Origin of the sequence: Clavibacter sp., assembly GCF_014802555.1 — a bacterium.
Lineage (GTDB): Bacteria > Actinomycetota > Actinomycetes > Actinomycetales > Microbacteriaceae > Clavibacter > Clavibacter sepedonicus.
Map to the genome: position 1 here is coordinate 1 of NZ_JAAVCB010000116.1, position 57,671 is coordinate 57,671.

Below are 57,671 nucleotides of genomic sequence, written 5' to 3' on the forward strand. Positions count from 1 at the left end.
CGGGCCGACGCGCTTGACCCCTTCATCGAGCACTACAACACTGAACGAATCCACTCAAGCCACGGGCTCACGCCCGCGGCCCGAGTGTCACCAACGTCATGACCCAGTACAGCTAGCGCACGCGAGTGGATCCGGCACTTCGGCTACTGTGTCGCGGATGGACTGGCGCGAGGACCGGATCGGGTCGGCCCGGAGGGGCGAGAACCCCACGGTCCTCGCGGAGCTGGGCGCGGGATGGGCCGTCATCGGCGACGTGCAGTTCCTCCCCGGCTACTGCGTGCTGCTCGGGACGGACCCCACCGCGACCGCCTTCGCGGAGATGCCGAGGGCCGAGCGGGTCCGGTTCCTCGCCGACGCCGATCTCCTCGCCACAGCCGTCGAGCGGGCCTGCCGCGACCTGGTGCCGGGCTTCCGGCGCGTCAACATCGAGGTGCTGGGCAACGCCGACGCCTTCGTCCACGCGCACGTCTGGCCTCGGTACGCGTGGGAGCCGCCCGAGCTCGTCGCGCGACCCGTCTGGCTGCACGCTGCCGAGCGGTGGCGGGATCCCGCGACAGCGCTCGGCGACGGGCACGCCGAACTCCGCGCGAGGATCCGCGCCGAGCTGCATGTCCTCGCCCGGGACGAGGCGGTCGAGGTCAGGGCGCGGTGACGAACCCGTGGTCGACCATGAACTGGAAGGCCACGTCCGCGGGCTCCTCGCCCTGGTCGTCGACCCGGAGGTTCATCTCGCGGAGGGCGTCGTCGGTGATGACGGGGGAGATCCGGTCGAAGACGTCCTGGAGCCCCGGGTACTCGGCGAGGGTCGCCGAGTCGAGCACGGGCGCGAGGTTGTAGGCCGGGAAGAAGCCGAGGTCGTCCTGGAGGATCGTGAGGCCGAGCTTGTCGATGCGGCCGTCGGTCGTGAAGACCTCGCCGAACTCGCACGTGCCGCGGTCCGTGGCCGTGTAGACCGCGCCCGTGTCGAAGATCGAGACGTTGCCGTCGGGCACGCCGTCGGCGGATCCGCGCGGGATGCCGTACGTCTCCAGCAGCGGAGACAGCCCGTCGGAGCGCGAGTTGAACTCCGCCTCCACGCAGAACGTGCGCTCGTCGACGGGGAGATCCTTGATCTGCGACAGCTTCGTGATGCCGAGCCGGTCGGCCTCCTCGCTCCGGATGGCGAGCGCGTAGGTGTTGTTGAGCGGCGCCGGGGTCAGCCAGGTGAGCCCGTTGGCCGCGTCGGCGTCGCGGACCGCCTCGTACTGGGCGCGCTGGTCCGGGATGCCCTTCGGCTCGCCGAGGTAGCTGAGCCACGCGGTGCCCGTGTATTCCCACGTCATGTCGGCGCCGTGGCTCGTCATGAGCTCGCGGGCCGGCACGCTGCCCGGCACGTTCGTCTGGTCGGTGACGTCGAAGCCGGCCGCCTTCGCCGCGATCACGGCGATCTTGCCCAGGATCAGCTGCTCGGTGAAGTTCTTCGACGTGACGGTGAGGTGCGCGCCGGCCGGCAGGTCGAGCGGCTGGATGGAGCCGGGCGCGGTGTCGGGGACGTAGGCCGTCGCGGGCTGCAGGCCGCAGCCGGTGAGCGTGGCGAGGGCCGCGGCCACGAGCGCGGGCACGCCGAGCGCGCGACGCAGGCGGGCGGAGCGGGGGAGGGGCGACACGGTCAGAGTCCCTTCGGGCGGGCGACGTGCTCGACGACGCGGCCGAGCCAGTCGATGGCGAGCGCGAGGAGCGCGATGAGCAGGGCACCCGAGACGAGCACGGGGTAGAGGTAGAGGTTGACGCCCGTGGTGATGAGGATCCCGAGCCCGCCGCCGTTGACGAACGCGGCGAGCGCCGCGGTTCCCACCAGCAGCACGAGGGCGGTGCGGATCCCGGCGAGCATGACGGGGACGGCGAGCGGCAGCTCGATGCGGAACAGCACCGCGGCCCGGCTCATGCCCATGCCCCGGCCGGCCTCGACGAGGCGCTCGTCGACGCCGCGGATGCCGAGGATCGTGTTCCCGAGCACGGGCAACGCCGCGTAGACGACGAGCGCGACCAGGCTCGCGACGAAGCCGTTCGGCACGAGCATCGCCAGCAGCACCACGAGGCCGATCGCCGGGGCGGCCGTGCCGAAGTTCGCCACGGCGAGCACGGGCGGGGAGAAGCGCCGCAGGCGACCACGGGTCATCAGGACGCCGAGCGGGATCGCGATCACGAGCACGATCGCCGCGGCCGAGAACGTGAGCGCGAGGTGCTCGAGCGTCGACTTCCCGAGCGCGGCGGGCGCGAGCGTGGTGCGCTCGACGGCGGTGAGCGGCGCCACGGCGAGCCAGACGAGGTACGCCCCGAGCACCGCGGCGATCGCGACGGGCTGCGCGATGAGCCCGCGCCAGCCCTGCGCGCCGCCGACGGCGTCGGTGCGGGCGTCGGTCACGGCGCTCATCCGGCCTGCCCGTCACGCGCGGCGGGCGACTCGGGGGCGACGGATCCTGCCGACTGCTCGGCCCGGGCCGCGTCGGCGCCCACCGTGCCGATCGTGCCCGTGTTCGTGCCGACGGGTGCACCGTCGACGCCGCCGGCCGCGGACGCCCGGGCGCTCGTGATGGCGTCCATGACGGTCTCGACGTCGATCACGCCGAGGAAGGCCCCGCCGCGGCCGGTGACGAGCGCGGCGCCCGCGCTCGAGACGAGCATCGTGTCGAGCGCGTCGTTGAGGGTCGCGCGGGCGCCGATCACCGGCAGCCGCGGCTCCGGGACGGCGCCGATCACGTCGATCCGGCCGAGCTGGCGGCGCGACGGCCACTGGATCGGCCGTTCGCGGGCGTCGACGACCACCGCGTGCTGGTGCCCGACCTCGTCCATGCGGGCGAGCACGTCGCGCGCCTGGTCGCCCGGGTACGCGATGACCGCGTCGGCGAGCGGCACCTCGTCCACGCGGCGGAGCGTGAGCTGCTTGAGGCCGGCGCCCGAGCCGATGAACTCCTCGACGAACGCGTCGGCTGGCTCGGCGAGGATCCGCTCGGGGGTGTCGTACTGCACGATGCGCGCGCCCTCGGCGAAGACGACGATCCAGTCGCCGAGCTTCACGGCCTCGTCGAAGTCGTGCGTGACGATGACGATGGTCTTCTGCAGCTCGGCCTGGATTCGGATGAGCTCGTCCTGCAGGCGCTGCCGCGTGATGGGGTCCACGGCGCCGAACGGCTCGTCCATGAGGAGCACGGGAGGGTCGGCCGCGAGCGCCCGGGCGACGCCGACGCGCTGCTGCTGTCCGCCGGAGAGCTCCTTCGGGTACCGGTCGCGGTACTGCTCGGGGTCGAGCGACACCAGCTCGAGCAGCTCGTCCACGCGGGCGCGAATGCGGGCGGCCTCCCAGCCGAGCATCTTCGGCACCACCGCGATGTTCGCGGCCACGGTCATGTGCGGGAAGAGCCCGCCGGCCTGGATCACGTAGCCGATGCGCCGCCGCAGCTCGTCGCCGTCGATGCCCGTCACGTCCTCGTCGCCGAGGACGACGCGGCCCTCCGTGGGCTCGATGAGGCGGTTGATCATCTTGAGCGTCGTCGTCTTGCCGCAGCCGGACGGGCCAACGAGCATGACGATCTTGCCGGCGGGGATCTCCAGCGTGATGCCGTCGACGGCGGGCTTCGCCTGTCCCGGGTACCGCTTGGTGACGCCGTCGAGCAGGATCGAGCGGCCGCTGATCTCGGGGGTGGTGGTGGTCTCAGACACGGATGCCTCTCGGAGTGGTGAGCCGACCGATGCCGACGAGGACGAGGTCGAGCAGGAGGGCGAGCAGGACGACGCCGATGACGCCGGTGAGGACGGACTCGGTCGAGTTCGCGCCGCCGAGGCGGGAGAGCCCGGAGAAGATGAAGCCGCCGAGACCGGGGCCGAGCACGTAGGCGGCCACGGCGGCGATGCCCATGACCATCTGGGCGGACACGCGGATCCCGCCGAGGATGACGGGCCACGCGAGCGGGAGCTCGACGCGCAGCAGCGTGCGGACGCGGCCCATGCCGATGCCGCGCGCGGACTCCACGATCGAGGGGTCGATCCCCGTGAGCCCGACCACCGCGTTCCGCAGGATGGGCAGGACGGCGAAGAACGTGACGACCGCGATGGCCGGCGCGACGCCGAAGCCGAGCGGCGCGATGAGCAGCCCCACGAGGGCGAAGGCGGGCAGCGTCAGCCCGATCGCCGAGACGCTGTTGGCCAGCGAGCTGAGCGGGCGGCTGCGGTAGACGAGCGCCGCGATCCCCACGGCGATCACCGTCGCGAGCACCAGGCACTGCACGACGAGGCTGAGGTGCTGCCACGCGGAGAACGCGATCTGGTCGGCGCGGGAGGACAGGAAGTCCCACATGTCGGTCTCCTCAGGATGGGTCGGTCACCGGGAGGGGCATCGGCAGTGGCCCACCCTACGCAGGCGACCCGGATGCGCGAAGTTCGCCATCGCCCGCACGTCGGTGGTATCACGCGCGCGCCGCGGGCGGGCGCGCGCGCTGTCGTCGCGGTGCCGGTCGTCTCGGAGGCGCGCTCGGGCGTCGCCCAGGCGCGCTCGCCTACGCTCGTGACCCTGGGAGCCGCCCGACCGGTTCCCGCGAGGAGCCACCGATGCCCGTCCCGTCGCGCGATGCCGACGCGTACGCCGTGCTCGGCGTCGAGCCGTCCGCATCGCAGGACGAGATCCGCCGGGCGTACCGCCGCCGCGTGCGCGACGCCCACCCCGACATGGGCGGCAGCGCCGACGAGTTCCAGGCCGTGCGCGACGCGTTCGAGGCGGTGGGGGATCCCGAGAGCCGCGCCCGCTACGAGCGCACGCTCCGCGAGGCCCCGGCCCCCGAGGATCCCGTCGGCCGCGCCCACCCCGCATCGCCCGGCTCGAGCTCGACGGGCGACGCCTGGGATCCGGCGTCCCGACGCGGTCGTCCCGGTGCCCCGCGCGAGCGTCCCGCCGCGCGCACCCGCAGCTTCGGACACCCCGGCGGGTTCGCTCGCCTCCGCTACCTGTCCCTCGTGCGCGAGTGGCTGGCGGATCCCGAGGAGCCGTCGGTGCCCGCTGCGCCCGTCCCGCCTCGCGGCGGCCGCGCGCTGTCCGACCGGCCTGAGCCCTACGTCCGGCGCGCCCGCGCCATCGCGCCGCCCGTGGTCGCCGTCCTGCTGGCTCTCGTCATCCTCGTCTCCGGGCTCGGCGCGCTGGCCGCCGCGGTCGGCCTCGTCGGGGGCGCGGCCGCGGGCCTCGTCGCCGCGGGCCCGCTCGGACGCGCCTGGTTCCGCGCGGAGGAGCCGCGTCGGCACGCGGCGGAGCAGCTGCAGACGGACGTGCTCGCGCACGAGCGGGCCGTCCGCGCCTACCCCGACCTCATGGCCGCCTACAGCGCGCGCCTCGCCCGCCTCGAGGGGCTGCGCCGGCGCTTTGAGGCCGACGCCTACGCGCCGGACCTCGTCGCCGAGGTGCCGCCGGCGGCCTCCGAGGCGCTGCGGGCGGCCGTCGCGCAGGAGGAGACGGCGCGCGAGCTGATGGAGCTCGGGCCGTCGTACGCGTTCTGGAACGGCGTCGCCGTGCCGCGCTCGGGCGACGCCATAGACCACCTCGTGCTCGGGCCGCAGGGGCTCGTCGCGGTCGAGTCGGTGCCGGGTGGGTCCGCCGCCGCCACCGACCCGTCGGCCCGCGACGCCGTGCTCCGGGGACTCGACGGCCGGGCCCGGGCTCTCGCCCGGGAGATGGACGTGCCCGTGGTCGGCCTCGTGCTGTCGCTGCCGTCCGGGGTCCTCGGTGCCGCGCCCGTCGTCCTGCACGCGGCCGACGACCCGCACGCGCTCCCGGCCTACGCGGTCGCCCGCACGCTGCTCGCCGACCACGTCGCCGCCGGACTGCCCGGACTCCGCGCCATGGACGCCGAGCGCCTGCTCGCCGTGCGCACGCGGCTGGTGCTCGACGCGCGCTTCGTCTGAGGCCGCGTGCCGGATGCCGCCGGTCGGCGGCGGCGGGGCTCAGCGGGGGAGCGGCACGTCCAGCTCGCCCGCGCGCACCATCCACTCGACCGCCTCGCGCGCGGCCTCCTCGCTCGTGTACCGCGGCACGTAGCCGAGCACGTCGCGGGCCTTGTCGATGCTCGCGACGTGGCTGCGGCTGAGGTGCTGCCAGCTGGCGTCGGCGTGATCCGGCTCGGTCCGGGCGCGGAAGCCGTCCCAGTCGAGGTGCTCCAGCTCGGGCTCGCGGCCGAACCACGCGGCCGCCGCCCGGGCGAATCCGCGCACCGAGAGCGCGCGATCCGAGACGGCGTGGAAGCTCTCGCCGACGCTCGTCTCGCGGTTCGCGATGGCGAGCTGCACGACCTGCGCGACGTCGTCGGCGTGCACGTGGTGCATGGTCTCGCTGCCCGATCCCGGCACGGCGAGCGGGTCCCCGGCGGCGAGCGCGGTCCAGACGGCGGGGTCGAGGTTGCCCACGGGGGTAATTACGGGCCAGCCGCCGCCGCTGATGTGGCCGGGGTGGACGACCGTGCACTGCAGGCCGCCTCCCCTGGACTCCGCGATCAGGTAGCGCTCGATCTCCGCCTTCTGCACGCCGTACTCGCCGAACGGCTCCTTCGGGTCGTCCTCGCGCAGGGGGAGGGCGGTGCTGAGGCCGTGGGTCCAGATGCTGCCGATGTGCACGAGGTGGCGCACGCGGCCGCGCAGCCCCTCGACGAGGTGGCGTGCTGACGCCGGGGTGAAGCAGACGAGGTCGACGACGACCTCGGGGGCCAACGCGGCTATCCTGTCGGCGAACGTGCCCGCCGCGTCCTCTGCGTCGCGGTCGACGCGCACGCGCTCGACGCGGTCCCAGAGCGGCGACTGCCGGTACGGCTCGCGCGTGCCCCGGCTGACGGCCACGACGTCGTGCCCGGAGTCGACGAGTCGGGGGACGAGGAAGGTCCCGATGTGGCCGGTGGCTCCGATGACGACGACGCGCATCCCGTCACCCTAGCGCCGCGTCGGACGCCCGACCGGCCCGGGGATCAGATCCAGCCGCGCTTCCGGAACGCCGCGTAGAGGATGACGCCCATCAGCACCATGAGGCCGAGCGCGAGCGGATATCCGTAGGTCCACTTCAGCTCCGGCATGTTCACGAAGTTCATGCCGTAGATCGTGCCGACGAGCGTGGGCGCGAAGAGGATCGCGGCCCAGGAGGAGATCCGCTTCACCTGGTCGTTCTGGGCGAGGCTCGTCTCGGTGAGCTTCTTCATCTCGTCGTTCTGGCGCTGGCCGACGAGCGTCGTGTGCACGGTGAGCGCGTTCTGCAGCAGGGTCCGGAACGCGTCCGCGCGCTCGGCGACCCGGATGACGTGGTCGTGCACGTCGCGGTAGCCGCGGCGGAGCTCGAGGTCGACGTCGTGCTCCTCGGCGCGCTGGCGGAGGTCGTCGAGGATGGAGCCGAGCGGCGCGGTCGCCCGCTGGAACGCGGTGACCTCGCGCATCAGCGCGTAGATGCGGCGGGAGACGTCGGGGTCGGCGCCGAAGATCTGGTCCTCGACCTCGTCGACGTCGTCCTCGAGGCCCGACGCGACGGGGCCGTACTCGTCGACGACCTGGTCGAGGATCGCGTACATGACGGCGCGCGGTCCGAGCGCGAGGAGCTCGCGGTCCTCCTGTAGCCGATGGCGGACCGCGGAGAGGTCGGGCGACTCCGCGTGCCGGATGGTGACCACGAAGTCGGGCCCGACGAACACGTGCAGCTCCCCGAACTCGACGCGCTCGTCGGCGTCGAGGTAGCGCGCGGGGCGCAGCACCACGAACCAGGTGTCGCCGTAGCGCTCCATCTTCGAGCGCTGGTGCCCGCTGAGCGCGTCCTCGACGGCGAGCGGGTGCAGGCCGAACTCGTCGGCGACGCGGTGCAGCTCCTCGGGGTCCGGCCGGTACAGGCCGATCCACGCGAGGCCCTGGCGCGCGCGCATGACCTCGAACGTCTCGTCGAGACTCTCGGGATCCGCGGTGCGGACACCGTCCACGTACACGGCACTGTCGACGACGGTCATCGGATCTCGCTCTCGGGTCGGGGGACCCGCATGGGCCGAGTGCGACTGTAGCCGGGTGCCGACCGAAGGAGCAGGGAACGAGGAAGAGCCGGCCGGATCCTCGTGGATCCGACCGGCTCTCGTGTGTGTCCGAAGGGGGACTTGAACCCCCACGCCCTAATACGGGCACTAGCACCTCAAGCTAGCGCGTCTACCAATTCCGCCATCCGGACAGGATGTGCGGCCCGCCGTCTCCGGCTGCCGAGAGACGACATTAGCACGGCCCGGGAGGCTCCCCGACCACCCGGCGGCAGGACGCCGCGTCCGGCCTCGATAGCGTGGACCCATGACCGACACGCTCCCCGACGACCTCGACGCCACCGCCCGCGTCGCCCGCGACCTCATCCGGTTCGACACGACCAACCACGGCGAGGGCCGGTCGGAGGGGGAGACGGAGGCCGCCGAGTACGTCGAGCAGCACCTCAAGGATCTGGGGCTCACGCCCGAGCTCATCGACGCCGCGCCCGGCCGCACGAGCGTCCTCGCCCGCATCCCGGGGCGCAACCGCGACAAGCCCGCGCTCGTCGTCCACGGCCACCTCGACGTCGTGCCCGCCGACCCGGCCAACTGGACGGTCGACCCGTTCGCCGGCGTGATCAAGGACGGCATGCTCTGGGGCCGCGGCGCCGTCGACATGAAGAACATGGACGCGATGATGATCACCGCGCTGCAGGAGATCATCACCTCGGGCCGCGCCCCCGAGCGCGACCTGATCATGGGCTTCTTCTCCGACGAGGAGGCGGGTGGCGTGCTCGGCTCCGCGTACGTCGTCGAGAACCGGCCCGAGTGGTTCGCCGGCGCGACCGAGGCCATCAGCGAGGTCGGCGGCTACTCCATCGACCTGGCCGGGAAGCGCGCGTACCTGCTGCAGACGGGCGAGAAGGCCCTCGTCTGGATCCGCCTGGTCGCCACCGGCACCGCGGGCCACGGCTCGCAGGTCAACCGCGACAACGCCGTCACGCGCCTGGCCGGTGCGGTCGCCCGGATCGGCATGGAGGAGTGGCCCGTCCACCTCACCGACACGACGCGCCAGCTGCTCGACGAGATCGCCCGCATCGTGGGCGCCGACCCGAAGCAGGTCACGCCGGACGACCTCGCGATCGCCACCGGCACGGCCTCGAAGTTCATCGCCGCGACGCTCCGCACCACCACGAACCCGACGCTCCTGCGCGCCGGCTACAAGCACAACGTGATCCCCGACACGGCCGAGGCGCTCATCGACATCCGCGTCCTGCCGGGCGAGGAGGACGCGGTGCTCGCGCGGGTCCGCGAACTCGCTGGCGAGGGCGTCGAGGTGCGCATCGTGCACCAGGACGTCGGCCTCGAGAACCCCTTCGAGGGGCCGCTCGTGGAGGCCATGGTCGCCACCCTGGGCGCGCACGACCCCGAGGCCGAGGTGCTGCCCTACATGCTCTCCGGCGGCACCGACAACAAGGCGCTGAGCCTGCTCGGGATCACCGGCTACGGCTTCGCGCCGCTCAAGCTCCCGGCGTCCATGGACTTCCCGTCCATGTTCCACGGCGTCGACGAGCGGGTCCCGCTCGACGCACTAGTCTTCGGGAGGCAGGTCCTCCGGGACCTGCTCCTGAACTACTAGATCCGAGCCCCAGGTGGGCCACCCGACACGTGGAGCGCACGCTTGAGCTATCTCGAGGCGATCATCCTGGGCCTCGTCCAGGGCCTGACCGAATTCCTGCCCATCTCCTCGAGCGCGCATCTCCGCATCGCCGGGCTGTTCATGGGCGGCGACCCGGGCGCGACGTTCACCGCCATCACGCAGCTCGGCACCGAGCTCGCGGTCATCGTGTTCTTCCGGAAGCGCATCGGCAAGGTGCTCTCGGCCTGGTTCCGCTCGCTCCGCGGCGGCATGCCGAAGGGCGACCCGGACGTGCGCATGGGCTGGCTCGTCATCATCGGCACGATCCCCATCGGGATCGCCGGATACCTATTCCAGGACACCATCCGCACGACCTTCCGCTCCCTCTGGATCGTCGCGATCGTGCTCATCGTCTTCGGCATTCTGCTCGGCCTCGCCGACCGCTTCAGCCGCAGCGACCGCCTCGAGAAGGACATGACGTACGGGCACGGCGTGAGCATCGGCATCGCGCAGGCCCTGGCGCTCGTCCCCGGCGTCTCCCGCTCGGGCGCCACCACCACGGCCGCCCGCGCGTTCGGCTACTCCCGGCCGGTCGCGGCGGAGTACTCGTTCCTGCTCGCCGTGCCCGCCGTGTTCGGCAGCGGCCTCTACGAGCTGGTGAAGAGCTTCGACGAGACCGGCCAGGCGGGCGCGGGGCAGACCGCGGTCGCGACGCTCATCGCGTTCGTCGTCGGCCTCGCCGTCATCGCCGGCCTCATGCGCTACATCTCCACGCGCACGTTCATGCCCTTCGTGGTCTACCGCGTCGCCCTCGGCGTCGTGCTCCTGGTGCTCCTCGGCACCGGCGCGATCGCGGCCTGATCCCGTGCGCGCCTGGCCACGCCCCGTCGTCCCCGCCGTCGCGGGGGAGCCGCCCGTCCCGTCGGTGTTCGACACGAGCGCCGGATCCGTCCGCCCCGCCGAGTGCACGGGCGACGGCCGCGTGGGCCTGTACGTCTGCGGCATCACGCCATACGACGCCACCCACATCGGCCACGCGTCCACCTACCTCGCGTTCGACACGCTCCAGCGCGTCTGGCTCGACCGCGGCTACGACGTCGCGTACGTGCAGAACGTCACCGACGTCGACGACCCGCTGCTCGAGCGCGCGACGGCCACGGGCGTCGACTGGCGCGACCTCGCCGCCGAGCAGGTCGAGCTGTTCCGCACCGACATGGAGGCGCTGCGGATCCTGCCGCCCGACTCCTACGTGGGCGTCACCGAGGTCGTGGACGAGGTCGCGTCCGCCGTCGCCGAGCTCGTGCGACGCGGCACGGCCTATCCGGTCGCCACGCCCGACGCGGTCGTGGCCGGAGCCCAGGACCTCTACTTCGACGTCGCCCGCGCCGGTGAGGACGGACCCTGGGCACTCGGCGACGAGAGCGGCTACGACCTCGACACCATGGCCGCGCTGTCCGCCGAGCGCGGCGGCGACCCGGAGCGGCCCGGCAAGCGCGACCCGCTGGATCCGCTGCTCTGGCGGGCCGAGCGCGCGGGCGAGCCCGCATGGGACAGCGTGGTCGGCCGAGGCCGGCCCGGCTGGCACATCGAGTGCGCCGTCATCGCGCTGCGGAAGCTCGACCGTCCGGTCACCGTGCAGGGCGGCGGATCCGACCTGATCTTCCCGCACCACGAGATGTCGGCCGGCCACGCGGCAGCCCTCACGGGCGAGGACTTCGCGTGCGTCTACGCGCACAGCGGCATGGTCGCCTACCAGGGCGAGAAGATGAGCAAGTCGCTCGGCAACCTCGTGCTCGTGTCGCGCTTGCGGGCCGCGGGCGTGGATCCTCGGGCCATCCGCCTCGCGCTCCTCGCGCAGCACTACCGCGCGGACTGGGAATGGACCGACGAGCTCCTCGCGGAGTCCGTGGCGCGCCTCGCCGCGTGGGACGCGTGGGCAGCTGCCGCGGACGCGTCGGCGACGGCGGGCGCCGACGCGGGGGAGCCCGGCGAGCTCGTGCAGCTCGTCCGCGAGCGCCTCTCCGAGGACCTCGACACGCCGGGCGCGATCCTGCTGCTCGACCTCCGCGTCGCCACGGGCGTCCCCGCGACGCCCGTCGAGCTGGCCGCGGTGGACGCGCTCCTCGGTGTGCGGCTCGGGAGCCCGGCGGCCTGACCCGCGGCACCGCAGGTCATCCGGCCCCTCGGCGCCTCGGCCCTTGGGCCCCTCGGCCCCACCGGTCCTTCGGCGCCTACTGGTCCTTCGGCGCCTACTGGTCCTTCGGGTCCTTGGGGTCCTTCGGCCGCCACGGCTCCTCGGGCCGCTCGTCGCCGCGTCCGCGCGGCCCGTCGCCCCGGCGGAGGTACTTCTCGAACTCCTGCGCGATCGCCTCGCCGCTCGCCTCGGGGGAGTCGACCGTGTCGCGCGCCTGCTCGAGCTGCTGGATGTAGGAGGCCATGTCCTCGTCCTCGCCGGCGAGCTGGTCGATGCCCGCCTCCCACGTCGCGGCCTCCTGGATGAGCTCGCCACGCGGGATCACCACGTCGACCATCTCCTCGAGCTTGTCGATGAGCGCGAGCGTGGCCTTCGGCGACGGCGCGCTGTGCACGTAGTGCGGAACGGAGGCCCAGAGCGAGACGGTGGGCATGCCCATCTCCTCGGCGCGCTGGGCGATGATGCTGAGGATCCCGACGGGCCCCTCGTACGTGCTCCGCTCGATGCCGAGCTCGGCCCGCACGGCCGCGTTCTCGCTCGTGGAGTAGACGGAGATGGGGCGCGTGTGCGGCACGTCCGCGAGCAGCGCGCCGAGCAGCACGACGCCCTCGACGCCGGCGGCGCGCGCGGCGTCCAGCACCTCGGTCGTGAACGCCGTCCAGTGCCGGGAGGGCTCGACGCCCAGGAGGAGGTGGATGCTGCCGCCGTTGTCGCCGCTCACGCCCAGCTGCGCGTCGGCGGCCAGGTCCTGGGCGGGCCGACGCGGGTCCTTCGGGCCGTAGAGCGTGGCGCCCGGCCACTCGAGCTCGCGGGTGCCGTCCTCCGCGAAGCCGATGGTGGGGCGGTTGAACTGGAAGTCGAAGTAGTCCTCGGGGTCCACCGACGACACAGCCTCGAGGTCGAGCAGCTCCTTCAGCGCCCGGACCGCTCCGCTGGCGGCCTCGCCCGCGTCGTTCCAGCCCTCGAAGGCGACGACCAGCAGCCGTCCGCTCACGAACCTCTCGGCATCCGCCACGTGACTCCCGTTCCGTCTCGCCCTCCGGCCGCCCGGCCGGCGGTCATCGTACGATCCTAGGACGCAGCGCCTCGCCGGTAGACTCGCTCCCCGTGATCAGCAACAGACCCGCGGCCGTCCTCTGGGACATGGACGGCACCATCGTGGACACGGAGCCCTACTGGATGGTGGCGGAGGAGGCCCTGGTCGGCTCCTTCGGCGGCACGTGGACCCACGAGGACGGGCTCCGACTCGTCGGCAACGGGCTGGACGACTCGGCGCGGATCCTCCAGAAGGCGGGCGTCGACCTGCCCGCCGCGGAGATCATCGACCGGCTGAGCGACCGCGTGATGGAGCAGATCCTCGTCGAGGTGCCGTGGCGCCCGGGCGCGCGGGAGCTCCTCCGGGAGATCCGCGAGGCCGGCATCCCCACCGCGCTCGTCACCATGAGCATCGGCCGGATGGCGCGCCAGGTCGCCGACGCCGTGCCCTTCGACGCGTTCGACCACGTGGTCGCCGGCGACGACGTGGCCCGCAGCAAGCCGCACCCCGAGGCCTACCTCACCGCCGCCGGGCTCCTCGGCGTCGACATCCGCGACTGCGTCGCCATCGAGGACTCGGTGCCGGGCGTCGCCTCCGCCACCGCGTCGGGCGCGACCGTCGTCGCCGTCCCGCACCACGTGCCGCTGCCCGCGGACGACGCCTACGTGCTCTGGGACACGCTCGCCGGCCGCACGCTCGCCGACGTCGAAGCCGCCCACGCCGACCGCCGCGGCACCGCGGCCCCGATCCGCGACGAGGTGCGCGCATGACCGTCGACACCGCTGCCGCGCGCTTCAGCGGGCCCTTCCGCGCGGGCGACCGCGTGCAGCTCACGGGCCCCAAGGGCCGCCTCAACACGATCCTGCTCGAGCCCGGCAAGGTGTTCCACACGCACCGCGGAATGATCGACCACGACGACCTCATCGGCCTGCCCGACGGCAGCGTCGTGAAGAACAGCGCGGGCATCGAGTGCCTCGCGCTCCGGCCGCTGCTGTCCGACGTCGTCATGTCGATGCCCCGCGGGGCCGCCATCATCTACCCGAAGGACGCCGCCCAGATCCTCGGCCTCGCCGACGTGTTCCCCGGAGCGACCGTCGTGGAGGCGGGTGTCGGATCCGGCGCCCTGTCGATGTGGCTGCTGCGCGCCCTGGGTCCCACCGGCACGCTGCTCTCCTTCGAGCGCCGCGAGGAGTTCGCGGACGTGGCCCGCGGCAACGTCTCGAGCTACTTCGGCCACAGCCCGGAGAACTGGTCCATCACCCTCGGCGACCTGGCGGAGGCCCTGCCGACCGTCACCGAGCCGCACTCGGTCGACCGGGTGATCCTCGACATGCTCGCACCGTGGGAGTGCGTCGACGCGGTGGCCGAGGCGCTCACGCCCGGCGGCGTCCTGCTCTGCTACGTCGCCACCGTCACGCAGCTGTCGCGCGTCGCGGAGGCGCTCCGCGACTCGGGGCTCTTCACGAACCCCGACGCGAGCGAGACCATGATCCGCGGCTGGCACGTGGAGGGGCTCGCCGTCCGTCCCGAGCACCGCATGATCGGGCACACGGGCTTCCTCATCACCGCCCGCCGCCTGGCCCCGGGATCCGTCCTGCCGCAGCTCAAGCGCCGCGCGTCGAAGTCCGACTTCAGCGACGAGGACATGGAGGCCTGGACCCCCGGATCGCTCGGCGAGCGCCGGGTGAGCGACAAGGTCCTGCGCAAGCGCGTTCGCATCGCGGAGCACGGCGCCGAGCTCGCGGGCGCCCGTGACGCGGCGGAGTCGGGCGACGGTGCCGTCCCCGACGACGCGACCGCTGCGCCGGAGCCGGGCGACCCCACCGCCTAGGATGACAAGGCCGATCACGCGGGTGCGTGCCGGCCGCCCCCACCACCGAAAGAGGAGTCACGTGCGCCGTTCCGCCGCGCTCACCGTCTGCGCAGGACTCGTCCTGACGCTCGCCGCTTGCAGCCCCTCCGGGTCCGGATCCGACGCGGCGGAGGGCTGCACGCCCCTCGCCCAGGCCGGGACGTCGTCGAGCACGGTCACCGCGACGGGAGACGTCGGCAGCGCGCCGGCCTCCGTCACGTTCCCCACGCCGCTCAAGCCCTCGGGCGTCGAGGTCTCCACGATCGTGGAGGGCGACGGGGCTCGCGTGCAGCCGCACCAGGGCATCACGGCGGCCGCCTCCATCGTCGACGGCAAGACCGGGAAGGACCTCGCGGACTACGCGCGCATCGCGCCCAACGCCCGCACCACCGGTTCGCCGCTGTTCACCCCGGCCTCCCTGCACGAGTCGCTGCCGTACCTCGAGGACGCGATGACGTGCATGCCCGTCGGCTCGCGTCTCGCGGTCACGGTCCCCGTGTCCACGGTCTTCCCCGGCCAGGACCTCTCGGCCCAGGGCCTCGCCGCCACCGATGGCCTCGTCCTCATCGTCGACATCACGTCGTCGTTCCCGGAGAAGGCCACCGGTGAGCCGCGGCCCGCCCAGGCCGGCTTCCCGTCCGTCGTCACGACGGACGACGGCGTCCCCGGGATCACCATCCCGCCGAGCACGCCGCCCACCGAGTACCGCGACGCGCTGCTCCGCGCGGGCGACGGCGCCGAGGTCGGCGACGGCGACACGGTGACGCTGCAGTACACCGGCGTCGTCTGGGGCACGAGCACGTCGGCCGAGAAGCAGGCCGTGTTCGGATCCAGCTGGACGGGCGGCGGACCCCTGCAGGTGCCCGCGACCGCCACCACGTCCGCGCCCTCGACGGGAGCCGCCTCCTCGCTCGTCGTCACGCCTGGCCTCGCCAAGGCGCTCGTCGGCAAGCACGTCGGCGACCAGGTCATCGCGGTCGTCCCCCCAGGTGACGGCTTCGGCGACCAGGCTTCGGCCAAGGTGCCCGCCGGGTCCACGCTCGTTTACGTGGTGGATATCCTCGGAACGAGCACCACCAAGTAACGACGCATCGCCACCGGCCGGGGGATGCACCGACGTGAGGAACACCGCGTGCCCGAGACATCCCGCCGTCCGACCGTGCCGGTCGAGGAGCGCCTCTTCAGCCTCGTCCTGGCGCTGCTCGCCACCGAGCAGGGCCTGACGAAGAACGAGGTCCTCTCGAGCGTCCAGGGGTACCGGCAGCGCTACCGCGCCGGCGGCGACAACGCGAACCTGGAGCGCCAGTTCGAGCGCGACAAGGACGACATCCGCGACCTCGGCGTGCCGCTGGAGACGGTGGAGCCCCCGGGCCAGGAGGGCAACAACCAGCTCCTGCGGTACCGGATCCCGCGCGGCGCCTACGAGCTCCCGGCCGACCTGTCGTTCACGCCGGAGGAGACGACGCTCCTCAACCTCGCCGCCATGGTGTGGCGCGAGGGGTCGCTCTCGGGGGAGTCGCGGCGCGCGCTCATCAAGCTGTGGTCGCTCGGCGTGGAGTCCGACGACCCGGTCATCGGCTATGCGCCCCGCGTGCGCACGCGGGAGGCGGCCTTCGCGCCGCTCAGCGTCGCGCTGGAGCGGCACGTCCTCGTCTCCTTCGGATACCTCAAGCCGGGGGAGCGGGCCGCCCGGATCCGCACCGTGGCACCCCTCGCGCTCGTGCAGCACCAGGGCAGGTGGCACCTGCACGGCATCGACCAGGACGCCGACGGACCCCGGACGTTCCTGCTGTCGCGCATCGTCGACCGCGTCCGCGTGACCAGCCGCGCCTTCGTCCCCGAGGGGGAGGACCACGCCGAGCGCGCCCTCGCCGACCTCGACCGCGTGTGGGCGAACGGCGTGGGGGAGGTGGCCGTGGCTCCCGGGTCCGACGCGGATATCCGCCTCCGCCGGCGACGCGGGACGGAGGATCTCGGCGACGGGCGGCTCCGCGTGCACTACTCGGACACCAACCTCTTCGCCGACGAGGTCGCGGGCCTCGGCCCGGAGGCCCGGGTGATCGCGCCGCCGAAGCTGCGGGACGCCGTTCGCGCGCGCCTCGCCGAGACCATCGCCGCCCACCGGGAGGACGCCTCATGACCGACCGCGCCGCGCCGCTCCAGGCGCAGGACAAGCTGGCGTTCCTGCTGGCCCTCGTGCCCTACCTCACCGACCACGGACGCGTGAGCGTCAGCCAGGCGGCCGCGCACTTCCGGGTGCCGCCCGAGCAGATCCGCCAGGCCGTGCGCCTCATCGCCGTGTCCGGCGTGCCGGGCTCCACCTCGTCGTACCAGCACGGCGACCTCTTCGACATCGCCTGGGACGACTTCGAGGACAACGACCAGATCGTCATCACGCACATGGTCGCCATCGACGACTCGCCGCGCTTCTCGGCCCGCGAGGCGGCCGCGCTCATCGCCGGGCTGCAGTACGTCTCGTCGCAGGCGGACGCGAGCGACCTCGACCTGGTCGGCCAGCTCATGGCGAAGCTGGCGCGCGGATCCTCGGCGCAGCCCAGCCAGGTCGCCGTGGCGGCCGGAGCAGGCGACGGCACCCGCGAGGACCTCCGCCGCGCCATCGCGGACGAGCGCCGCGTCGAGTTCGACTACCGGAGCCCGCGGGGCGGCACGGAGCGCCGCGTCGTGGATCCGCTTCGCCTGGAGTCCATGGACGAGGACTGGTACCTCCGCGGCTGGGACCTGGCGCGCGGCGCCGTCCGCACGTTCCGCCTCGACCGCCTCGACGAGCTGGTGGTCACCGACCTCCCGCCCGAGCACCGGCCGCAGGACGTGGTGCTCGGCGACACCCTCTTCGAGCCCAGCCCCGACGACCTCCGCGTCACGCTGGAGGTCGCGGAGTCGGCGCTCCCGCTCCTCGGCGACTTCGTGGGCGACGAGCGGCCCGAGCCCGTCGCCGGTCGCCCCGGCCGCGTCGCCGTCACGGTGCGCGTCGCCCACTACCAGGGCCTCGTGCGCCTGGTCGCGGGGATGGCGGGCGTCGTGGTCGTCACGTCGCCGCCCGAGGCGCGCGCCGCGGTGGCGGAGTGGGCCGAGCGCGCCGCGGCGGCGTACGAGGACGCCGACTGAGCTGCGGGACCGAGCGCCGCGGGGCCGGGCTCCGAAGACCCCGCATCGGGAGGACCTCATCGCGGACCAGTGGCCGCCTAGGGGAAATCCGGGTGAACCGCAATGCCACGCAGGGTGTCCTCGGGGGTCGCGACGGTAGACTCGCCGCGGATCCCGACAACGACTGTCCGGCCCCCCGACCTGAAGGAACGTGAACCACATGCTCGGAAACCTGACCGGCTGGCACCTCGTCATCATCCTCGTCGTCATCGTGCTGCTCTTCGGCTCCACGAAGCTGCCCGCGCTCGCGAAGAGCGTGGGGCAGTCCATGCGCATCTTCAAGGGCGAGGTGAAGACGATGAAGGAGGAGAGCGGCTCCGACCGTCGCGACGACCTCCGCGACGAGGACCGCCGCCGCGACGATGACCGCTACCGCGCGGACGACCGCGACCGTCCCCGCGACTCCGCCCCGCGCGACTACGTGCGCCCCGGCGAGTCCCGCGTCGACGAGCCCCGCTACGACGCTCCGCGCTACGACTCCCCGCGCGACGGCGGGGACTCCCGCCCCAGCGCCTGATCCGTGAGCACCACCGAGCGTCCCCGCCAGAAGAAGCGCGACGCGGAGGGACGCATGTCCCTCGTCCAGCACCTGCTGGAGCTGAAGAAGCGCCTGTTCATCGCGGGCGTTGCGATCATCCTGGCGATGGTGGCCGGCTGGTTCCTCTCCTCGTTCGTGCTGGAGGCGCTGCGCCAGCCGATCGAGACCATCAACCAGGAGCAGGGGCGGAACGCGAGCCTCAACTTCCCGACCATCACGTCGGCGTTCGACCTGCGCCTGCAGATCGCGCTCTACGTCGGCCTCATCATCTCCAGCCCCGTGTGGCTCTACCAGGTGTTTGCGTTCCTGGTGCCCGGCCTCACGAAGACGGAGCGCCGCTACACGTTCGGCTTCTTCTTCTCCGCCGTGCCGCTCTTCCTCGCGGGATGCGCGGCAGGATGGTTCGTGCTGCCGCACATCGTCGCGCTGCTCACGCAGTTCGCGGGCGCGGGCGACTCGTCGTTCATCACGGCGCGCGAGTACTTCGACTTCGTGCTGAAGCTCGTCTTCGCGGTCGGCATCGCGTTCGTGCTGCCGGTGTTCCTCGTGCTGTTCAACTTCATGGGTATCCTCACCGGCGCGACGATCATCAAGTCGTGGCGAATCGCGATCCTGCTGATCATCCTGTTCTGCGCCATCGCGACGCCGGCCGCCGACGTCATGTCGATGTTCCTGCTGGCCGTCCCGATGACGCTGCTGTACCTGGTCGCCGCCGGCATCTCGCTGCTCAACGACCGGCGCCGCGCGCGCAAGGCCGCCGCGATGACGGACGACCTGCTGTCCTGACCCGCTCGGCCTCGACGCCCGTCCCGCGAGGGGCGGGCGTCGTCGCGTCCGCGCCCGGCTGGCGCGCGGATCCGGAGCCTAGGATGGCGGCATCGTGACAGACCAGCTCTCGCCCGCCGAACGCTACGCGGCCTCCCGCTCCCGCCGCAGCCTCCCGCTCCTCGAGTCGTTCGCGAGCGGCCTGCGCTTCGACCTCGATCCCTTCCAGCGCGCCGCCGCCGAGTCGCTGGAGAACGGCCGCAGCGTGCTCGTCGCGGCGCCGACGGGGGCCGGCAAGACGATCGTGGCCGAGTTCGCGGTCTACCTCGCGATGCAGCGGCCGAGCGCGAAGATCTTCTACACGGCGCCGATGAAGGCCCTCAGCAACCAGAAGTACGCCGAGCTCGTGGCCGAGTACGGCCCCGACGAGGTGGGGCTGCTCACGGGCGACACCAACGTCAACAGCCGCGCGCGCATCGTCGTCATGACGACCGAGGTGCTGCGCAACATGCTGTACGCGGACTCCGACCTGCTCCGCGACCTCGCCTTCGTGATCATGGACGAGGTGCACTACCTGGCGGACCGCTTCCGCGGGGCCGTGTGGGAGGAGGTCATCATCCACCTCCCGCAGAGCGTGCGGATGATCTCGCTGAGCGCGACCGTGTCGAACGCCGAGGAGTTCGGGGACTGGCTGCAGGCCGTGCGCGGCGAGACGGACGTGATCGTCTCCGAGGAGCGGCCCGTGCCCCTCGAGCAGCACGTCATCGTGCGGCACCGCATGCTCGACCTCTTCGACTCGTCCGGCCTCGCCGCGACGCACCGCGTGAACCCCGAGCTCGTCCGCATGACGCACGGCGGCGGCCGGGAGGCCGTCCGGGTGCGCGGCGGTCAGGGGCACTCGCGGGGCCGGGCGGGAGCGGGCGGCGGATCCGGTAGACGGGCACCCGGCCCGTGGGACCGCGGCCGCATGGACCGGCCCGAGGTCGTCGCCCTCCTCGAGGAGCGGAACCTGCTGCCCGCCATCTTCTTCATCTTCAGCCGGGCGGGCTGCGACGCGGCCGTCACGCAGGTGCTCCGCGCCGGGGTCCGTCTCACCCACGCGCACGAGCGCGACGAGATCCGTGCCGTCGTGGAGGAGCGCTGCCGCACGCTCCGCGACGAGGACCTCGCCGTCCTCGGCTACTGGGAATGGCTCGAGGGTCTGGAGCGCGGCGTCGCGGCGCACCACGCGGGCATGCTGCCCGCCTTCAAGGAGGTCGTCGAGGAGCTGTTCCAGCGGAAGCTCGTGAAGGCCGTCTTCGCGACGGAGACGCTCGCGCTCGGCATCAACATGCCGGCGCGCACGGTCGTGCTCGAGCAGCTCGAGAAGTTCAACGGCGAGGCGCGCGTGCCGCTCACGCCGGGGGAGTACACGCAGCTGACCGGTCGCGCCGGCCGCCGCGGCATCGACGTCGAGGGCCACGCGGTCATCCAGTGGAAGGACGGGCTGGATCCGCAGGCCGTCGCCTCGCTCGCCTCGCGCCGCACCTACCCCCTCAACTCGAGCTTCCGGCCCACGTACAACATGGCCGTCAACCTCATCGACCAGTTCGGCCGCGAGCGCACGCGCGAGGTGCTGGAGTCGTCGTTCGCGCAGTTCCAGGCCGACCGCGCCGTCGTGGACCTCGCGCGCAAGGTCCGCACGCAGGAGGAGTCGCTCGCCGGCTACGAGAAGGCCATGGTCTGCCACCTCGGGGACTTCCGCGAGTACTCCGGCCTCCGCCGCGAGCTCAGCGACCTCGAGCGCGCGACCGCCGCCCGCGCCGACATGCAGCAGCCGGGCCAGCACGGCGAGCGCGACAAGCGCCAGCGCCAGCTGACCGACCTGCGTCGCCGGATGAAGGCGCACCCGTGCCACGCGTGCAAGGACCGCGAGTCGCACGCCCGCTGGGCGGAGCGCTGGTGGCGCCTCAAGCGGCAGACGGACGCGCTCGGGCAGCAGATCCGCACCCGCACCAACGCGGTGGCCAAGGTCTTCGACCGCGTCACCGAGCTGCTGCTCTCGCTCGGGTACCTCAAGCGCGCCGCCGACGGACAGGTCGCGCCGACCCCCAACGGCCGGATGCTCAAGCGCATCTACGGCGACCGCGACCTCCTCATCGCCGAGTGCCTGCGCACCCAGGTCTGGGTGGACCTCGATCCCGCCGCCCTCGCCGCGATGGCCGCCTCGCTCGTCTACCAGCCGCTCCGCGACGAGGGCGACCGCAACGACCGCAACCTCCCGCGCGGTGCCTTCCGCGCGGCGCTCGAGCGCACCGAGGAGATCTGGTCGCGCCTCGACGACGTCGAGCGCGAGCGTCGCCTCCCCACCACCGACCCGCTGTCCACCGGCCTGTGCGCACCGATGCACCGCTGGGCGCGCGGCGGCAGCCTCGACGCCGTGCTCGACGAGGCCGACCTCGCGGCGGGCGACTTCGTCCGCTGGACGAAGCAGACCATCGACCTGCTCGACCAGCTCTCGATCGTGGCCGACGGCCCCGTCTCCCGGAACGCCCGCACGGCGCTCGACAGCATCCGGCGCGGCATCGTCGCGTACTCGTCGGTGTGACCGCGCTCGCCCGGGCTCCCCGTCGGGAGCGTGCCGTCCCGGCGTCCGCCGGCATCGCGTCCCCGGAGCCCGTCCGTCCTCCGCTGCCGCTGTGGGGCGCGCTCCTCGCCGCCGCCGCGTCGGGCCCCGTGATGGACGCCGCGTTCCCCGACCGCGGGCTGTGGCCGCTCGTGTTCCCTGGCATCGCGCTCGTGCTCCTCGCTCTGCGGGGACGGCGCGCGGGGCCGGCCTTCCTCATCGGGCTGGTCGCGGGGCTGGCCTTCTACCTCACCCACATCGAGTGGGCGTCGCTGTACCTGGGGCCCGTGCCGTGGATCGCGCTGTCGGCGCTGGAGTCGCTGTTCGTCGCGACCGGGGCGGTCGCCATCGCGACGGCGACGCGCTGGATCCCGCGGGCGTTCCCCACGGTCGCCGGCCGCGTGGTGCTGCTGCCGGTCGCGGTCGCGGGGCTCTGGACCGCGCGGGAGGCGATCTCCGCGGTCTGGCCCTACGGCGGCTTCGCGTGGGGCCGGGTGTCCCTGTCCCAGTCCGAGAGCCCGTTCGCGCACCTCGTGACCTGGCTCGGTCTGTCCGGGCTCTCCTTCGTGCTCGTCCTCCTCGTCGCGCTGCTGCTGGAGCTCGCCGCCGAGGAGCGCGTGCGGCGGTCGTCCCGGGCGCTCGTCGCGGGGATCGCGGTGGCCCTGGTGCTCGTGGTCCCGGCCTTCCCGGTCGCGACCACGGGGACCACCCGCGTCGCCGCTGTGCAGGGCAACGCGAAGGCCGGCTACTTCGACGGTGCGCGCTACGGAGACATCCTGCGCGCGCACCTCGCCGCGACGGCGGAGATCCCCTCGGACGCCGACGTCGACATGGTCGTGTGGCCCGAGAACGCGGCCGACGCGGATCCGCTCCGCGACCCCGGCTCGGCGGCCGCCCTCGACCGCGTGGTCGCGCGGCTCGGCGCCCCGCTCGTCGTGGGCACGGTCACGGAGCGCGACGGCCGCTACTACAACGAGTCGCTCGTATGGACCGGGGGAGGGGCGACCGACCACTACGACAAGAAGCACCCCGTGCCCTTCGGCGAGTACGTGCCCGACCGCGCGTTCTGGGAGCCGTTCGCGCCCGACCTCATCGGCCTCATCCAGCGCGAGTACACGCCGGGCACCACCGATCAAGTGATGGACGTCGCGGGGGTGACCGCGGGCATCGCCATCTGCTTCGACATCGTCGACGACCAGCTGACGACCGACATGGTCCACGAGGGCGCAGGCATCATCCTCGCCCAGTCGAACAACGCCGACTTCGGTCGCACCGACGAGAGCGTGCAGCAGCTGGCGATCGCCCGGATGCGGGCGCTCGAGACGGGCCGCAGCGTCGTCAACATCTCGACCGTCGGCACCAGCGCGATCGTCGGCCCGGACGGCCGGGACATCGACCGGCTGCCGTGGTTCACCGCCGGGTCGATGGTGGTCGACGTGCCGACCGCCGACGTCGTCACCCCGGCGATCCTCGTGGGCCGCGACATCGAGTGGCTCGTCTCGGGACTCGGCCTCGGTGCCCTCGCGGTCTCCGGGCTCGGGCTCGGCCGTCGAGGCCGCCGCGCCGCCCGCTGACCGGCTGCACAGTCACCTCCGCGACACAGAAGAGCACCCCTCGGCGGTGCCGAGGGGTGCTCAGATGTCCTTCGCGAGCGGAGGGGTCCGGTCAGGCGCCGATGCGGTGCTGACCGCGCCGCGCGCGGAGAGTGGCGAGGCGCTCCTCGAGGAGCTCCTCCAGCTCGGCGCGCGTCCGGCGCTCGAGCAGCATGTCCCAGTGGCTCCGGGGGACCTTCGCCTCGACCTCGTCGTGGGCGACGGGTGCGCCGTCGGCGTCGAGCAGGCGTCCCTCCAAGCCGCTCTTCGGCGACTCCCACACCTCGGGCACCTCGGCGTCTGCCGAGAACACCACCTCGAACGTGGTGCCGTCCGTCGTGCGGTACGTCTTCCTCTGCCGGGGGGAGAAGCTGACGCCCTCCTCGCTCTGCAGGCTCGTGGACCCGAGCCGCATCCCGCGCAAGCTGCGATCTGCCATGGTGGTCTCCTCTCGCCATGCACTCCCCGTTGTAAACCGTGCGGCTGTGAGGATCCTCTCTCAGGACACCCGGTTCCCAGGCGAATCCCAGTCCCTGCGCCCGAGGGCCGCGAGAGCGAGGTCGGGGCGGTCCGTCACGATGCCGTGGATCCCCGCGCTGACCAGGCGGACCATCTCGTCCGGGTCGTCGACCGTCCAGACTTGCACCTCGCGGACGGCGCGCCCGAGCCGGGCGACCAGCGTGGGGGAGACGGTGCGGATCCCGATCACCCGACAGGGCATCTGCACGGCGTCGACGCCGCGGAGGGCGAGGCGCGTGAGCGGCCCGATCCCGAGCCGGGCGGCGAGCACGGCGAGGACGAGGCGACCCGCGTCGGCGGACGTCGCCGCGCCGGGGAGGAGGGCGAGCGCTCGTCGCCGCCGGGATCCCGAGAACGACGTGACGAGCACGCGGTCGACGGCGTGGGCGTCGCGTATCGTCCGGGCTGCGGCGGCCGGGGCGTGCCGGCCCTTCACGTCGATGTTGATCCGCGCATCGGGCAGGGCCTCGAGCAGCTCCGCGAGCGTCGCCACCCGAGCCCCGGATCCGAGGTCGATCGCGCGCATGTCGGCCAGCGTCACGTCCCGGACGCGGCCGGGGCGGCCGGTGAGGCGGCGGAGGTCGGCGTCGTGCCAGAGAACGCACACGTCGTCGGCGGTGACGTGCACGTCGGTCTCCAGATGCGTGACGCCGAGCGCCCACGCCGCGCGGAAGGCGTCGAGCGTGTTCTCCACGGCGCCGGATCCGGTCCAGCCGCGGTGGGCGAGGACGCGGGGCACGTCGCCGTCGAACCAGGCGCTGCGGGTCACGCGGACCGGACGTCGTCGTCGGGCGCGGGCGAGGGGGCGCCCGATCCGGGCACGTCGCGCCCGTGCGGATCCTCGACCGGGAGGGCGCGGAGCACGGCCGGACGCGCGGCCCCGAGCAGGGCGGCCGCCACGACCACGGCGACCAGCGCCTGCAGCCACCACGGCGCGCCCACGAGGCCGGAGAGCAGGGCCGCCAGCGCCGCGGCGCCACCGCAGAGCGCCCTCAGGTCGAGCCGCCGCATCTCGACGACGACCGCCGTGACGATCAGCGCGAGCCAGACGATCCAGGCATGGTCGTCGAGGAGGACCGTCACCGCTGCTCCCTCGCTCCGTGGGCCGGATGCCCCGAACCTAGCCCACCGCCCGGACGGCGGGCGATAGGCTCTCCTGGCCGTCAGCGTGGTGTCCCGCCCGCGCGGCCCGTCCCGCCCGTCCCTCGCCGGACGACCCGTCGCGCGCACCGGCGCGCACCCCTGGAGGAGTACCGCTGTGAGCACCGTCGACGAGATCCGCCCCTTCGCCCCCGACGAGCTCCGCGGCCGCCGCGCGCTGGTCACCGGCTCGTCCCGCGGCATCGGCGCCGACACGGTCGCGTACCTCGCGGAGGCGGGCGCCGACGTCGTCGTCAACTACCGCAACAAGGCCGCGCGCGCCGAGAAGCTCGTCGCGAAGCTCGTCGAGGGCGGCACGAAGGCCATCGCCGTGGGTGCCGACCTCACCGACCCGGAGTCGGTCGACCGCCTCATGGACACGATCCGCACCGAGCTCGGCGGCCTCGACGTGCTCGTGCTCAACGCGTCCGGCGGCATGGAGAGCGGCATGGCGGAGGACTACGCCATGACCCTCAACCGCGACGCGCAGCTGAACGTCCTGCGGAGCGCGCTGCCGCTCATGTCCGAGGGCGGCCGCGTCGTGTTCGTCACGAGCCACCAGGCCCACTTCATCCGCACCACGCCGACCATGCCCGAGTACGAGGGCGTCGCCCGCAGCAAGCGCGCGGGGGAGGACGCCCTGCGCGAGCTGCTGCCCGAGCTCGACGAGCGGGGCATCGGCTTCGTCGTGGTCTCCGGCGACATGATCGAGGGCACCATCACGGCGACGCTCCTCGGACGCATGAACCCCGAGGCCATCCAGCAGCGCAAGGAGGCCTCGGGCGGCCTCTACAACGTCTCGCAGTTCGCGGCCGAGGTCGCCCGCGCGGTCGTCGACCCGATCCCCGCCGACCACACGCGCCTGGTGGGCGACACGGGCAGCTTCCAGCCCGAGTGAGCTGGGGCCGGGCGACGGCCCGGGGCTAGGCTCGATCCGATGAAGACCACGGATCTCGACCTCCTCACCTCCGTCTCCCGCCCCTCCGTCTCGCCTGACGGCCTGCGCGCCGTCGTCTCGGTGACGCGGCCGCGGGTGCACGCCGACGCGTACACCGGGCAGCTGTGGGAGGTGGCGACGGACGGATCCGCGCCCCCGCGCCGCATCACGCGCGGCTTCCGCGACACCGCGCCCCGGCTGTCGCCGGACGGCACGGTCATCGCGTTCCTCCGCGCGGCGCCCCAGGGCCCGCCGCAGCTGCACGTCGTGCGGGCGGCCGGCGGCGAGCCCGTCGCTGTGACCGACGAGCTGCTCGGGGTCGGCGCCTTCGACTGGTCGCCCGACGGCACGCGCATCGTCTTCGCGTCGCGGGTCGCAGAGCCCGGGCGGTACGGGAGCGTGGAGGGCGTGTCGCCCGCGGCCGAGCCCGCCCGGCGGATCACCACCACCAAGTACCTCGCGAACGGCCTCGGCTGGTCGACCGACCGCCACACACAGCTCTCCCTCGTCGACCTGCCTGACCTCGACGCCGAGCCCTTCGTGGCCGCCGTCCCGTCCGGGTACCCGGACGCCTCGGATCCGGCCGTGCGGGGCGACGGCGCGGACGCGGCACCGTCGGCCGCCGAGCGCGCGGGCGTGCCGCCCGTCGTGCGCCTCACCGACGAGCCCGTCGACCACGACGCGCCGCGCTTCTCCTCCGATGGATCCGAGGTGCTGTTCGTCGCCTCCCGCCACGAGGGCCGCGACGACGACCTGCTCTCCGGCGCCTATGCCGTCGCGGTCCCCGCTGTCGGTGACGCGTCGGCCGGACTGCCGGAGGTCCGTACCGTCGTGTCCCACGAGGCCGGGCTCGGCATCGCCGAGGTCGCCTCCGTCGAGGGCGGCCGGACCTACCTGCTGGCGCAGGACCTGGGGGAGACGGGCGTCGACTTCGTTGCCCGCAACACCGCGCTCTACGTGCTCGACGAGGTCGATGCCGCGCCGCGCGTCCTGACCGACGCCGAGACCGTCGACCTCGGCGGCAGCGGCATCACGGTCGAGGACCGTGACGCGGTGCTCGTGCTCAACGGATCGCGCGGCACGGTGCAGCTGCTGCGCGTCACCGCGGACGGCGCCGTCGAGGCGCTCGTCGACGACCAGGTGGAGGTCGCCGGGGTCGGCGTCGGGGGAGGGGCCGTCGTGATCGCCCTGACCGATCCGCGCACGCACGGGGACCTCGCGCTGGTCCGCACGGATCGGGCTCCCGACGCCGGATCCGCCCTCGTCCCGCTCACCGACTTCTCCGCGCCGCTGCGCGAGACGGGGATCCGACCGCTGCACGAGCTCGTGGTCGAGGGACGGGACGGCTACCCGGTGCACGGCTGGGTCGTGCTGCCCGAGGGGGAGGGACCGCACCCGGTGCTTCTCGTGATCCACGGCGGGCCGTACGCGGCCTACGGCGTGCACCTGTTCGACGAGGCGCAGGTCTACGCCGACGCCGGATACGCGGTGCTCCTGTGCAACCCGCGCGGCGCCGCCGGGTACGGCCAGGCGCACGGCCGCGTCATCAAGGAGCGCATGGGCACGGTCGACATGCACGACGTGCTCGACTTCCTCGACGGCGCGATCGCCGTGTACCACTCCATCGACGGATCCCGCGCCGGCATCATGGGCGGCTCCTACGGCGGATACCTCACGGCCTGGACCATCGCGCACGAGCACCGCTTCCAGGGCGCGATCGTCGAGCGTGGATTCCTCGACCCGGAGCTGTTCACGGGCACGTCCGACATCGGCACGTTCTTCGGCGAGGAGTACACGGGCCACGACGAGGAGACGCGGCGCGCGCAGAGCCCGCAGGCGTTCGTGCACCAGGTGCGGACGCCGACGTTCGTCGTCCACTCCGAGGACGACCTGCGCTGCCCGCTGTCGCAGGCCGAGCGGTACCACCTGGCGCTCGTGCGCGCGGGCGTCGAGACCGAGATGCTCGTCTTCCCGGGCGAGGACCACGAGCTCAGCCGGTCCGGGCGTCCGCGGCACCGCGTGCAGCGCTTCGAGGCGATCCTCGAGTGGTGGGCACGGCACCTGCCCGTCGGCGGCGGCGCGCGATGAGCGACGGGGTGGTCCGCCACGTCCGGCACACCGCGCGGATCCTGCTGGTCGACGAGCGCGACCGGCTCCTGCTGTTCCTCACGAACTACTCGACGAACGTGGACCTGCCGCCGCGCTGGCTGACGCCCGGCGGCGGGATCGACCCGGGGGAGTCGCCCGCCCAGGCGGTGCGACGCGAGTTGTTCGAGGAGACCGGCCTCCGGGTCGACTCCGTCGGCGAGCCCGTCTGGGAGCACGACTACGCGCGGCAGCGGATCGACGGCGACCTCGACACCGGGCACTCGACGTTCTACCTGGTGCGCGCCGACGCGTTCGCACCCGTGTCGGACAACTGGATGCCGGACGAGTTCGACGACATCCACGCCCACCGCTGGTTCACGCTCGACGAGCTCGCCACGACGGAGGATCCGATCGAGCCGGCCGAGATGGTGGATGTCGCGCGTGAGGTGCTGTCCCGCAGCACGTGAGGCGGCTCCGGGACGCCCCTCTCGGGCTGTCGATGAACAGCCGATAATGCATATTATGTCATGTGCGACGCATGCGGATCGTTCTCGGTGGCCGCGCACCACCGCATGAGGTGCTCCGGTCGCGTTGCGACTGGCGCACCTCATGCCGGAGAGCGGCCTGGACGGCAACCCCTCGAGCTCAGGAGCCACGTTGCGCGGCCCTGGTCGGACTTCCGCCTCGTTGGTCGGCCCGTCGACGGCCTGGAGGTCGTTGGAGTCGGTCGCGAGCTGCTCGCGCCCCGCCCCCCGTCCACGAGGCCGCGCCGTGTCCCACCACGCCCACCCGAGCGATGCGTCCCGTCCAGGTGGGAGCAGAGGTGACGCAGGGGCGGCGGCGGACCGGCGGTCGAGGCGCTCCTCATGTCACGTACGCGCCGCCGATCACGCCAACGCGAGGACAGCCGCGTGGCGTGCGAGGCGCTGCCGGCACGCGGCGCCGCACCAAGCGGCCCTGCTCGCGGATCAGATCCGCCAGTCCCTGCAGCACGAGCCGCTCGTGCACCTCATCAGACGGCTCCCGGGCCGCGCGTCGAGTTGACTTCTCGGCGGACCTGTGGATAACCACCGTCCACCCCAGCGCCTGCCCGCATACCGTGTGTCCTCGAGCCCGCCGCGTCCGCCACAGACACTCCCCGTCCCCCCCGGGGCGACTCTCACCCCTGTGCTGAACTCCCCTGGACTCCGGCGGCCCCATCCCCCACGCAACTCCACTCGGAAGGCCCACCATGCCCAACTTCATCACACGCCGCCGCTTCACCGCGGTCGCGGCCGTCGCCATGCTCGCGACGCTCGGTGTTCAGTCGACCGCCCAGGCCGCGACCGCGAGCTACGCCCGTAACGGCGACCCCACGTTGGCCAGCATCTCGTCGATGACCGGTCCGGAAAAGGCGCACAAGACGCGTGTCCTGCCGACGGACGTCACGGGCTTCGGCGGCGGCACGATCTTCTACCCCACCAACACGCAGGGCAAGACCGTGGGCGCGGTCGTGCTCGCCCCTGGCTTCACCGGCCTCAAGGGCAGCGTCGGTTGGTACGGCCCGGCCCTCGCGTCGCAGGGCTTCATCGTGTTCAACATGGACACACTCGACCCGGCGGACTTCCCGAACTCCCGCGCGACGCAGATCGGCGCCGCCATCGATTACCTCAAGAAGGCCCCGGTCCTCAAGGGCCGCCTCGACCCGTCCCGTATCGCGGTGGCTGGGTACTCCATGGGCGGCGGCGGCGCGCTGAAGCTCGCGACCACGCACCCCGAGCTCAAGGCCGTCCTCGCCTTCGCGCCCTACTACGCGAGCGACGACCTGAGCACCAACGCCCTGCCCGAGGCCGCCGGCATCACCACGCCGACGCTCATCATCACCGGCCAGAAGGACGACCTGGCGATCCCCGCCACCTTCGGCAAGAGCTACTACGACACCCTGCCGAAGACCACGCCTCGGCAGTACCTGGAGCTGGCGGGGGCGACCCACGAAGCTCCGCAGCACAAGAACACGGACATCCTGAGCGCGTCCGTCGCATTCCTCAAGACGTTCGTGGACAACGACGAGCGCTACGCGAAGTTCACCTTCCCGTCCCCGCAGCGCCCGAGCCTCAGCGCCTCCATCAGCACCCGCTGACGGACGCTCTGCTCCCCGCATCACGCTGACACGACGGCGGCCGGCTCGACCGGCCGTCGTCGTCGTCGTATGTCGACGACCATGACCAGCCCGCACGACGCCGCTCGCCCTCCGCCCATCCATTCCTGCGGCCCCGCCGACGGCCAACGACTCCGTCGCCCTCGACTCGCGTCCCGAGCACCGTGTGCCGAATAGAGCGCAGGACCCCAGGACCCCAGGACCCCAGGACCCCAGGACCCCAGTGCCTCGCGGGTCGCAGGCACCTGAATCCTCATGATCGCGGCGTCGCGGCCACGCTCGTCATCGTCGACTGGGCTGAGGTCGGGGCCCGCGTCCTCGGATCGTCCACCTCGCTCCCGCGGCGTCGGGCGCGTCCGGGGGCGCCCTCGCTCTCAAGTCGACGCGGTGCTCACGCCGCCGTGAGCACCCTCGTGGGCCTCCTGCTGGTGTGCATGTCGTTCGTGCCCCTGAAGCTCCTTGAGTCGCTGATGTCGGCATCGGACGGCGGCCGCGGAGATCGCCGGTCATGCCGCTCGACGGTATGGCAGGGGCGACGCGCAGTTGGACGGCGAGGGCTCGCGGGGCATGGGACCGTCCGGGACGCGGACGAGCGCCCGCCAGCTCCGCCAGTCGCACGAAGATCGATGATCACGGCGAGGGAGGAGTCGCCCAAATAGGGATCTGCACTGATCTCCGGATGGCGGTCGACGTCTCGTCGGCTCCAGGAGTGCTGCTCACCCACGCCGTCGCCAGATGACCACGGCAGGCACCGAGGCTGCCAGTCCCGTGCTGTGCCCGCTGAGCCTGCTGGACCGCGGCGAGAAAGCTATCGGTCGTGGATATGGGACAACCACACGTTGTTGTGAGGGAGAAACCCTTTCAAGCAGAGCGTCGCGAAGCGGAGCAGGATGTCCATTGAAGATGTTCGCGTAGCCAAGAATAGCGTCGCGCCACAAACCGAAAGCGGCGTCCTGCCCACTGGCCAATATAACGTATCGCCGGTAGAAGACCTCTTGATGAGATGTTGATTACGCGTTTCCCGCGCGAAAGCGCACGGCGCTCTCAGCCCGTGCCCGAGGCGCCTGAACCTGGGCAACGCGCGGGGATCCGGTGCTTTCAGGCATAGGTCCACTCATCTACTACCTCCTCCAGGAGCGCTCTCGAAGAGCAAGAGCTGTGGGACGATAGGCGCAGAGCGGGTACATGTCCAAGGTAGGAGTTCGTCGCATGGGTCGAGCACCGGGAATGGTGGATGTGGCACAGATCGCCGGTGTCTCACACGTCACGGTCAGCCGGGTGCTCAACGGCCACCCGTCCGTGCGCCCGGAGACCCGCGCTCGTGTCGAGGCCGCCATCGCGCAGCTCGGTTACCGACGCAACACCGTGGCCCGGGCGCTGAAGTCCAAGAGGTCATCGACCATCGGCGTCGTCATGGCCGGTTCCGGTCTGTACGAACTCCCCCGCGTGCTGCTCGGCATCGAGACCACTGCACGAGCTGCCGGGTACGAGATCAACCTCGCGAGCTGGCAGGGCAGCGCCGCCTCCGACCTCGCCGAGATGGTGCGGCGCCTGACGGACCAGTCCGTGGAGGGCGTCGCCGTGATCGCCGCCCGCCAGGTGGCCGTCGACGCCCTCTCCGATGTCGTGACCGACGTCCCCATGAGCGTCGTGATGTCCGGCAGCGTCCCCAATCCCCGAGTGGGCTTCGTGGAACTCGACCAGGAGCTGGGTGCCCGGTTGGCTGTCCGTCATCTCCGAGACCTCGGCCATGAGCGGATCGTCCACCTCGCCGGGAACGCCGCGACCTTCGACGCGACCGCACGCGTGCAGGGTTGGCGCGATGAGCTGTCGTCGTCCCCCGACCTGCCGCAGGAGCTGCTGCAGGGTGACTTCACCGCGGCCAGCGGTTACAGCCTCACCTCGGATCTCGCGCGGAGCCCGGACGGCCTGCCGACGGCGATCTTCGCCGGCAACGACCTCATGGCGTTGGGCGCACTGGCCGCTCTCGCGGAGCTCGGACTGTCGGTTCCCGATGATGTCTCGCTCGTCGGGTTCGACGACATCGCCGGCGCGGACCACTTCATCCCGGCTCTCACGACCGTGCGTCAGGACTTCGAGACGCTGGGCAGCACCGCGATGGAGACGCTGCTGTCGACGATGTCCGGACAGGAGCCAGTCCGTCGGCAGATACCGCCGACGCTCGTGGTGCGGAAGAGCACCGCCGCACCGCGGCGCAGCTGAGCTGTCGCGAACAGGTCCTGCTCACTGCCCGGCGGCGATGACGGGGCGGAGCGTCAGTGCGGTCGCCCGGTCTGTGAGAGGCACGTACTCGAACCAGGGGAAGTGAGCTGCATCGACCGTCTCCGGCCGGGTGCCTGTCGCGTGCAAGCCCACATGCACGCCCACGAATCCGCCGGCGTGCTCGGTGCTGAACCAGGCGCGAGGCACCATGCCGATCGTCAGCCACTCGCTCTCACGTCCGTTCCAGTACGAGAACGAGTACGCGTCGAGATCCCCGACCACCCGGAGGGTCGCCTCGCCGTCATGCTCGAGCGCGATCTCGCCGCTGGTACCCGAGGTACCAGCGCGCTCGAACCGGACGATCCGCTTCCCGTCCGCATCCAGCGTCACGGCGAGCGTGGCGAAGTGGCGCTCGTCGTGGAACACCACCAGCCCCGCCTGCTCCGATGATGCCCGCTGGCGGAAGGACACGCTCGTCCGGGCTTCGAAGCACTGATGCTCCTGCCTGCGGGCAACGAAGGACGGTGTGCCGCTGCCCGAGAGCTCGGCAGGTGACACGGTCAGGGATAGCCCATCGCCCGTGTCATGGGCGTGATGCTGGAGAGGTCCCCGGAGGGTCCGCCACCCCTGCGGAAGGTCGGCGTCCGAGAAGCACTCCCGCTCCGGTTCGGGCTCGGAGATGCCGGGTACCCGCTCGTCACCGAGCGCGTCGGTCGGCCGCCGCTCGACCTCAGCGACCCGCCCGTGCCCCGGTGCCAGGAGGAGACCTGCATCCGTCCACTCGGCGGGCACGAGGAACACCTCGCGCCCCAGGGTGTGTGCACCGTCGACGGGGCGCGTGCCGAGGACGAGAGCCCACGTCTCACCCGTCGGGGTCTCCACCACGTCGGCATGCCCGACGTCCTGGATGGGCGCATGCCGACCGAGGTGCCGGTGCGTGAGGAGCGGGCTACGCGGGTCGGTCCGGTAGGGGCCGGTGATCGTCTCGGATCGGGCGGCCGTCACCGCGTGGTTCCGTTCCGTCCCACCCTCAGCGGCGATGAGGTGGTAGACACCGTCGTGCTTGTAGATGTGCGGCGCTTCTGCCCACGCACCGGCGATGGCTCCGTTCCAGAGCACGTGCAGGGGCCCGATCAGCTGCAGACTCTCGAGGTCGAGCTCTTGCAGGTACAGCTCTGCGGGACCGCGCCGGTCGGGATCCTCAGCATCTCGGCAGGCGGAGAACCAGCAGCGTCCGTCATCGTCGAAGAACAGCGACGGGTCGATGCCCTCGGCGTCCAGTATCACCGGCTGCGACCAGGGCCCTGCCGCGTTCCTGGCCGTCGTGACGAAGTTCATGCTGCCCCGCCGCTCACGGGCGACGGTCGACACGACGTAGAACACGCCGTCGTGGTGCCGGATGGTGGGCGCCCAGATGCCATCGGACATGTCCAGGCCCGAGAGGTCGATCTGTTCGGGCCGGTCGAGGACGTGCCCGATCGGCTCCCAGTTCACCAGGTCCCGGCTGCGGTGCACGGGGATCGCGGGCCAGTACGCGAACGAGGAGGTGACGAGGAAGAACTCCTCGCCCACGGCGCACACGGACGGGTCGGGGTTCAGCCCCGTGAGGACGGGGTTCCGGAAGGTGCTCAAGGTGGGACTCCAAGCGATGATGATCGGCGTCTTCATAACGATGACAACGTGAACACTTGACAGTATGGCAACGTTTTCATCACCATGGGAGCACGCACCCGGAGGCCGAGCATCCCCTCGCCCCGAACACGTCGAAGGAGATGTGACATGTCAGCACCGCGCCACCCCGCACGCCGATCGGCCCCGGAGGCCCGTCGACGCCGCCCCCTGGTCATGGCCCTCGCCACGGCCGGAGCCCTCGCCCTCTCGCTCTCCGCCTGCTCCGCTGGCGGCGGGGATGGCGACACCTCGGCCGACGGCCCGGTGACCCTGGACTTCTGGACCTACTCCGTCAAGGGCAACGACCCCAAGGCACAGGCCATCGTCGACCGCTACAACGAGCTCAACCCCGACGTGACCGTCAAGCTCTCCGAGGTCGGCGGCACCGCCGACACCTCCTCGAAGCTGCTCGCCGCGGACCGCGCCGACGAGACCCCCGACATCGTCCAGGTCGAGTACCGGGCCCTGCCGTCGCTCGTCGTCGCCGGTGTCGTGAAGGACATCACCGACGACGTCGCCGACGCGAAGGACGATGTCGCGGACAACATCTGGGACCTCACCACGTTCGACGATCGCGTCTACGGGGTCCCGCAGGACATCGGCCCGGCCATGTTCACGTACCGCAAGGACCTCTTCGAGCAGTACGGCGTGGAGGTCCCCACCACATGGGCCGAGTACGCCGACGCCGCCGAGAAGATCCACACGGCCGATCCGACGGTCTACATCTCCAGCTTCGACCCGGGCGAGTTCCAGTTCTTCGCCGCGCAGGCCGCCCAGGCCGGCGCCGAGTGGTGGACCAACGACGGCGACACCTGGAAAGTCGGCATCGACAGTGAGGAGTCGCTCGCGACCGCCGACTTCTGGCAGGACCTCGTCGAGCGCGACCTCGTCAAGGTCGAGGCCCTCGTCACCCCGGAGTGGAACGCGGAGATCAACGACGGCAAGGTCCTCTCCTGGGCCGCAGCGTCCTGGGTGCCCAGCGTCATCAACGCCGTCGCTCCCGACACGGCGGGCAAGTGGGAGTCCGCGCCTCTCCCCCAGTGGACCGAGGGGGACGCATCCGTCCCGTTCGTCGGAGGATCCGCCTACCTGGTACCGGAGAAGTCCTCCGACGCCGAGGCCGCCGCGAAGTTCGCGACCTGGCTGTCCACCTCCGACGAGGGCTCGAAGCTCCTGCTGAGCCTCGACCTGTACCCCGGCGGAAACGGCGGCCGTGAAGCCACAGCCAAGAGCGCCCCGCCGGCGCTCATGCCCGACCAGGCGGACTTCTACCAGATCGCCGACCAGGTCATCGAGGACACCACCATCCCCGTCACCTGGGGTCCGAACGTCAACGTCGCGCAGACCGTCTTCAACGACGCCATGAACGCCGCCGCCCTGAAGGGCACGTCGTTCCGCGACGTCTACACCGCCACCCAGGACGCGGTCGTCGCCGACCTCGAGAAGACCGGCTACTCCGTCGAGAAGTAGCGCCCCGGGGGCAGCCGCCGCCCAAGCGGCGGCTGCCCCTCCCGCATCATCACCGATACCGTCGGCACTCGAGTCTGGACACTGATGTCATCTCCCCCCACCGCCATCGCGGCACCGGAACGCCCCACATCAGGGCGGTCCCGTCGCCGCCCGGCACGCCGAGGCGCGCTCACGCCGTGGATGTTCGCCAGCCCGGCGATCATCCTCTTCACCGCGTTCCTCGTCATCCCGATCATCTACGCGATCTACCTCAGCTTCCGTGGCTTCCGCGTCAGCGCCGGCGGTGCCTTCGGGCGCCGCGAGGAGACCTTCATCGGCGTGGAGAACTACGTCACCGCCCTCACGGACACCGAGTTCGTCGCCGGACTCGGCAGGGTCCTGATGTACGGGGCCATCTCCATCCCGAGCGTGCTGGGCCTGGCGCTGCTGTTCGCGCTGCTGCTCGACACGCCCCGCGTGCGGTTCCAGAGCTTCGCCCGCACCGCGATCTTCCTGCCCTTCGCCGTCCCCGGCGTGATCGCGAGCCTGCTCTGGGGGTTCCTCTACCTCCCCAGCACCAGCCCCCTCAGCGACATCTCCCGCGCGCTCGGCGGTGGGGCATTGGACTTCTTCGGAACCCCGACGCTCTACTTCTCGCTCGCGAACATCGCGCTGTGGTCCGGCGTCGGCTTCAACATGATCATCATCTACACGTCCCTCCGGGCGATCCCGACCGAGATCTACGAGGCGGCCCGCATCGACGGCGCATCCGAGGTGCAGGTCGCGCTGCGCATCAAGGTGCCGCTCGTGGCGCCCGCGCTCGTGCTCACCGGCCTGTTCTCCGTCATCGGGACGCTGCAGCTCTACAGCGAACCGCAGACGCTCCGGCCGTTCACGCCCCGCATCTCCAGCACCTGGGTGCCGCTGATGAAGATCTACCAGGACGCGTTCACCAATGACAACCTGGGCGCCGCGGCAGCCGCATCGGTGATCCTCGCCGCCGCGATCCTGGCCTTCTCCTTGCTCGTGCTCCGCTTCTTCCAACGCCGGACCTTCGGAGACGCCTGATGACCACCACGCTCCCTACGTCTGCCACCGCCGTCGTCCGTACCGGCGACCGCCAGCCGCGAGTACGCCGGACGAGGGCGAAGCGGCCGCGCCTGGCCGCGACGGTCCTCATCCTGGGTGCGCTCTACTGCCTCATTCCCGTCGCCTGGGTCGTGATCGCATCCTCCAAGTCGCCGAGCGAGCTCTTCACCTCGTTCTCGTTCGCCCCCGGCACCGGGCTGCTCGACAACTTCGCGAACCTCAGCTCCTACGGCGGCGGGCAGTTCTGGCTCTGGTCCCTCAATAGCCTCCTCTACGCCGGAGTCGGCGCGGTCCTCTCGACCCTGATCTCCGCCATGGCCGGGTACGCGCTGTCCAAGTTCCGGTTCCGCGGAAGGGAAGCCCTCTTCTCCGTCGTGCTCGCCGGGGTGCTCGTCCCGGGCATCGTCCTCGCCGTCCCGCAGTACCTGCTGATGGCCGCGATCGGGCTGGCCGGCACGCACTGGTCCGTGCTCCTGCCGGTGCTGATCAACCCGTTCGGGATCTTCCTCTGCCGCGTCTTCGCCACCGCGGCCGTGCCCGAGGACACCCTCGAGGCGGCCCGCCTCGACGGCGCAGGCGAGGTGCGCATCTTCGGCCTCATCGCGCTGCCGATGATGGCCCAGGGCCTCGTGACCGTGTTCCTGCTGCAGTTCGTCGGCATCTGGAACAACTTCCTGCTGCCGTTCATCATGCTGTCGGACCAGGACAAGTACCCCCTGACGCTGGGGCTGTACACATTCCTCTCCAAGGGCGCCGGCGACACCTCCCTCCTACCCGCTGGTGATCATCGGCTCCGCTGTCTCCGTGATCCCGCTGATCGTCCTCGTGCTCGTCCTGCAGCGCTTCTGGCGAGCCGACCTGCTCGCCGGCGGGCTCAAAGGCTGAGCCCGACTGCTCAGCTCCGTCCGTGCAGCCGACGCGTCTCGCCACCCCATGGAGGTCCAGCTCATGACCACCGCTCGACCCCACTCCCCCGCCACCTCGACCGACGACAGGACGCAGCCATGAAGTTCACCGACGGCTACTGGGAGATTCTCCCCGGCGTCACCGCGCTCTACGCGCAAGAGACCCACGACGTGTGGGAGCAGGGCGGCGGCCTCGTCGCGTACGCGCCCACCAAGCGCATCGAGAGCCGCGGCGACACCCTCAACCGGCCCCTGGTCACCGTCTCCCTCACCTCCCCCGCAGAGGGCGTGATCCGGGTCCGCATCGAGCACCACCGCGGCACCCGCGGTCGTGGCGGCTTCTCCCTGCCGGGCGATCAGGGGCAGCGGGTGGGCGAAGCGACCGTCCTCGACGGCATCGGCACCCTGACCAGCGGACCGCTCACGGCGACCGTGCGCGAGGGAGCGCCCTGGTCGCTGGAGTTCACCTCGGGCGGAACGCGCCTCACCGGTTCCGGCCATCGCTCCGTCGGCTACATGCGCGACGCAGCCGGCCGCGCCTTCGTCCACGAGCAGCTCGACCTCGGCGTCGGCGAGCACATCTACGGACTGGGCGAGCGCTTCGGCCCGCTCGTGAAGAACGGCCAGACCGTCGACATCTGGAACGCCGACGGCGGCACCTCCAGCGAGCAGTCCTACAAGAACATCCCCTTCTACCTCTCCGACCGAGGCTACGGCGTGCTCGTGGATGACCCGGGAGCGGTGTCGTTCGAGGTCGGCACCGAGACCGTCGAGCGTGTCCAGTTCTCTGTCGAGGGCGAAGTGCTGGAGTACCTCGTCATCGCCGGCCCTACCGGCAAGGACGTGCTCGAGCGGTACACGGCCCTGGCCGGTCGTCCAGCAATCGTGCCCGCGTGGAGCTATGGCCTCTGGCTCACCACGAGCTTCACCACCGTCTACGACGAGGACACCGTCAACTCCTTCATCGACGGCTTCGCCGAGCGCGATCTGCCGCTGTCCGCCTTCCACTTCGACTGCTTCTGGATGCGCGAGTTCAACTGGACCGACTTCGTCTGGGACCCCCGCGCGTTCCCCGACCCCGACGGCATGCTCCAGCGCCTGCACGACCGCGACCTCAGGGTGTGCGTCTGGATCAACCCCTACATCGCCCAGCGCTCGCGACTGTTCGACGAGGCCGCCGCCGCCGGCTACCTCGTGCGGAAGCCCGACGGCGACGTCTGGCAGTGGGACATGTGGCAGGCCGGCATGGCACTCGTCGACTTCACCGACCCCGACGCGGTCACCTGGTAGCAGGGCTACCTGCGCCAGCTCGTCGCGCAGGGGGTCGACTCGTTCAAGAGCGACTTTGGCGAGCGGATCCCGACCGACGTCGTCTGGCACGACGGCAGCCACCCCGAGGCCATGCACAACCTCTACGCGCAGCTCTACAACCAGGCCGTGCACGAGGTACTCGTCGAGGAGCGCGGCGAGCGGGACGCGGTGGTGTTCGCCCGGTCTGCGACCGTCGGCGGCCAGGCGATGCCCGTGCACTGGGGTGGCGACAACTCCTCCAGCCACGTCTCCATGGCCGAGACCCTCCGTGGTGGCCTCTCGCTCTCCATGGGCGGGTTCGGCTTCTGGGCGCATGACATGGGCGGCTTCGAAGGGCTACCCGATGCCGGCGTGTTCAAGCGGTGGCTCGCGTTCGGGCTGCTGTCCTCGCACTCCCGGCTGCACGGGTCCAGCTCGTACCGGGTGCCGTGGCTGTTCGACGAGGAGGCCGTCGACGTCACGCGGTCCTTCACGAAGCTCAAGCTCTCGCTCATGCCGTACCTTTTCCAGGCCGGCGTCGAGGCCCACGAGCGCGGTGTGCCCGTGATGCGCCCGATGGCGCTCGAGTTCTTCGACGATCGCGCGGTCACCCACCTCGACACGCAGTACATGCTCGGCGGCGACCTCCTGGTCGCCCCGGTGTTCGCCGCCGACGGGACCGCCGACTTCTACCTCCCGCACGGCCGCTGGACGAACTGGTTCACCGACGAGGTCGTCGACGGCGGCACGTGGCGCACAGAGAGGCACGGGTTCGACACTCTTCCGCTGTACGTGCGCGAAGGGGCGATCATCCCGGTCGGTAGCCGCGACGATCGGCCTGACTATGACTACCTCGACGGCCTGGCGCTCCACGTCTTCCCTGGTCCGGAAGGCACGTCCGATGTCACCATCACGGACGCGCGCTCGACCGAGGCGACGACGTTCAGCGTCGAGCGCCGGGGCGGATCCCTCACGGTCATCCCCCCGCTGGGGGCCTCGGCACCCCGTGCCGTCGTGCGCGGAGCACGGTCGAACTGACCACAGCTCAGCCGAGTCCGCCTGGGACCCGGTCGCCATCGGGCAAGATCGGTACTGTCGTCGACGTGCCACCACGCCCCGCGGCGGAGCGCACCGCTCAGGATCGAGGGGCGGGCTGCAGGGCGGCAGCCGATCCGAGGAGCAGCGCGACGCGCGCCTCGGTGCGACCCACGGATGGCGGACCTGATCCCCGCTTCCCCGACGTCCGTGCGGTGCCGCGACGTGCGTTCGCCGGCCGAACGCGCCGGCGGTCCTCACGCGTGGACATCGTGCTCGCGCTCGCGTTCCTATCCCTCTCCTCGACCATCAGCGTGATCGTCGGCCGCGTGTCCACGCGCCCGCGCATGGGCGTCTCGGACATCGCCCTGAAGGCGGAGGGCGCGGCCGTCGAGGTGGAAGAAGGCCATCCGGTCCGTCTCGCGGTGCGCGACCGCTCCCGCCCCGGGCAGCGCCCTGCTCGCGCCGCAACCCGGCCCACATCCCCGATGAGCGTCGTCGTCGTCGCATCCGTGCCGATGGATCGCCGCAGGGACGTGTGACCGTCGATGGTGACGATCCCTCGACGCCCGCGGCGGCTTCGCCGCGCCCAGACCGTCCGGTCCTCCTCGTCGGCCCACCCAGCTCGGATCCCTGAGAGACTCCGGCCTCCGCGGTGCGCAGGTCCCCGTACCGGACCGTGTCGCCACCGCATGCCGCGGCGACGGCGACGCCAGGCGCACCCCCGAATCGTCGTGAGTGCCAGCCCCAGCCTCCCGCGGCTCGGCCAGCCGGTGATGCGGGCACGACCAGCTCGGGTTGAAAGCTCATGTGGCGCGGCGTCGAGGAGCAGCTCGACGGCCGTAGCACCGGGCACCGTGGGCGGCTGCCGCACGCACGGAAGCCGGACTGCACCGCCGCTGTGAAGCCGATGTCGAAGCACCGACGAGCGGACATCACCGAGCAGTACGAAAGCCTGCCACGTGCCACTGGCGAGCATGTCGTCGTCGGCGAGAGCCGTGTCGGGTCGACCAGTCCGCCGCACCGGCGGCAATCGGTGCCTCGACCACGGCCGGCGCACGCGCGGGATCTGCCACGGCCGTGCTCGACAGAAACTTCGACGCCGCGTCGTCGTGGGCTGTCTCGACGCGGTCGTGCACGGCGGATCCGCACACCACGTCACGTGCCAGTTGCTCACTGAACAGCAGTGCCCTGCGACGACAGTGCCGTCGCCGCGGTAATACCGCACGAAGGCGAACTCAGGCATACCCGCGACACCTTCGCTCGCCCCATGGATCTCGACCCATTACCGGACCGCACGGGGTCGCGGTCAAGGTGTGGACAGTCGAACGCGCCCCGTGCGCACGTGAGACAAGCTTCCCGAACCCCGCCGCGTCCGCGGCCGATCCCAGGGGCTCCACCGCCGCGAAGCGGCCGAACAGAAATGAGCACAGATGCAGATCGGACACCCGAGCAGGCGATGGCTGTCGGCCTCACGATTCCGGACCACCGGGCTCATCTTGATCACAGGAAGCCTACTCATCGGAGCTGGCACCGCGCCAGCCTCGGCCGAGGCTCCCGATCCCTCGGTCGGGCTCGTACACGACAATGCCGGTGGTCATACCGTCCACTTCGCTACACGGTGGCATGAGGACGACAACTCCGTCTACAGCATCCGCATCACCGGCCCGGGACTTCCTCCTGCGGGAAAATGCGTCATATTGAACGAAGTGCATCCCGCGCCCTACATCGACAACCACTACGCCGAGGCCACCACGTACGTTCCGGGGACAGGTGTGTATCAGGTTTTCAGCTACGACACGATCCCCGCGCGTAGCCTGGACCCCGGCTGCAATCCGGTACATTATCTCGTCGGTTCCCGCGGACCCATATGGGTCGGGCCTTCACTGAGGTGGAGGGTGTACACCGGTTCGGCACCGATACCGGACTGACGTCCGCAACCCAGCCATGCGCACTCGGAAAGCTTGAGATGACTCGCCAGCGCTAGTCGGCGCTTCGCCATCTACGGCTGATTCCTGCGTTGCCCTGAACCCGAGTAACGGATGGGGGCGACCTTTTTTCGGCGAGAGCCTCGGCCTGTGCTCCTGCTCATCGGGCTCGTGAACATGGCGCTTCCGGTGCGGCGCTGCTGCTCAACGCGGAGGGCGTCGCGACCGCTCTGCTGACATGGTTCGTGTTCCGGGAGAACATCGACTGGGGCGTCGCCCTCGGTATGGCCGCGATCGTCGCCGGAGCGATCGTGCTCACGGTGCCGCCGGGGGTCGAGCACGGCAGTGCCTTGCCTGGGAGCGCGACCCTCGGTGCGCACCTGTTCTGCGACGTATCGGCGCCGGTCCCGGCGTCGGGCGGCGAGGGGCGTGAGCGGGACTGTGATCGCCGTCGTGCGGTTCTCATCTCGGAGGCCGTCGAGACGCTCCGTGCCCGCGGAATGGGGCACCGATCACGCGCGCATGGCGAGGGAACGCGGGCTGACGGAGGCACTCCTGCGCCACCGGTTTCCTTGTCTCTCATGGCTCGGCGATGCGCCCTAGGACTCTGCCCTGCCGCGCCCGCCCATTGTCACGCGACAATACTTTGGCTACAGTCTTGTTCGGGGGCCGCCACGGCCTCGACGCATGGCCGTCGCGCGCTCGCGCGACCTCGACGAGGAGGAACGGACGCTCATGCTCTCGTGCACCTCCTCGTCCGGGGTGCGCCCGCCTCGAGGGTCGGCCCGCCCGGTCACCGGCACACCGACGAGAGAAGGATCATGACCCGCTCATTCCCCGCCGACTTCCTGTGGGGCGCCGCGACCGCGGCCCACCAGGTCGAGGGCAACAACGTGAACAACGACTTCTGGCACCTCGAGCAGGCTTCCCAGGGGTACATGGACCTCAGCGGCGACGCGAACGACAGCTACCACCGCTACCGCGAGGACATGGAGCTCCTCGCCGCGTCGGGCCTCGGCACCTACCGCTTCAGCCTGGAATGGTCGCGCATCGAACCGGCACGCGGCCAGTTCTCCCGCGCCGAGCTCGCGCATTACCGACGCATGATCGACACGGCGCGGGAGCTCGGACTCACGCCGTTCGTCACCATCCACCACTTCACGCACCCCATGTGGTTCGAGGAGGACGGCGGATGGCTGGCCGACGGCTCCGCCGCGGTGTTCGCGCGCTTCGGTCGAGCAGGCCTGCAGCATCCTCGCGGACGTCCCCTACATCTGCACCATCAACGAGCCCAACGTCGTCGCGATGAACCACGGGGCGCTCCGCGTCATGGCCGCGACGGGCACCTACCCCACGGTGCCGGATCCCGATCCCGAGATCGGCGCGGCCCTCGTCGCCGCGCACCGGGCCGCCGTCCCGGTCATCCGGCGCCTCACCGGCGCGCAGGTGGGCTGGACGGTCGCCAACCAGGCGTTCGTCGCCCTGCCCGGTGCCGAGCGGGAGCACGCGGCGCTGCGGCACCGTTGGGAGGGCATGTACCTCGAGGCGGCGCAGGGGGACGACTACATCGGGGTGCAGTCGTACACGAGCCAGTCCGTCGGCCGCGACGGCGCTGTGCCGCATCCCGAGGATCCGGGCAACACGCTGACCGGCTGGGCCTACCGTCCGGACGCGCTGGGGATCGCGATCCGCCACACGCACGAGACGCTCCCCGACGTGCCCGTCATCGTGACGGAGAACGGGATCGCCACGGGGGACGACGCCCGCCGCATCGAGTACACGACGGGGGCGCTCACGGCCATGGCCGATGCCATCGCGGACGGCATCGACGTGCGCGGGTACTGCCACTGGAGCCTGCTGGACAACTTCGAGTGGGGCCGCTGGAAGCCCACCTTCGGCCTCGTGGCCGTCGATCGGGAGACGTTCGTGCGCACGCCGAAGCCGAGCCTCGCGTGGTTGGGGGCATCGCCCGCGCGAACGCGGTGTGACGCCCTCCGGGCATGACGACGGGCTCGCCGCGATCTCGCGGCGAGCCCGTCGTCGCACCGTCTTCGGTGCCCGGTCGATCAGGTGGGTCGGCTGGCGGCCATGATCTCGTCGAGGGCGTCCTGCGGCAGCTCCATGCCCGAGATCGCGCCGAACTGCCGCATCGTCATGGACGCCATCATCGCCATGTGCTCCGGGGACACCGCGTCGTCAGTGAGGCCCAGGACCTCGATGACACGCGCGCCCAACCGGGGGTGCTCGAACCACACGCCCATGGCGGTGTCCATGGTGAGCTCCGTCTCGGCCACGTCGCCGGCCAGCTCGACGGCGACCTCGTGGAGGACCGTCTCCGCGTCGGCGGCCACCTGGATCCGGTACTCGCCGGGGCTCACGATCCACCCGCCTCGGAGCACGTCCCAGTAGGCGAACGCGCGACGGGGCAGCTCCAGCTCGACCGTCCGCGTCTCGCCGGGCTGCAGGTGCACCTTGTCGAAGGCGCGCAGCTCCCGCGACGGGCGCCGCACGGGTCCGGCGTCCGTCCCCACGTAGACCTGGACGACGTGCTTGCCGGCGCGGGCGCCGGTGTTCGCCACGTCCACCCGGACGAGGACCGAATCGGCGCCGACGACCTCGATCCGGGGCTCGCCCGTCGAGAAGGTCGTGTAGGAGAGACCATGGCCGAACGGGTACCGGACGGCCCTGCCGAACGTCGGGAAGTAGCGGTACCCGACCATGACGCCCTCCCCGTACCGGACGCTCCCCTGCTCCCCGGGGAAGTTGAGGCTCGAGGGGTGGTCATCGAGGCGGAACGGGATCGTCTCCGCCAGGTGCCCGGAGGGGTTCACGCGCCCGAAGAGGATCTCGGCGAGCGCGTGGCCGCCGCCCTGGCCGAGCAGGAACCCCTCGAGGATCCCGTCGACGGCATCGTGCCAGCCCTCGAGCGACACCACGCCCCCGTTGGCGAGCACGACCACGGTCCGCGGGGCGGCTTCCGCGACGGCCAGGATGAGCTCGACCTGATCGCGGGGGAGGTCCATGTCCGCACGGTCGATCCCCTCCGACTCGGCGCGCTCGTCCAGCCCGGCGAACACGATGGCCACGTCGGACCGACGCGCCTCCTCGACGGCGGACGAGGCGAGCGCGTCGTCCCCGGCGACGTCCGTCCGGAAGCCCCGGGCGTACGCGACGGAGACGCCGTCCTGCATGGCCAGGTCGCGGATCTCCTCGAGCGGGGTGTCGATCCGGGTCGGGTGCACGTGCGCGCTTCCTCCCCCCTGGTACCGGGGCTCCTCGGCGAACTGCCCGATGACCGCCACGCGCAGGCCGGGTCCCAGCGGGAGCACGTCGCCCTCGTTGCGGAGGAGGACGGCGCACTCCGCCGCGAGCTCTCTCGCGATGACGTGATGACGCGCGTAGTCCACGTCGACGGGTGCCGTCGAGACGGGTGCCGTCGAGCGGTAGCGGGCCAGCCGGGCGATGCGCGCGACGCTGGCGTCCAGGTCCTCCTCCCGGAGGGCGCCGGAGCGGACGGCGGCGACGATGTCGTCGTCGAAGGCACCGCTGCCCCCGGGCATGTCGAGGTCGAGGCCCGCAGCGAGGGCGGCGACCCGGTCGGTGATGGCGTTCCAGTCGGAGACGACGGCGCCCGTGAAGCCCCACTCCTCGCGGAGGAGGTCGGTGAGCAGCCACCGGTTCTCCGCGGAGGGGATCCCGTTGATCTTGTTGTACGCGGACATGACGGTCGCCGGCGACGCCTCCGTGACGACCCGCTCGAAGGCGGGCAGGTAGATCTCCCGCAGCGTCCGCTCGTCGACGTCGGCACTGATCGTCTGCCGGTTCGTCTCCTGGTTGTTCGCCGCGAAGTGCTTGACGGAGACCCCCGGTCCCTCAGCCTGCAGACCTCGGGTGAAGGAGGCTCCGAGCACCCCGGCGAGCAGCGGGTCCTCCGAGTAGTACTCGAAGTTGCGCCCGCACAGCGGGGAGCGCTTGATGTTGATCCCGGGTCCGAGGACGATGTCCACGCCCTGCGCCCGTGCCTCGCGTCCGATCGCGTGCCCGAGCCGGGCCGCCAGCTCCGGATCCCAGCTGGAGCCGACGGCGACTCCGGGCGGGAAGCACGTCGCGGGGTCGCTCTCGAACATGGCGAGATGGTCGTGCTGCCCGGACTGGTGACGCAGGCCGTAGGTCCCGTCCGCGAGGACGACCGGCGGGAGGCCGATCTCCTCGATGGCCTCGGTCTCCCAGAAGCTCCTGCCCGACACGAGCGCCGCCTTGCGCTCAAGGGGCAGCCGGCTCAGCCCGGCGATCCGGTCCTCCCGGGGATCGTGGGGTCGTGTCTCTTCCATGGCGGTGCCTCCTGGCGTGGGTCGGTGCGAGCCGCCGACGATGGCGGCCGGTGCTGGTGCTGGTGCTCGTGCTCGTGGTGATGGCGGCGTCGACGCCGTCGCGGCTCGCGAGAGGACGCGTCATCGCATCGCCCTACTGAACCACGGGCGTTGGCGCGCGTCAACGACAAATGACATCGGCAGTTGACACGCGACAACGCACGGCGTACCGTCCCCTCCAGCCGGTCATCGACGCACCGGCTCGAGAACCTGCACCACCGGATGCCAATGGAGCCACCGTGACCCCCGCACCTTCCTCACCCGATCAGAACCCCGCGCAGATCCTGCCGAACGCCGCCGAGGCCGTCGCCGACTACGTCCTCGACGAGCTCGAGGGCAGCGGGCCGCCGCCTGCCGCTGAGCCGGCGCGCGTCGGCCTGGGCTTCATCCTCATCTACATGTTCAGCTACTTCGGTCTGAACCTCGTGATGCTGATGCCCGCCCTCTTCAGCCTCGCCTACAAGGTCCAGCTCATCGACCCGGACAACCGCAACGTGAGCCTCGGCCTCGTGTTGGGTCTCGGCGGCATCATCGGCCTCGTCGGCGGCCCGGTCGCCGGCGTGCTGAGCGACGCGACCCGGCTGAGGTGGGGGCGCCGCCGGCCGTGGCTCGTGGGTGGAGTCGTGATCTCCGCGCTGGGTGGACTTGTCCTCGCCGCCGCGCCGAACGTGCCCGTGATGATCCTGGGCTGGGCGGTCGCCCAGCTCGCGGTGGCCGTGATCAGCGCCGGCTTCAACCCGATCCTCGCGGAGTTCGTGCCCACTGAGCAGCGCGGGCGCCTGGGCGCGCTCGGCGGCCTCTCCGCGGCGTTCGCCGGCGTAGGGGCAAGCCTGCTCGGCAGCTTCCTGACGGGCAACATCTTCTTCCTCTTCCTGCTCCCCCCTGCCGTCTTCGCCCTGGGGGTGCTCATCCTGGTGCTGCTCCTCAAGGAGCGGGCTGCTCCCGCGGACACCCTCGTGCCGTCCATCGCCGACGTCTTCAAGGGCTTCTACTTCGATCCCCGGAAGCACCGTGACTTCGCCTTCGTGTTCCTCGGGAAGTTCCTGCTGCAGTTCGGCTTCACGTTCTTCAGCACCTACCAGCTCTACTTCCTGCTCGATCGACTCGGGTACACGCCGGAGAAAGCCGGCCGGAACCTGGCCGTCGCCGGAGGCGTCAGCCTCCTGGCCCTCATGGTCTTCGCGGTCCTGGGCGGCTTCCTGTCCGACAAGCTCCGCCGACGCAAGCCCTTCATCTACGGCGCGGCGCTGCTCATCGCCGGCGGCCTGGTGTGGGTCTCGCTAGCCCCGGACCTCAACAGCTTCATCATCGGCGGCGCCCTCCTCAGCGCAGGGACGGGTGCGTTCACCTCCGTGGACCTCGCCATGGCGACGGACCTCCTCCCGGAGAAGGACAAGGCGGGCAAGTACATGGCCATCTACTACATGTCATCCGGCATCCCGGGGATCATCGCCCCCATCGTCGCCCCCGTCGTCCTCGCCATCGGCGGAGGAGACAACTACTCGCTGCTCTTCATCTTCGGCGGCATGCTCGGGCTCGGGACCATCATCACCACCTCGCGGATCCGCGGAGTCCGCTGATGCGACAGGGGGTGGCATCCCGCGGGGCGCCACCCCCTTCCCAGCCTCCCCTGCCCGTCCGCATCCACCCCGACTCCGACTCCGACTCCGACTCCGACTCCGACTCCGACTCCGAGGACATCCCCATGAGCACCGACCCCGACCACCGCGACACCCGTCTGGACACCGTAGACCGGGTGCGGGACCTCCTCGCCCGCATGACGCTCGAGGAGAAGGCCGCCCAGATCACGTGCCCGTTCGGCACCGCGGTCGACGTCCACACCCCGCCGGAGGCCGGCTGGGGCACGGCCACCGCGGCCCTGTTATCGCTCGGAGCGCTGCCCCGGGACGCGGCGCGGAAGGGCGACGCGCTGCAGCGGGCGCACGTGGAGGGCACCCGCCTCGGCATCCCCGTCCTGCTCGCCGAGGAGGCGCTCATCGGGCTCAAGGTCCGCGGAGCCACGACCTTCCCGGACGCCATCGCGCAGGCCGCCACCTGGGACGCGCCGCTCATCCGGACGGTCGCGTCGCGCATCGGCCTGCAGATGTCCCGCATGGGCATCCGCCAGGCGCTGTCCCCGCTCGCGGACGTGGCCCGGGATCCGCGCTGGGGCCGGGTCGAGGAGACGTACGGCGAGGAGCCCTACCTCGTCGGCACCATGGCCAGCGCGTTCGTGGACGGGCTGCAGACGGCGGATCCGGAGCGCCCGCTGATCGCCACCCTCAAGCACTTCATCGGCTACGGGGCGAGCGACGGCGGCCGCAACACCGACGTCGCGCACATGGGCGCCCACGAGCTCCGCGAGGTCTACGCGCTGCCCTTCGAGATGGCCATCCACCTCGGCGGCGCCCGCGGCGTCATGCCGGCGTACAACTCCATCGACGGCGTGCCCGTCACCGGTTCCCGGGCGCTGCTCCGGGGGCTCCTCCGCGACGAGCTCGGCTTCGACGGCCTCATCACCTCCGACCTGGAGGCGGTGTCGCAGCTGTCCACCAAGCACGCCACCGCCCCGGATGCCGCCCATGCGTTCGCTCAGGCGCTGCGCGCCGGCGTCAACGCCGACCTCGACAACAAGGTCTCCGGGGGCGTCATCGTGGCCGCGGTGCGCGACGGCGTGCTCACGGTGGCGGAGCTGGACGACGCGGTCGGCGGGATCCTCCGCGCGAAGCTGGAGATCGGGCTCCTCGATCAGCCGTACATCGACCTCGACGCCGTACCCGAGTCCCTCGACTCGGACGAGGACCGGGCGCTCGCCCGCCTCGTCGCGGAGCGGTCCGCCATCCTCCTGCGCAACGAGGCCGTCGACGGCACCCCGGTGCTCCCGCTGCCGTCGACGCCCCAGTGGATCGCCGTCATCGGCCCGAACGCCCACCGGCCGATGGGGCAGCTGGGGAACTACAGCTACCAGGTGCTCGACAGCATGACGCAGCGCTTCGCCGAGGCCGCCAACCCGCAGGCGCGCATCAGCGCGGACCTCGACACCGGGGCGGACGGCGCGGAGCTCCTCGTGGAGTCCGTGCCCGTCGTCACGTTCCTCGAGGGCATCCGCGCGCGGGCGCACGAGGGCTCCTCCGTCGTGTACGCCCGCGGCTGCCCCGTGAGCTCCGAGGACCGCTCGGGCATCGCCGAGGCCGTCGAGACCGCCCGCACGGCCGACGTCGCCGTCCTCGTCGTCGGCGACCAGGCCGGCATCGGCGCGTACGGCACGGTCGGCGAGGGCATCGACAGCGCCACCTGCGAGCTCCCCGGCATCCAGCGCGAGCTCGTGGAGGCTGTCGTCGCCACCGGTACCCCCACGGTCGTCGTCCTCAGCCACGGGCGGCCCTATGTGCTCGGCTGGATGGCCGAGACGGTGCCCGCCATCGTCTCGTCGTTCTTCGGCGGCGAGGAGGCGGGCCCGGCCGTCGCCTCCGTGCTCTTCGGCGACGTGAACCCCGCCGGGCGGCTGCCCATCGCGATGCTGGAGTCCGTCGGAGCGGCACCGCTACCCTACTGGCGCACGCTGATGCCGGACAGCTACGCCGACGGATCCACGCGCGCGGTGTTCCCCTTCGGGCACGGCCTCAGCTACACGGCCTTCGAGTACCGCGACCTGGCGGTCGAGTCCGACGAGGTGCCGACCGACGGTTCCGTCCGACTCTCCTTCACCGTCGTGAACGTCGGTGAGCGCTCCGGCGACGAGGTGGTGCAGGTCTACGGCCGCGACATGGTCGGCCGCACGACGCGACGCGGACGCGTGCTCGTCGGCTACGAGCGCGTCGCACTCGAGGCGGGTGCGGCCGTGCGCGTGTCGATCGACGTCCCGGCGAGCGTGTTCGCCCTCTGGGACGCGACGGACGGCTGGGTGGTGGAACCGGGGTTGATCCGCTTCTACGTGGGACCGTCGTCGGCCGTCTCCGCCCTGCAGGCGAAGGTCGTGCTCACGGGCGGGGAGGCCCGTCCCGGACGTGACCGCGCGCTCGTGAGCACCATCCGGTCGAACCCCGTCGACCCCGACGCCGCCACAGGGCCCGCGCGCGCGATCGACCTCGCATCCGTGGTGCCCGTGACCGCGGAGAGCACCGTCCGCGAGTGGCTGGACCACCCCGTCGGCGGTCCCGAGCTGCGGGCCGCGCTCGGCGGCGTGGAGGAGGACATGCTCGCCGACGCGTTCGGCCTGTCGTTGGAGCGGATGGCCTTCTACAGCCAGGGCGCCATCCCCGGTTCCCTCGTGGACGACCTCGTCGAGCGGGTGCGCGTAGCGCATGTCGGATCCTGACGTGCGGGCCGGCGCGGGCAGGGGCCGGTCCGCACCGTCGGAGGCACTGACCGCCGGTATGGCAAGCTGATCCGGACAGGAGGGTTCCCGCCATGGCAACGAGCGCCGACGTCGCGCAACACGCGGGTCTGTCCCGGTCGACCGTGAGTCAGATCCTCAACGGACGGGAGCACCTGTTCCTCGAGGAGACCGTCACCCGGGTCCGCGCGGCCGCGGCGGAGCTCGGCTACCGCCCCTCCATGGCGGGCCGCACGCTCGCCCGCGGGACCAGCGACATCGTCATCACCCTGATCCCCGACATCACGTTCAACGCCCGCCTGCGCGAGCTCATCGACGCGGTCACCCGTGGGCTCGCCGAAGCCGGTCTCACGAACCTGCTCCGATTCGTCGGCTCTGACGACTCGTTGGACTCGCTGGAGGACGCGATCCTGAGGCTCAAGCCGTTCGGGGTGGTCAGCCTCGCGTACCTCAGCGACGAGCAGCAGGAGCGCGTGCTGGCCCGCGGGGTGCGGCTCGTCGCCCAGTCCGCCGCCCTGCAGGCCGCCATCGACGAGTCCTTCGGCCGGCTCCAGGCAGAGCACCTGGCCGCGAGCGGGTACACCACGCTCGCCGCCGTGCTCCCGGTGTCGGCCCGGGAGGAGTCGTTCGCCGCACCGCGGGAGGCGGGCGTGCGGGCGTGGGCCCGGGAGGCCGGGATCGACGTGATCCCGACGCGTCACGTCACCATGGAGCGGGGCGGGGCCTTCGATGCGATCCGCGACCTCCCCGCCGGCCCGGTCGGCTTCGCGGCGTACAACGACGAGGTGGCCGCCGCCCTCCTCGGAGCGGCGATCAGCCAGGGGATCGACGTACCGCGCCGCCTCGGCATCATCGGCATCGACAACTCCCCCATCGCGCGCTCGTCGACACCGTCGATCACGACGGTGGACTACGACATCGAGTTCAGCGGCGTGGAGATAGTCGAGGACATCCTCGGCCGCGGGCCCGGCAGGGACGTGCTCGACCCCGCGCGCGAGGTCCAGCAGCGCCTCCGCGTCATCGCCGGCGAGACGACCCTGCCCCCTCGGGTCTGACCGCCGCGGGTCGTCCCGCGCACCGCCGCCGTCGCCCGCGGAGGCGCTGCGTCGGCCGGCTGTTCCCGGCCCCGAGCAGGTTCCCGCCGCCTGCGGTCGAGTGTCCAGCGCCGTCGCGCATGTGGCGTTGACACGCGTCAACGCTTTGCGCATAATGATCCTGGCAAGGGGGTCGCATCGGCGTTCCCGGCCCGAGCCCCTGCCTCCACCGCCCCTGTCGCGCCGCGACCCTCACCCCAGAGAGACGCCGATGACCCGCATGCCCTTCAACACCGGCTGGTCTCACCGCCGCAAGACCAGCATCTTTGCCGACGTGCAGGGGCAGGCGGCCGCCGGCTCAGCCGTGCGCCTCCCCCACGACGCCCTCATCGGCCTCGAACGCCGCGCGGATGCTCCGAGCGGTGCCGCGGGAGCGTTCTTCCCGGACGGCGCCTTCGAGTACCGGAAGGCCTTCGACGTCCCCTCCGAGTGGAGCGAGAAGCACGTCTCGATCGAGTTCGAGGGCGTGTACCGCGACGCGATGGTCTACGTGAACGGCGCATTTGCCGCACAGCGCCCCAACGGCTACGCGAGCTTCGTCGTCGACCTCGACGCGCACCTCGCGTACGGCGAGGAGAACACGATCCGCGTCGATGCCCGCGTGCACGACGACTCCCGCTGGTACACCGGTGCGGGGATCTACCGCGAGGTGCACCTCCGGGTCTCCGGCCGGGTCCACGTCGTCGAGCAGGGCGGGCTCCGCATCACGACTCCCGACGTGGACGATCGGCGCGCCGTCGTCCAGGTCGAGACGCAGCTGCGGAACACGGGCCTCCGCACCGTGACGGTCGAGGTCGCGAGCGAGGCCGTCACGCCCGACGGGCGCGTCGTCGGCACCGGGACGAGCCCCATCACGCTCCTCCCGCGGATATCGGGCGTCGTGCGCCAACGGCTCTACGTGGCCGAGCCGGAGCGATGGAGCGTCGACCGCCCTGCCCTGCACACGATCCGCACCTCGGTGCGCCGTGACGGCGAGGAGCTGGACGCTCGGGAGACGACCTTCGGCATCCGCACGCTGCAGCTCGACCCGGATCATGGGCTGCGCATCAACGGCGAGACGGTGAAGCTGCGCGGCGCGTGCATCCACCACGACAACGGGATCCTGGGCGCGGCGACCTTCGCCGACGCCGAGGAGCGCCGCGTGGTGCTCCTCAAGGCGGCGGGATTCAACGCGATCCGCAGCAGCCACAACCCGATGAGCGCCGCGATGCTCGACGCCTGCGACCGCCACGGGATGCTCGTCATGGACGAGACGTTCGACATGTGGAGCGAGTCGAAGTCGCCCTTCGACTACTCCCTCGCCTTCCCGGAGTGGTGGGAGCGCGACGTCGAGGCGATGGTCGCCGATGACATCAACCACCCGAGCGTGATCATGTACTCGATCGGCAATGAGATCCCCGAGACGGGCAACCCGATCGGCAGCGGCTGGGGGCGCCTGCTCGCCGAGAGGATCCGGGAGCTCGACGACACGCGCTTCATCACGAACGGCATCAACGGGTTCGTCTCCGCCCTCACCGAGGTCACGGCGATGATGGAGGAGGCCATGGCGGCCGCCGCATCCGTCGCGACGGCCCCCTCCGACGGAGCCGAGGGCGACGGCGGGGTGAACGCCCTGATGGGCGACGGCGACGCCTTCATGGACCAGGTGGCGGTGTCCCCCCTGGTCACGGCGGCCATCGCGGAGTCCTTCGCGTTGCTCGACGTCGTCGGCCTCAACTACGGCGACGCCCGCTACGAGATGGAACGGCGCGATCACCCCGGCCGCATCGTCGTCGGGACCGAGACCTTCCCCTCCCGGATCGACGCGAACTGGCGGCTCGTGACCGACAACCCGCACGTCATCGGCGACTTCACCTGGTCCGGCTGGGACTACCTCGGTGAGGTGGGCGTCGGCCGGGTGAAGTACGAGGGCGAGTCGACCGGGTTCGACGGCGAGTACCCGTGGCTCACCTCGTGGTCCGCCGATCTCGACATGACCGGGCATCGACGACCCATGTCCTACTACCGGGAGACGGTGTTCGGCCTCCGCTCCACCCCGTTCATCGCGGTCCGCCGCCCCGAGAACCACGGCCGCGCGTTCACCCTCGGCCAGTGGAGCTGGACGGACGCGATCGAGAGCTGGAGCTGGGACGCCGAGGAGGGCACGCCCATGATCCTCGAGGTGTACAGCGACGCCGACGAGATCGAGCTGCTGCTGGACGGCGAGGTCCACGCCCGCGTGCAGGTCGGAGGACGCCGGCGCTTCGTCGCGGACTTCGAGCTGCCGTACCGCCGCGGCACGTTGACGGCCGTGGCGTTTACCGGCGGCGTGGAGACCGGTCGCGCCGATCTGCGCTCCGCGTCCGACGACGTCGTGCTCGCGGTCCGCGCGGAGCGCGAGACCGTCGGCACCGGGGACGGGGCCCTCTCCTTCGTCGAGATCGAGCTGCGTGACCGTGAGGGCGCTCTCGCGAACCACCGCGACCGCCCCGTGACCGTCCAGGTGGACGGCCCGGGTTCGCTCGTCGCGCTCGGCAGCGGCCGCCCACTTACCACGGAGCGCTTCGACGGCGACACGCACGGCACCTACGACGGACGCGTGCTCGCCGTCGTGCGCCCCGACGGCGAGGGTGACCTCCACGTCACCGTCACAGCGCCGGAGCTCGCCCCGGTCACCGTGCGCGTTCGAGCCGAAGCATCCATGAGCACTGACACGAAGGAGAACCCATGAAGGACCGTCTGGACGATCAGGTCGTCATCGTCACCGGCGCCGCATCCGGCATCGGCCGTGGCACGGCCCTCCGACTCCTCAGCGAAGGTGCGGTGGTCACGGCCCTCGACCTCCGGGACGAGGACCTGGCGAAGCTGGCGGATGCCGTACCCGCGCATCACCGCGAGCGACTGTCCACGGGCCGCGTCGACATCGCGGATGAGCACTCCGTGCAGTCGGCGGTCGCCGATGTCCTGGAGCGGAATGGCCGCATCGACGGGCTCGTCAACGCCGCCGGGATCCTCTACGGCGATCACACGCACGAGATGACGCTCGAGCGGTGGAACCGGCTCGTGCAGGTCAACCTCACCGGGACGTTCCTCGTCGTGCGGGAGGCGCTGCCGGCGCTCGTCGCGACCGGATCCGGCGTCATCGTCAACTTCGCGTCGACGTCCGCGTTCTACGCGCACCCGTACATGGCCGCGTATGCGGCGACGAAGGGGGCCATCGCCGCGTTCACGCACTCCGTCGCCCTCGAGTACGCGAAAGACGGTCTCCGCGCGATCAACATCGTGCCCGGCGGCATCCACAGCGGCATCACGAGCACGACACCGCAGAACCTTCCCGCCGACGCGGACTGGAGCATCCTCGGCCACCTCGGTGCCCGGCTCGGCGACGGCGACATGGGGAGGCCGGAGGACCGCGGGGGTCATCGCCATGCTCCTGTCCGAGGACGGGGCGTTCATCACCGGGACCGAGATCCGCATCGACAGCGGGACCCACGCATAGGCGGTCCACCGGCGCACGTCGAACCCGATCACGCGTCCGGGTAGCGCATCGGTGACCTGTCGGACGACGAGCGAGTTGATGGACGCCCGTGAGCGCAGAGCATCGCTCGTCGCGTCGCTGCGGGTGCGGAACGGGTCAGTGGGCGGTCCCGAGCTCGATGAGCAGCACGCCCCCGACCACGAGGGCGACGCCGATGCCCATCAACCAGGTGAAGCGCTCCTTGAACGCGATCACGCCGATCACGGCGGTGAGGGCGACGCCGGCAGCCGTCCAGATGCCGTAGGCGACGCCCAAGGGAACTCCTGCGTCGAGGGTCAGGGTGAGCAGGCCGAACGCCGCGAGGTATCCGACGGCCACCCCCGCATACCAGCGCCGCCGATCGACCGCGAGGCGGAGGGACACCGTGCCGGCGACCTCGAACAGGATCGCGCCGGCCAAGAGCAGATAGGCCATCAGCGGTCCTCCGCCCTTCTCGCGGCGTGCGCACCCAGCTCGATGCAGAGCACCCCGCTCATGATCACCGCGATGCCGGCGACCATGAGCGGGGTCAGCGGCTCGCGGAACACGACGGATGACCCGACTGCCGTCGACGCGACGCCGCCCGCTCCCCAGACGCCGTATGCGACTCCCAGTGCCATACCCGTTCGCAGGACGGCGCCGAGCAGCACGAACGCGCTCACGTAGCCGACAGCCACCAGGACGTACAGCGCCGGTTGGTCGAGCGCGCCCTTCAACGACAGCGACCCCGCCACCTCGGCGAGGACGGCGACGGCGAGGAGCGACCAGCCCTTCACGTCTCGACTCATGCGGGTGCCCCCCTGCCGATGAGGTCATGGGCGAGACGTCGAACGACCTCGCGCTCATCGTCGTCGGCTGTCGGGATGCCGAGGGAGGCGTTGAACCAGGCCCCGTCAGCGAGGAGGCGAGCGGCTCGCAGCGCACCGCGCCGGGTCGGTGACCCCGCGAGATCCTCGCCGAACCATGGTCCGAGCCGCGCCGTCCAGAGGCGGGAGAGTCGCTCACAAATCCGCGCGTCGACGAGGAATGCCAGATCACTGAGGTCGAAATCTCCGTCGAGTGCGTGATCCACGTAGGCGCGGAGTCGCGCCGTCGCGCCGTCGGACTCCCCGACGCGCGCACGGAGATCGGCTTCCCAACGGTCGAGGATGTGATCCACCACGGAGACCACCAGGACCTCTTTCGTGGCGAAGTGGTGGATCACACCGGGCTTGGTCAGGCCCGCCTCTCGGGCGACCGAGTCGATGGTGAGGGAGTCACCGCGACGGAGGACAGTGGTGGCGTGCTCCAGGATCTCGCCAGGGGAAGACATGCTATCAGTGTACCTACCGAACGGATGGTAGGTGTTGTGGAGGCGCAGTCAGGCACCACGCCGATACCTGCCCGACACCGGACACCCGGTCGGCGGGCCCTCGGACGCACGAGACCCGCACGGGCCTCGATGAGGCGTCACGAACATCGCTGCGTCATCTGCGCGTGACGCTGTTGCGGAGCGTGACCGGCGGTGAGGGGGCGCTCTCGGCGTCGAGGATCGCGATGTCGTGGAGAGACGCGAAACGTCGGAGGCCCCCGGCCCGACTGCATCCGCTCGATGACGCCGCTCGGCCGGGGTCTCCACGAGACATGCGCGAGGTCTCCCCTGGCCCGGACGGAGACACGGCACCACGAGGGGAGGGCGCTCGGGCCAGCGAGCATCACGCGAGCAGGCAACGACCGCCAGTGCTCACCCAGGGCGGTCGAGATGTCCGATCGGAGATCCCCCGGACCACCTGGACGACGGACGCGCGCCTGTGACTCGTGCCGCTGAACGGCGGTGGTCTGCTGCCGGTACACGTCGGTTCGGGGTAGCCGGCTTCGCACGCGCTGGCGTCGTGCCGGGGTCGGGGAAGACCCGCTAGCCCCGGCGGAAGAGCCTCGCGAGCAGCCCGCCACTCGATTCGGCCTTCGGGTGGCCCTGGCATCGGTCGGTTCGCGCGACTCCTCGCATGACGTGGTCCACGTGCTGTCCACAGCCTGCCCAGTCCTTCTTCCCGCACACCCTGCACGTCACCTGTCGGCACATCCCCTTGCTCCTTGTCGTCGGATGCCGCACGTGCGGCACTCGACGAACTATACCCCCGGGGGTATAGTGGTCCGCATGAGATCAGTGATCATCGGAGGGGTGGCCGGCGGGATGTCGGCCGCGACACGGCTGCGGCGGCTGGACGAGGGACGCGAGATCGTCGTGTTCGAACGCGGCGCATACGTGTCGTTCGCGAACTGCGGACTCCCGTACCACGTGGGCGGCGTGATCCCCGAGAGGGCGTCGCTCCTCCTCCAGACGCCGGAGTCGCTCGCTGCTCGCTTCCGCCTCGACGTGCGGGTGCGACACGAGGTCCTCGCCATCGATGCGACGGCGAAGACCGTGACCGTGCGCGACCTCGAGGCAGCCGCCGATCAGGTGCTCGAGTACGACGACCTGGTGATCGCGGCGGGCGCGGGCACGGCATCGAGCACACCTGACGGCGGTGTGCCGTCGTCCACGCTCCGGAGCGTCGAGGACGTGGACGGCATCATGGCTCTCCTCGACGGCAGGACGGACGCGCACGCC

At 71.5% G+C, this 57,671-nt stretch carries 45 protein-coding genes, 1 tRNA gene and 4 pseudogenes (1 of these 50 running past the window's edge); 33 read left to right on the forward strand and 17 right to left on the reverse strand.

Annotated elements, in window-relative coordinates; genetic code table 11:
- Window positions 1-102, forward strand: a pseudogene (locus HDR73_RS12445) (IS481 family transposase); the annotation flags it as partial.
- Window positions 103-157: 55 nt separating this feature from the next.
- Window positions 158-652, forward strand: a complete 495-nt coding sequence (locus tag HDR73_RS12450; protein ID WP_041464541.1) for an HIT family protein — start codon at window positions 158-160, stop codon at window positions 650-652.
- On the opposite strand, the gene HDR73_RS12455 is transcribed toward HDR73_RS12450, so the two are convergent.
- From HDR73_RS12455 to HDR73_RS12470, 4 genes are read right to left on the reverse strand one after another with little or no spacing between them, the layout of a single operon-like run.
- Window positions 639-1,646 (reverse strand): glycine betaine ABC transporter substrate-binding protein, encoded by a 1,008-nt coding sequence (locus HDR73_RS12455; RefSeq protein ID WP_012299022.1) that lies wholly within the window; start codon window positions 1,644-1,646, stop codon window positions 639-641. The genes HDR73_RS12450 and HDR73_RS12455 overlap by 14 nt on opposite strands.
- Before the next feature lie 2 nt (window positions 1,647-1,648).
- Complete coding sequence (locus tag HDR73_RS12460; RefSeq protein WP_041464542.1) at window positions 1,649-2,413, reverse strand: ABC transporter permease; 765 nt, start codon at window positions 2,411-2,413, stop codon at window positions 1,649-1,651.
- The gene (locus HDR73_RS12465; RefSeq protein WP_041464543.1) at window positions 2,410-3,699 is read right to left on the reverse strand and encodes an ABC transporter ATP-binding protein; all 1,290 of its coding nucleotides are present in this window, start codon (window positions 3,697-3,699) and stop codon (window positions 2,410-2,412) included. Before HDR73_RS12465 ends, HDR73_RS12460 begins: the two co-directional genes overlap by 4 nt.
- Window positions 3,692-4,333: an ABC transporter permease gene (locus HDR73_RS12470; RefSeq protein WP_012299025.1), complete on the reverse strand. Its 642-nt coding sequence runs from the start codon at window positions 4,331-4,333 to the stop codon at window positions 3,692-3,694. The genes HDR73_RS12465 and HDR73_RS12470 overlap by 8 nt, the downstream gene beginning before the upstream one ends.
- A gap of 251 nt (window positions 4,334-4,584) precedes the next feature.
- On the opposite strand from HDR73_RS12470, the gene HDR73_RS12475 reads away from it, so the two are divergent.
- Window positions 4,585-5,925, forward strand: coding sequence for a J domain-containing protein (locus tag HDR73_RS12475; RefSeq protein WP_012299026.1), 1,341 nt, complete (start codon window positions 4,585-4,587; stop codon window positions 5,923-5,925).
- Between the two features lie 39 nt (window positions 5,926-5,964).
- Here HDR73_RS12475 and HDR73_RS12480 read toward each other — a convergent pair whose 3' ends face one another.
- The 3 genes from HDR73_RS12480 to HDR73_RS12490 form a co-directional block, all read right to left on the reverse strand.
- Complete coding sequence (locus HDR73_RS12480; RefSeq protein ID WP_012299027.1) at window positions 5,965-6,930, reverse strand: NAD-dependent epimerase/dehydratase family protein; 966 nt, start codon at window positions 6,928-6,930, stop codon at window positions 5,965-5,967.
- Between the two features lie 44 nt (window positions 6,931-6,974).
- Window positions 6,975-7,991: a magnesium and cobalt transport protein CorA gene (locus HDR73_RS12485; RefSeq protein WP_012299028.1), complete on the reverse strand. Its 1,017-nt coding sequence runs from the start codon at window positions 7,989-7,991 to the stop codon at window positions 6,975-6,977.
- Between the two features lie 126 nt (window positions 7,992-8,117).
- A tRNA-Leu gene (locus tag HDR73_RS12490) sits at window positions 8,118-8,203 on the reverse strand.
- Window positions 8,204-8,316: 113 nt separating this feature from the next.
- Between HDR73_RS12490 and HDR73_RS12495 the strand changes: the two genes are divergently transcribed.
- The 3 genes from HDR73_RS12495 to mshC are packed head-to-tail and all read left to right on the forward strand — an operon-like array spanning window position 8,317 to window position 11,782.
- Window positions 8,317-9,627: a M20/M25/M40 family metallo-hydrolase gene (locus HDR73_RS12495; RefSeq protein WP_012299029.1), complete on the forward strand. Its 1,311-nt coding sequence runs from the start codon at window positions 8,317-8,319 to the stop codon at window positions 9,625-9,627.
- A 42-nt stretch (window positions 9,628-9,669) separates the two neighbouring features.
- Window positions 9,670-10,488 (forward strand): undecaprenyl-diphosphate phosphatase, encoded by an 819-nt coding sequence (locus HDR73_RS12500; RefSeq protein ID WP_041464544.1) that lies wholly within the window; start codon window positions 9,670-9,672, stop codon window positions 10,486-10,488.
- Between the two features lie 4 nt (window positions 10,489-10,492).
- Complete coding sequence (gene mshC, locus HDR73_RS12505; protein WP_041464545.1) at window positions 10,493-11,782, forward strand: cysteine--1-D-myo-inosityl 2-amino-2-deoxy-alpha-D-glucopyranoside ligase; 1,290 nt, start codon at window positions 10,493-10,495, stop codon at window positions 11,780-11,782.
- A gap of 94 nt (window positions 11,783-11,876) precedes the next feature.
- On the opposite strand, the gene HDR73_RS12510 is transcribed toward mshC, so the two are convergent.
- Window positions 11,877-12,836: a PAC2 family protein gene (locus HDR73_RS12510; RefSeq protein ID WP_012299032.1), complete on the reverse strand. Its 960-nt coding sequence runs from the start codon at window positions 12,834-12,836 to the stop codon at window positions 11,877-11,879.
- Window positions 12,837-12,928: 92 nt separating this feature from the next.
- Between HDR73_RS12510 and HDR73_RS12515 the strand changes: the two genes are divergently transcribed.
- The 9 genes from HDR73_RS12515 to lnt all read left to right on the forward strand — a co-directional run bounded on the left by HDR73_RS12515 (window position 12,929) and on the right by lnt (window position 23,356).
- Entirely contained in the window at window positions 12,929-13,627 is a 699-nt protein-coding gene (locus HDR73_RS12515) for an HAD family hydrolase (RefSeq protein ID WP_012299033.1), read from the forward strand.
- Window positions 13,624-14,688 (forward strand): tRNA (adenine-N1)-methyltransferase, encoded by a 1,065-nt coding sequence (locus HDR73_RS12520; RefSeq protein WP_012299034.1) that lies wholly within the window; start codon window positions 13,624-13,626, stop codon window positions 14,686-14,688. The genes HDR73_RS12515 and HDR73_RS12520 overlap by 4 nt, the downstream gene beginning before the upstream one ends.
- A gap of 61 nt (window positions 14,689-14,749) precedes the next feature.
- Window positions 14,750-15,793 (forward strand): FKBP-type peptidyl-prolyl cis-trans isomerase, encoded by a 1,044-nt coding sequence (locus tag HDR73_RS12525; RefSeq protein WP_012299035.1) that lies wholly within the window; start codon window positions 14,750-14,752, stop codon window positions 15,791-15,793.
- 48 nt (window positions 15,794-15,841) lie between these two features.
- Window positions 15,842-16,849 (forward strand): helix-turn-helix transcriptional regulator, encoded by a 1,008-nt coding sequence (locus tag HDR73_RS12530; RefSeq protein WP_041464546.1) that lies wholly within the window; start codon window positions 15,842-15,844, stop codon window positions 16,847-16,849.
- Window positions 16,846-17,835: a helix-turn-helix transcriptional regulator gene (locus HDR73_RS12535; protein ID WP_012299037.1), complete on the forward strand. Its 990-nt coding sequence runs from the start codon at window positions 16,846-16,848 to the stop codon at window positions 17,833-17,835. Before HDR73_RS12530 ends, HDR73_RS12535 begins: the two co-directional genes overlap by 4 nt.
- Before the next feature lie 199 nt (window positions 17,836-18,034).
- Window positions 18,035-18,391, forward strand: coding sequence for a Sec-independent protein translocase subunit TatA (tatA, locus tag HDR73_RS12540; RefSeq protein WP_041464547.1), 357 nt, complete (start codon window positions 18,035-18,037; stop codon window positions 18,389-18,391).
- Between the two features lie 54 nt (window positions 18,392-18,445).
- On the forward strand, window positions 18,446-19,198 hold the full coding sequence (gene tatC / locus HDR73_RS12545; protein WP_012299039.1) for a twin-arginine translocase subunit TatC: 753 nt from the start codon (window positions 18,446-18,448) through the stop codon (window positions 19,196-19,198).
- A 94-nt stretch (window positions 19,199-19,292) separates the two neighbouring features.
- Window positions 19,293-21,764: a DEAD/DEAH box helicase gene (locus HDR73_RS12550; RefSeq protein WP_012299040.1), complete on the forward strand. Its 2,472-nt coding sequence runs from the start codon at window positions 19,293-19,295 to the stop codon at window positions 21,762-21,764.
- The gene (gene lnt / locus HDR73_RS12555; protein WP_012299041.1) at window positions 21,761-23,356 is read left to right on the forward strand and encodes an apolipoprotein N-acyltransferase; all 1,596 of its coding nucleotides are present in this window, start codon (window positions 21,761-21,763) and stop codon (window positions 23,354-23,356) included. The genes HDR73_RS12550 and lnt overlap by 4 nt, the downstream gene beginning before the upstream one ends.
- A gap of 91 nt (window positions 23,357-23,447) precedes the next feature.
- On the opposite strand, the gene HDR73_RS12560 is transcribed toward lnt, so the two are convergent.
- Genes HDR73_RS12560 through HDR73_RS12570 form a run of 3 tightly spaced genes read right to left on the reverse strand, consistent with a single transcriptional unit; the run spans window position 23,448 to window position 24,976 of the window.
- Complete coding sequence (locus HDR73_RS12560; RefSeq protein WP_041464548.1) at window positions 23,448-23,813, reverse strand: RNA polymerase-binding protein RbpA; 366 nt, start codon at window positions 23,811-23,813, stop codon at window positions 23,448-23,450.
- A gap of 60 nt (window positions 23,814-23,873) precedes the next feature.
- A complete protein-coding gene (locus HDR73_RS12565; protein ID WP_012299043.1) occupies window positions 23,874-24,662 on the reverse strand; it encodes a glycerophosphodiester phosphodiesterase family protein in 789 nt (262 codons plus the stop codon).
- Window positions 24,659-24,976, reverse strand: coding sequence for a hypothetical protein (locus HDR73_RS12570; RefSeq protein ID WP_012299044.1), 318 nt, complete (start codon window positions 24,974-24,976; stop codon window positions 24,659-24,661). Before HDR73_RS12570 ends, HDR73_RS12565 begins: the two co-directional genes overlap by 4 nt.
- A 175-nt stretch (window positions 24,977-25,151) precedes the next feature.
- On the opposite strand from HDR73_RS12570, the gene HDR73_RS12575 reads away from it, so the two are divergent.
- From HDR73_RS12575 to HDR73_RS12595, 5 genes are all read left to right on the forward strand, one after another.
- Window positions 25,152-25,931, forward strand: a complete 780-nt coding sequence (locus HDR73_RS12575) for an SDR family oxidoreductase (RefSeq protein WP_012299045.1) — start codon at window positions 25,152-25,154, stop codon at window positions 25,929-25,931.
- 39 nt (window positions 25,932-25,970) lie between these two features.
- A complete protein-coding gene (locus tag HDR73_RS12580) occupies window positions 25,971-28,058 on the forward strand; it encodes a S9 family peptidase (protein ID WP_041464549.1) in 2,088 nt (695 codons plus the stop codon).
- Window positions 28,055-28,525, forward strand: coding sequence for an NUDIX hydrolase (locus tag HDR73_RS12585; protein ID WP_012299047.1), 471 nt, complete (start codon window positions 28,055-28,057; stop codon window positions 28,523-28,525). The genes HDR73_RS12580 and HDR73_RS12585 overlap by 4 nt, the downstream gene beginning before the upstream one ends.
- A gap of 764 nt (window positions 28,526-29,289) precedes the next feature.
- Window positions 29,290-30,177, forward strand: a complete 888-nt coding sequence (locus tag HDR73_RS12590) for an alpha/beta hydrolase family protein (protein WP_012299049.1) — start codon at window positions 29,290-29,292, stop codon at window positions 30,175-30,177.
- 1,245 nt (window positions 30,178-31,422) lie between these two features.
- A complete protein-coding gene (locus HDR73_RS12595) occupies window positions 31,423-32,418 on the forward strand; it encodes a LacI family DNA-binding transcriptional regulator (protein ID WP_287136458.1) in 996 nt (331 codons plus the stop codon).
- A gap of 21 nt (window positions 32,419-32,439) precedes the next feature.
- On the opposite strand, the gene HDR73_RS12600 is transcribed toward HDR73_RS12595, so the two are convergent.
- The gene (locus HDR73_RS12600; RefSeq protein ID WP_041464962.1) at window positions 32,440-34,050 is read right to left on the reverse strand and encodes a glycoside hydrolase family 43 protein; all 1,611 of its coding nucleotides are present in this window, start codon (window positions 34,048-34,050) and stop codon (window positions 32,440-32,442) included.
- 147 nt (window positions 34,051-34,197) lie between these two features.
- On the opposite strand from HDR73_RS12600, the gene HDR73_RS12605 reads away from it, so the two are divergent.
- The 7 genes and pseudogenes from HDR73_RS12605 to HDR73_RS16585 all read left to right on the forward strand — a co-directional run bounded on the left by HDR73_RS12605 (window position 34,198) and on the right by HDR73_RS16585 (window position 43,789).
- Complete coding sequence (locus tag HDR73_RS12605; RefSeq protein ID WP_106408640.1) at window positions 34,198-35,559, forward strand: ABC transporter substrate-binding protein; 1,362 nt, start codon at window positions 34,198-34,200, stop codon at window positions 35,557-35,559.
- Window positions 35,560-35,643: 84 nt separating this feature from the next.
- A complete protein-coding gene (locus tag HDR73_RS12610; RefSeq protein WP_041464551.1) occupies window positions 35,644-36,606 on the forward strand; it encodes a carbohydrate ABC transporter permease in 963 nt (320 codons plus the stop codon).
- A 335-nt stretch (window positions 36,607-36,941) separates the two neighbouring features.
- Window positions 36,942-37,328 (forward strand): annotated as a pseudogene (locus HDR73_RS12615) (carbohydrate ABC transporter permease); the annotation flags it as partial.
- A gap of 303 nt (window positions 37,329-37,631) precedes the next feature.
- Window positions 37,632-39,860: pseudogene (gene yicI, locus HDR73_RS12620) on the forward strand (alpha-xylosidase).
- Between the two features lie 269 nt (window positions 39,861-40,129).
- Window positions 40,130-40,399, forward strand: a complete 270-nt coding sequence (locus HDR73_RS12625; RefSeq protein WP_133064082.1) for a hypothetical protein — start codon at window positions 40,130-40,132, stop codon at window positions 40,397-40,399.
- Between the two features lie 2,207 nt (window positions 40,400-42,606).
- Window positions 42,607-42,963: pseudogene (locus HDR73_RS16580) on the forward strand (family 1 glycosylhydrolase); the annotation flags it as partial.
- A gap of 127 nt (window positions 42,964-43,090) precedes the next feature.
- Window positions 43,091-43,789 (forward strand): family 1 glycosylhydrolase, encoded by a 699-nt coding sequence (locus HDR73_RS16585; protein WP_306295599.1) that lies wholly within the window; start codon window positions 43,091-43,093, stop codon window positions 43,787-43,789.
- A gap of 62 nt (window positions 43,790-43,851) precedes the next feature.
- On the opposite strand, the gene HDR73_RS12635 is transcribed toward HDR73_RS16585, so the two are convergent.
- Complete coding sequence (locus HDR73_RS12635) at window positions 43,852-46,116, reverse strand: beta-glucosidase (protein WP_012299056.1); 2,265 nt, start codon at window positions 46,114-46,116, stop codon at window positions 43,852-43,854.
- 278 nt (window positions 46,117-46,394) lie between these two features.
- Between HDR73_RS12635 and HDR73_RS12640 the strand changes: the two genes are divergently transcribed.
- The 5 genes from HDR73_RS12640 (at window position 46,395) to HDR73_RS12660 (ending at window position 55,107) form a co-directional block, all read left to right on the forward strand.
- A complete protein-coding gene (locus tag HDR73_RS12640; protein ID WP_012299057.1) occupies window positions 46,395-47,735 on the forward strand; it encodes an MFS transporter in 1,341 nt (446 codons plus the stop codon).
- A gap of 125 nt (window positions 47,736-47,860) precedes the next feature.
- Window positions 47,861-50,473: a glycoside hydrolase family 3 N-terminal domain-containing protein gene (locus HDR73_RS12645; RefSeq protein WP_041464964.1), complete on the forward strand. Its 2,613-nt coding sequence runs from the start codon at window positions 47,861-47,863 to the stop codon at window positions 50,471-50,473.
- Window positions 50,474-50,565: 92 nt separating this feature from the next.
- A complete protein-coding gene (locus HDR73_RS12650; RefSeq protein ID WP_012299059.1) occupies window positions 50,566-51,546 on the forward strand; it encodes a LacI family DNA-binding transcriptional regulator in 981 nt (326 codons plus the stop codon).
- Between the two features lie 250 nt (window positions 51,547-51,796).
- Window positions 51,797-54,295, forward strand: coding sequence for a glycoside hydrolase family 2 TIM barrel-domain containing protein (locus tag HDR73_RS12655; RefSeq protein ID WP_041464553.1), 2,499 nt, complete (start codon window positions 51,797-51,799; stop codon window positions 54,293-54,295).
- Window positions 54,292-55,107, forward strand: coding sequence for an SDR family NAD(P)-dependent oxidoreductase (locus tag HDR73_RS12660; RefSeq protein WP_223842612.1), 816 nt, complete (start codon window positions 54,292-54,294; stop codon window positions 55,105-55,107). Before HDR73_RS12655 ends, HDR73_RS12660 begins: the two co-directional genes overlap by 4 nt.
- 91 nt (window positions 55,108-55,198) lie before the next feature.
- Here the strand turns inward: HDR73_RS12660 and HDR73_RS12665 are convergent, their stop codons facing one another.
- From HDR73_RS12665 to HDR73_RS16680, 4 genes are all read right to left on the reverse strand, one after another.
- Entirely contained in the window at window positions 55,199-55,516 is a 318-nt protein-coding gene (locus tag HDR73_RS12665) for a DMT family transporter (RefSeq protein WP_012299061.1), read from the reverse strand.
- Entirely contained in the window at window positions 55,516-55,869 is a 354-nt protein-coding gene (locus tag HDR73_RS12670) for a DMT family transporter (protein WP_174270080.1), read from the reverse strand. Before HDR73_RS12670 ends, HDR73_RS12665 begins: the two co-directional genes overlap by 1 nt.
- Window positions 55,866-56,393 carry a TetR family transcriptional regulator gene (locus HDR73_RS12675; RefSeq protein ID WP_012299063.1) on the reverse strand — a complete coding sequence of 176 codons (528 nt, stop codon included), beginning with the start codon at window positions 56,391-56,393 and terminating at the stop codon, window positions 55,866-55,868. The genes HDR73_RS12670 and HDR73_RS12675 overlap by 4 nt, the downstream gene beginning before the upstream one ends.
- A 582-nt stretch (window positions 56,394-56,975) precedes the next feature.
- Entirely contained in the window at window positions 56,976-57,143 is a 168-nt protein-coding gene (locus HDR73_RS16680) for a DUF8730 family Cys-rich protein (protein ID WP_086935900.1), read from the reverse strand.
- 75 nt (window positions 57,144-57,218) lie between these two features.
- On the opposite strand from HDR73_RS16680, the gene HDR73_RS12680 reads away from it, so the two are divergent.
- On the forward strand, window positions 57,219-57,671 hold the beginning of the coding sequence (locus HDR73_RS12680) for an FAD-dependent oxidoreductase (RefSeq protein ID WP_012299064.1). 1,206 nt of this gene lie beyond the right edge of the window; the window shows 453 of its 1,659 coding nt (coding positions 1-453); it begins with the start codon at window positions 57,219-57,221; its stop codon lies beyond the right edge, outside the window.

What these genes read in the sequence shown, in the direction of transcription:
- HDR73_RS12450 (WP_041464541.1), top strand. Translation starts at nt 158, where the DNA reads ATGGACTGGCGCGAGGACCGGATCGGGTCGGCCCGGAGGGGCGAGAAC.
- HDR73_RS12460 (WP_041464542.1), bottom strand. Translation starts at nt 2,413, where the DNA reads ATGAGCGCCGTGACCGACGCCCGCACCGACGCCGTCGGCGGCGCGCAG.
- HDR73_RS12470 (WP_012299025.1), bottom strand. Translation starts at nt 4,333, where the DNA reads ATGTGGGACTTCCTGTCCTCCCGCGCCGACCAGATCGCGTTCTCCGCG.
- HDR73_RS12475 (WP_012299026.1), top strand. Translation starts at nt 4,585, where the DNA reads ATGCCCGTCCCGTCGCGCGATGCCGACGCGTACGCCGTGCTCGGCGTC.
- HDR73_RS12480 (WP_012299027.1), bottom strand. Translation starts at nt 6,930, where the DNA reads ATGCGCGTCGTCGTCATCGGAGCCACCGGCCACATCGGGACCTTCCTC.
- HDR73_RS12485 (WP_012299028.1), bottom strand. Translation starts at nt 7,991, where the DNA reads ATGACCGTCGTCGACAGTGCCGTGTACGTGGACGGTGTCCGCACCGCG.
- HDR73_RS12495 (WP_012299029.1), top strand. Translation starts at nt 8,317, where the DNA reads ATGACCGACACGCTCCCCGACGACCTCGACGCCACCGCCCGCGTCGCC.
- HDR73_RS12520 (WP_012299034.1), top strand. Translation starts at nt 13,624, where the DNA reads ATGACCGTCGACACCGCTGCCGCGCGCTTCAGCGGGCCCTTCCGCGCG.
- HDR73_RS12535 (WP_012299037.1), top strand. Translation starts at nt 16,846, where the DNA reads ATGACCGACCGCGCCGCGCCGCTCCAGGCGCAGGACAAGCTGGCGTTC.
- tatA (WP_041464547.1), top strand. Translation starts at nt 18,035, where the DNA reads ATGCTCGGAAACCTGACCGGCTGGCACCTCGTCATCATCCTCGTCGTC.
- tatC (WP_012299039.1), top strand. Translation starts at nt 18,446, where the DNA reads ATGTCCCTCGTCCAGCACCTGCTGGAGCTGAAGAAGCGCCTGTTCATC.
- HDR73_RS12560 (WP_041464548.1), bottom strand. Translation starts at nt 23,813, where the DNA reads ATGGCAGATCGCAGCTTGCGCGGGATGCGGCTCGGGTCCACGAGCCTG.
- HDR73_RS12580 (WP_041464549.1), top strand. Translation starts at nt 25,971, where the DNA reads ATGAAGACCACGGATCTCGACCTCCTCACCTCCGTCTCCCGCCCCTCC.
- HDR73_RS12585 (WP_012299047.1), top strand. Translation starts at nt 28,055, where the DNA reads ATGAGCGACGGGGTGGTCCGCCACGTCCGGCACACCGCGCGGATCCTG.
- HDR73_RS12590 (WP_012299049.1), top strand. Translation starts at nt 29,290, where the DNA reads ATGCCCAACTTCATCACACGCCGCCGCTTCACCGCGGTCGCGGCCGTC.
- HDR73_RS12595 (WP_287136458.1), top strand. Translation starts at nt 31,423, where the DNA reads ATGGTGGATGTGGCACAGATCGCCGGTGTCTCACACGTCACGGTCAGC.
- HDR73_RS12605 (WP_106408640.1), top strand. Translation starts at nt 34,198, where the DNA reads ATGTCAGCACCGCGCCACCCCGCACGCCGATCGGCCCCGGAGGCCCGT.
- HDR73_RS12610 (WP_041464551.1), top strand. Translation starts at nt 35,644, where the DNA reads ATGTCATCTCCCCCCACCGCCATCGCGGCACCGGAACGCCCCACATCA.
- HDR73_RS16585 (WP_306295599.1), top strand. Translation starts at nt 43,091, where the DNA reads ATGAACCACGGGGCGCTCCGCGTCATGGCCGCGACGGGCACCTACCCC.
- HDR73_RS12635 (WP_012299056.1), bottom strand. Translation starts at nt 46,116, where the DNA reads ATGGAAGAGACACGACCCCACGATCCCCGGGAGGACCGGATCGCCGGG.
- HDR73_RS12645 (WP_041464964.1), top strand. Translation starts at nt 47,861, where the DNA reads ATGAGCACCGACCCCGACCACCGCGACACCCGTCTGGACACCGTAGAC.
- HDR73_RS12650 (WP_012299059.1), top strand. Translation starts at nt 50,566, where the DNA reads ATGGCAACGAGCGCCGACGTCGCGCAACACGCGGGTCTGTCCCGGTCG.
- HDR73_RS12655 (WP_041464553.1), top strand. Translation starts at nt 51,797, where the DNA reads ATGACCCGCATGCCCTTCAACACCGGCTGGTCTCACCGCCGCAAGACC.
- HDR73_RS12660 (WP_223842612.1), top strand. Translation starts at nt 54,292, where the DNA reads ATGAAGGACCGTCTGGACGATCAGGTCGTCATCGTCACCGGCGCCGCA.
- HDR73_RS12665 (WP_012299061.1), bottom strand. Translation starts at nt 55,516, where the DNA reads ATGGCCTATCTGCTCTTGGCCGGCGCGATCCTGTTCGAGGTCGCCGGC.
- HDR73_RS12670 (WP_174270080.1), bottom strand. Translation starts at nt 55,869, where the DNA reads ATGAGTCGAGACGTGAAGGGCTGGTCGCTCCTCGCCGTCGCCGTCCTC.
- HDR73_RS12675 (WP_012299063.1), bottom strand. Translation starts at nt 56,393, where the DNA reads ATGTCTTCCCCTGGCGAGATCCTGGAGCACGCCACCACTGTCCTCCGT.
- HDR73_RS16680 (WP_086935900.1), bottom strand. Translation starts at nt 57,143, where the DNA reads ATGTGCCGACAGGTGACGTGCAGGGTGTGCGGGAAGAAGGACTGGGCA.